This is a genomic window from Sphingomonas sp. 1F27F7B (genome assembly GCF_005503355.1).
Taxonomy (GTDB): Bacteria; Pseudomonadota; Alphaproteobacteria; order Sphingomonadales; family Sphingomonadaceae; genus Sphingomonas.
In genome coordinates this window covers 110991-158854 of record NZ_SCMK01000012.1, presented here as the reverse complement: position 1 = coordinate 158854, position 47864 = coordinate 110991, and the positions used below count along the sequence as shown (strand labels likewise).

General features: G+C 68.1%; 37 protein-coding genes and 1 tRNA gene (1 of these 38 only partly in view). 20 read left to right on the top strand and 18 right to left on the bottom strand.

Annotated elements, in window-relative coordinates; translation table 11 throughout:
- Both FFS08_RS13085 and FFS08_RS13080 read right to left on the bottom strand, forming a co-directional pair.
- Window positions 1-867: DUF885 family protein (locus FFS08_RS13085; protein ID WP_137871834.1), on the bottom strand; the 867-nt coding region annotated here is incomplete at its 3' end.
- A gap of 20 nt (window positions 868-887) precedes the next feature.
- Entirely contained in the window at window positions 888-4676 is a 3789-nt protein-coding gene (locus tag FFS08_RS13080) for a LamG-like jellyroll fold domain-containing protein (protein WP_137871833.1), read from the bottom strand.
- A gap of 403 nt (window positions 4677-5079) precedes the next feature.
- Between FFS08_RS13080 and FFS08_RS13075 the strand changes: the two genes are divergently transcribed.
- The 9 genes from FFS08_RS13075 (at window position 5080) to FFS08_RS13035 (ending at window position 17992) form a co-directional block, all read left to right on the top strand.
- The gene (locus FFS08_RS13075) at window positions 5080-5883 is read left to right on the top strand and encodes a 2-keto-4-pentenoate hydratase (RefSeq protein ID WP_331484457.1); all 804 of its coding nucleotides are present in this window, start codon (window positions 5080-5082) and stop codon (window positions 5881-5883) included.
- A 49-nt stretch (window positions 5884-5932) separates the two neighbouring features.
- Window positions 5933-7243, top strand: a complete 1311-nt coding sequence (locus FFS08_RS13070; protein WP_137862332.1) for an MFS transporter — start codon at window positions 5933-5935, stop codon at window positions 7241-7243.
- A 12-nt stretch (window positions 7244-7255) separates the two neighbouring features.
- A complete protein-coding gene (uxaC, locus tag FFS08_RS13065) occupies window positions 7256-8704 on the top strand; it encodes a glucuronate isomerase (protein WP_137862331.1) in 1449 nt (482 codons plus the stop codon).
- 21 nt (window positions 8705-8725) lie between these two features.
- Complete coding sequence (kduI, locus tag FFS08_RS13060) at window positions 8726-9568, top strand: 5-dehydro-4-deoxy-D-glucuronate isomerase (RefSeq protein WP_137862330.1); 843 nt, start codon at window positions 8726-8728, stop codon at window positions 9566-9568.
- A 149-nt stretch (window positions 9569-9717) separates the two neighbouring features.
- Window positions 9718-10473, top strand: coding sequence for a 2-dehydro-3-deoxy-D-gluconate 5-dehydrogenase KduD (gene kduD, locus FFS08_RS13055; RefSeq protein WP_137862329.1), 756 nt, complete (start codon window positions 9718-9720; stop codon window positions 10471-10473).
- Window positions 10470-11477 (top strand): sugar kinase, encoded by a 1008-nt coding sequence (locus FFS08_RS13050; RefSeq protein ID WP_137862328.1) that lies wholly within the window; start codon window positions 10470-10472, stop codon window positions 11475-11477. The genes kduD and FFS08_RS13050 overlap by 4 nt, the downstream gene beginning before the upstream one ends.
- A 42-nt stretch (window positions 11478-11519) precedes the next feature.
- Entirely contained in the window at window positions 11520-13082 is a 1563-nt protein-coding gene (locus FFS08_RS13045; protein WP_137862327.1) for a carboxylesterase/lipase family protein, read from the top strand.
- Between the two features lie 82 nt (window positions 13083-13164).
- Entirely contained in the window at window positions 13165-14199 is a 1035-nt protein-coding gene (locus FFS08_RS13040; protein ID WP_137862326.1) for a LacI family DNA-binding transcriptional regulator, read from the top strand.
- Between the two features lie 436 nt (window positions 14200-14635).
- Complete coding sequence (locus FFS08_RS13035; protein WP_137862325.1) at window positions 14636-17992, top strand: TonB-dependent receptor domain-containing protein; 3357 nt, start codon at window positions 14636-14638, stop codon at window positions 17990-17992.
- A 335-nt stretch (window positions 17993-18327) separates the two neighbouring features.
- Here FFS08_RS13035 and FFS08_RS13030 read toward each other — a convergent pair whose 3' ends face one another.
- The gene (locus tag FFS08_RS13030; RefSeq protein ID WP_137862324.1) at window positions 18328-20226 is read right to left on the bottom strand and encodes a potassium transporter Kup; all 1899 of its coding nucleotides are present in this window, start codon (window positions 20224-20226) and stop codon (window positions 18328-18330) included.
- Window positions 20227-20406: 180 nt separating this feature from the next.
- On the opposite strand from FFS08_RS13030, the gene FFS08_RS13025 reads away from it, so the two are divergent.
- The 8 genes from FFS08_RS13025 to FFS08_RS12990 all read left to right on the top strand — a co-directional run bounded on the left by FFS08_RS13025 (window position 20407) and on the right by FFS08_RS12990 (window position 29395).
- On the top strand, window positions 20407-20712 hold the full coding sequence (locus tag FFS08_RS13025; RefSeq protein WP_137862323.1) for a hypothetical protein: 306 nt from the start codon (window positions 20407-20409) through the stop codon (window positions 20710-20712).
- 106 nt (window positions 20713-20818) lie between these two features.
- The gene (gene kdpF, locus FFS08_RS13020; RefSeq protein ID WP_137862322.1) at window positions 20819-20908 is read left to right on the top strand and encodes a K(+)-transporting ATPase subunit F; all 90 of its coding nucleotides are present in this window, start codon (window positions 20819-20821) and stop codon (window positions 20906-20908) included.
- Window positions 20909-20920: 12 nt separating this feature from the next.
- Entirely contained in the window at window positions 20921-22621 is a 1701-nt protein-coding gene (gene kdpA, locus FFS08_RS13015) for a potassium-transporting ATPase subunit KdpA (protein ID WP_137862321.1), read from the top strand.
- Between the two features lie 12 nt (window positions 22622-22633).
- Complete coding sequence (gene kdpB, locus FFS08_RS13010) at window positions 22634-24646, top strand: potassium-transporting ATPase subunit KdpB (protein ID WP_171012597.1); 2013 nt, start codon at window positions 22634-22636, stop codon at window positions 24644-24646.
- A 113-nt stretch (window positions 24647-24759) separates the two neighbouring features.
- Window positions 24760-25359, top strand: a complete 600-nt coding sequence (kdpC, locus tag FFS08_RS13005) for a potassium-transporting ATPase subunit KdpC (RefSeq protein ID WP_137862320.1) — start codon at window positions 24760-24762, stop codon at window positions 25357-25359.
- Entirely contained in the window at window positions 25356-28016 is a 2661-nt protein-coding gene (locus tag FFS08_RS13000; RefSeq protein ID WP_137862319.1) for a DUF4118 domain-containing protein, read from the top strand. Before kdpC ends, FFS08_RS13000 begins: the two co-directional genes overlap by 4 nt.
- Complete coding sequence (locus FFS08_RS12995) at window positions 28013-28696, top strand: response regulator (RefSeq protein ID WP_137862318.1); 684 nt, start codon at window positions 28013-28015, stop codon at window positions 28694-28696. Before FFS08_RS13000 ends, FFS08_RS12995 begins: the two co-directional genes overlap by 4 nt.
- 51 nt (window positions 28697-28747) lie before the next feature.
- On the top strand, window positions 28748-29395 hold the full coding sequence (locus FFS08_RS12990) for a Crp/Fnr family transcriptional regulator (protein WP_137862317.1): 648 nt from the start codon (window positions 28748-28750) through the stop codon (window positions 29393-29395).
- Window positions 29396-29678: 283 nt separating this feature from the next.
- On the opposite strand, the gene FFS08_RS12985 is transcribed toward FFS08_RS12990, so the two are convergent.
- The 6 genes from FFS08_RS12985 to FFS08_RS12960 all read right to left on the bottom strand — a co-directional run bounded on the left by FFS08_RS12985 (window position 29679) and on the right by FFS08_RS12960 (window position 34974).
- A complete protein-coding gene (locus FFS08_RS12985) occupies window positions 29679-31250 on the bottom strand; it encodes a tetratricopeptide repeat-containing protein (protein ID WP_137862316.1) in 1572 nt (523 codons plus the stop codon).
- A gap of 21 nt (window positions 31251-31271) precedes the next feature.
- Window positions 31272-31874 carry a nucleotide synthetase gene (locus FFS08_RS12980; protein WP_137862315.1) on the bottom strand — a complete coding sequence of 201 codons (603 nt, stop codon included), beginning with the start codon at window positions 31872-31874 and terminating at the stop codon, window positions 31272-31274.
- A complete protein-coding gene (locus FFS08_RS12975; RefSeq protein WP_137862314.1) occupies window positions 31871-33439 on the bottom strand; it encodes a toll/interleukin-1 receptor domain-containing protein in 1569 nt (522 codons plus the stop codon). Before FFS08_RS12975 ends, FFS08_RS12980 begins: the two co-directional genes overlap by 4 nt.
- A gap of 72 nt (window positions 33440-33511) precedes the next feature.
- A tRNA-Thr gene (locus FFS08_RS12970) sits at window positions 33512-33587 on the bottom strand.
- 74 nt (window positions 33588-33661) lie between these two features.
- On the bottom strand, window positions 33662-34015 hold the full coding sequence (locus tag FFS08_RS12965; RefSeq protein ID WP_137862313.1) for a YbaN family protein: 354 nt from the start codon (window positions 34013-34015) through the stop codon (window positions 33662-33664).
- A 146-nt stretch (window positions 34016-34161) separates the two neighbouring features.
- The gene (locus FFS08_RS12960) at window positions 34162-34974 is read right to left on the bottom strand and encodes an AraC family transcriptional regulator (protein WP_137862312.1); all 813 of its coding nucleotides are present in this window, start codon (window positions 34972-34974) and stop codon (window positions 34162-34164) included.
- A 232-nt stretch (window positions 34975-35206) separates the two neighbouring features.
- Between FFS08_RS12960 and FFS08_RS12955 the strand changes: the two genes are divergently transcribed.
- Window positions 35207-35953 (top strand): siderophore-interacting protein, encoded by a 747-nt coding sequence (locus FFS08_RS12955; protein WP_212742010.1) that lies wholly within the window; start codon window positions 35207-35209, stop codon window positions 35951-35953.
- A 76-nt stretch (window positions 35954-36029) separates the two neighbouring features.
- On the opposite strand, the gene FFS08_RS12950 is transcribed toward FFS08_RS12955, so the two are convergent.
- The 5 genes from FFS08_RS12950 to FFS08_RS12930 all read right to left on the bottom strand — a co-directional run bounded on the left by FFS08_RS12950 (window position 36030) and on the right by FFS08_RS12930 (window position 42844).
- The gene (locus FFS08_RS12950) at window positions 36030-37622 is read right to left on the bottom strand and encodes a serine hydrolase (RefSeq protein ID WP_137862311.1); all 1593 of its coding nucleotides are present in this window, start codon (window positions 37620-37622) and stop codon (window positions 36030-36032) included.
- Window positions 37622-39670: a TonB-dependent receptor gene (locus FFS08_RS12945; protein ID WP_137862310.1), complete on the bottom strand. Its 2049-nt coding sequence runs from the start codon at window positions 39668-39670 to the stop codon at window positions 37622-37624. Before FFS08_RS12945 ends, FFS08_RS12950 begins: the two co-directional genes overlap by 1 nt.
- A gap of 25 nt (window positions 39671-39695) precedes the next feature.
- The gene (locus FFS08_RS12940) at window positions 39696-40640 is read right to left on the bottom strand and encodes a hypothetical protein (RefSeq protein ID WP_137862309.1); all 945 of its coding nucleotides are present in this window, start codon (window positions 40638-40640) and stop codon (window positions 39696-39698) included.
- Between the two features lie 90 nt (window positions 40641-40730).
- A complete protein-coding gene (locus FFS08_RS12935; protein WP_137862308.1) occupies window positions 40731-42464 on the bottom strand; it encodes a M56 family metallopeptidase in 1734 nt (577 codons plus the stop codon).
- 2 nt (window positions 42465-42466) lie between these two features.
- Window positions 42467-42844 (bottom strand): BlaI/MecI/CopY family transcriptional regulator, encoded by a 378-nt coding sequence (locus FFS08_RS12930; RefSeq protein ID WP_137862307.1) that lies wholly within the window; start codon window positions 42842-42844, stop codon window positions 42467-42469.
- Window positions 42845-43053: 209 nt separating this feature from the next.
- Here FFS08_RS12930 and FFS08_RS12925 point away from each other — a divergent pair, with 209 nt between their 5' ends.
- Both FFS08_RS12925 and FFS08_RS12920 read left to right on the top strand, forming a co-directional pair.
- On the top strand, window positions 43054-43383 hold the full coding sequence (locus FFS08_RS12925) for a hypothetical protein (protein ID WP_137862306.1): 330 nt from the start codon (window positions 43054-43056) through the stop codon (window positions 43381-43383).
- 60 nt (window positions 43384-43443) lie between these two features.
- On the top strand, window positions 43444-44094 hold the full coding sequence (locus FFS08_RS12920) for a DsbA family oxidoreductase (protein WP_137862305.1): 651 nt from the start codon (window positions 43444-43446) through the stop codon (window positions 44092-44094).
- Window positions 44095-44450: 356 nt separating this feature from the next.
- Here FFS08_RS12920 and FFS08_RS12915 read toward each other — a convergent pair whose 3' ends face one another.
- From FFS08_RS12915 to FFS08_RS12900, 4 genes are all read right to left on the bottom strand, one after another.
- Complete coding sequence (locus FFS08_RS12915) at window positions 44451-44801, bottom strand: hypothetical protein (protein WP_137862304.1); 351 nt, start codon at window positions 44799-44801, stop codon at window positions 44451-44453.
- A 98-nt stretch (window positions 44802-44899) separates the two neighbouring features.
- Window positions 44900-45763, bottom strand: coding sequence for a hypothetical protein (locus tag FFS08_RS12910; RefSeq protein ID WP_137862340.1), 864 nt, complete (start codon window positions 45761-45763; stop codon window positions 44900-44902).
- Between the two features lie 310 nt (window positions 45764-46073).
- A complete protein-coding gene (locus tag FFS08_RS12905) occupies window positions 46074-46421 on the bottom strand; it encodes a hypothetical protein (protein ID WP_137862303.1) in 348 nt (115 codons plus the stop codon).
- A 141-nt stretch (window positions 46422-46562) separates the two neighbouring features.
- A protein-coding gene (locus tag FFS08_RS12900) for a replication-associated recombination protein A (protein WP_137862302.1) crosses the window boundary here: on the bottom strand, window positions 46563-47864 show its 3' portion. Its footprint extends 18 nt past the window's final position; the window shows 1302 of its 1320 coding nt (coding positions 19-1320); its start codon lies off the right edge, out of view; its stop codon occupies window positions 46563-46565.

The following is a 47864-nucleotide window of genomic DNA, read 5'->3' as shown; positions in this document are numbered from 1 at the left end:
GCCGCATTCGGGCGGCAGCGGACCGAACAGCCCGGGCAGGGTCGGGCGGGCCCTGTCGAGCCATGCATTCATGTCCGCGACGGCGTGGTCCCGGCCGGCATCGTCATCGGCGTAGAGGAAACGAGGATCGCTGAACGCGGCGCTCATCCGCGCGCCGACGCTGCCGCGCGTATAGCCGAGCCGTCGGAGCAGCAGGTCGGCGCGGGCCGTGATCGCGCGGGCGCTTGCGAGCATCTGGCGATGCGCGGCGACGGGATCGATCGCGGCGCCGTAATGGCGTTCGAGCAGCAGCGCGAAATAGTCCGCGCCACCCCGGAAGCGGCCGACGCCGGGTTCGGCCGGTGCCTTGCCCGCCAGCCCGGCCAGCAGCCGGGCCTGGCCGCGCAGCGCTTCGGCCGCGATCGGCGGGGACGTGGCGGCGGCATTCGCAATGGCGGTGCGGGTCTTGTCGAGCAGCGGCGCGGGCAAGATCACGCCGTGCCGAGCCTCCAGCAGGGCCTGCGCATTCTCCGCCTCGATCCGCCGGGCCAGGGCCGCGCCGTCCTTCTCGCGGGCGGCGTCGCGCCAGGCGCCGGCGAGCGGCGACAGAGTATAGGGCGAGCGCCCGAGCCGGCCGAACGGATGGTCGCGCACCAGCGCGACGTCGACCGTGAGGCCGGCGCGCACCGTCTCCAGGTCGATCCGCGCCGAAGGCGAGAGCGACGCCGAGTCGAAGGGCTTCAGCTGCGCCAGTTTCGCGCTCGGCGTATCCAGCCGGGCGAGCCCGTCCAGCGCGGCACGCAGATCGGCGTCGCGATCCGGCATGGCCAGCGCCGCACGGGGAACCGCGGCAATGCTTGCGGCGGCAAGGAACTCACGGCGCTTCATCGCGCGATCCTCCCAGGGTCTCAGCGAGCGGTGGGGAACTGCACCACATTGTTCAGCTGGGTCACTTCAGGTGCGCCGCCGGGCAGCGCGATGCGGACGCGTACACCGCCCCTGGGGAGCGCGAGCCGTACCGTCGCCGTCCTGGGGACGAGGTCGAGCGGGGCGGCGAGGGCGGGGATCGGCGCGCTCGCCAGCGCCTTGCCCGACGCATCCTCGACGGTGAGCGTGCCGCCGGGGGCATCCTTCCCGCCGAGGCTGTGGACGGTGACCGCGAGCCTGCCGCCCTTCACCACGATGTCGTCGCTGCCGATGCCGAGATCGGGACGCATGGCGACGTCTTCGCCGGGCGTCTTGAGCGTGAATGCGATCTCGGTGGTGGCGTGCGGCGCAAAGGTGAGGCGAGTCGCGGCGCTGCGTTCGAGATGGAGCGGGGTGGTCGTTCCGTTCGAAACCATCTCCCATTCGCCGGCCCGGACGTTCCACGTCGTCATCTCGGCGGTCTGGGGCGTGTCGCCGCTGTTGTAGGCGATCACCTTGAAGCGGTCGGGCGTGGCGCCGGGGACGAGGATCGCCGTTTTGAGCGCGCCTTCGGGATCGTCGAAGCGCCAGCTCACCGCATTGCCCGGCCAGGTCTGGTTCCGGCGCAGCGCGATGCCGCCCAGCCGCTCGCGCTGGAGGATCTCGTTGGGCTGGTCGACGCGGTCGGACCACCAATGGCCCTCGGTATACATGTACTGGCGCTGCGATTTGTCTGCGATCGCCGCGGCGTGGAGCGATTCCAGATATCCGGTGTCGCCGGTCGCGTCCCAGGCGGCCCATTGCTCGAAGGCGCCACCCTTCTTCGCCTTGTCGGCGAGCGTCTTCGACCAGTCGCGGTCGGCGCCGAGCAGCTTGACTGCATTCTCGTTGATGTCCTGCACCGAGGCGGGGCCGCTCTTGTCCACCCGGGCGAGGATCGGGGCCAGGTACTTCGCCTCGCCGGTGAAGCGATATGCCGCCCATGCCGCCTGGAGCGGCGTGGAGGCGCCGCCGCCATCGCCGGCGCGCTCGGCATCGGTGCGCCAGTTGATCTCGTTGGGCCAGCTCCAATTGCCCTTGGCGTCCTGCTTGCCATGGGCGAGCAGGCCGTCGCTGACGCCGGTGATCAGGCCGCGCGCGTCGGGATTGCCATTGTAGAGGCCGAGCAGCGTCGGCGCGTGAAGGACGACGAAGCTATAGGGCTTCTGCCATTCGAACGGCCCCTCGCGGTACATCTTGCGCGCACCGTACCAGTTGCTGGCGAAGTGCATGTGCCCGGCGGGGTTGGGGAGGACGACGCCCTTCAAGGCCTTCACCGTCGCCATCAGCCGCTCCACCGCGCGCGGCTCGCCCCAGTTGAGGTAGAGTCGCTGGGCATCCGAATTCATGCCCTCCTCATAGGCGTGCAACTCGTCGGTGGTGATATAGCCGAGACCGTTCACCATCATGCCGTTCTTGTACACGGCCTCGGAGAGCGCACGGAGGGACGCGTTGATCTTGTCCGGGTCGACCCCCATCAGCGCGAGGCCCGGCCATTGCTGGGTCAGGTCGGTATCGTCGGAGATGCCGCCGCCGAAATCGCCGTACGGCACCTGGCGATTGTCGATCCACCAGTTCACGAACCGGCGCGTGATCTTCAGGTCCTCGAGCTGGCGGAAGGCCCAGAGCGGCACGCCGGCGGGCGCTTCGGGCTGCTTGAATTCGGGCAGGTTCTGCGCGCCATAGCTGATGTCCGCCCAATAGCGGCGGCCCTCGGCATGATCGGGATCGACGCGGAGCAGGTCGCCGACATCGGCGAAGACGCGGGCATACATGGCGGCGCGCTTGGAGGCGGTGTGCTCCTCGACCAGAAAGCCCCAATTGTCCTTCACCTGGTTGAACCGGTCGGCGATGTGCTCCGGAAGCGCGGCGGCGCGGTCCTTGAAGACCAGGCGAACGTTCATGCCGTCGAGCGAGGCCGGGCCGAAATCGGCGGCGGCGGAGGCGATGGTCAGATAGAGGCTGTCATTGGTGAGGATGCGGTCGCGCAGGTCGAGCCAGAGCGTGCGCGCCTCGCCCGGGCGGACCGAGACCGACAGGTCGATCATGTCGCGGCCTGGCCAGATCGGGTCCTTCACGCGGATGTTGAGCGGAATCAGCCCGTCCTTGGCGGGCGTCGCCTTCAGCGCGGGAATGTCGAGAGCGATGCCGTCCAGCCCGTCGCGGACATTTTCCCAGCCATAGTTCCAGGCGCGGGCGAGCGCGCGGGCCGGAAAGGCGTCGCCGAAGCCCGAGGGGATCAGGACATGGACGATCGGCATCGCCCCAGCGACATGCGCGGCAGCTCCGGTCGAAGCGGCGCTGCCCGCGCCGGCGGCGGCGGAACCGGCGCCGGGAGGCAAAGCGAGCACGGTGTTGCGCTCGTCGGCGGGATAGCGGCCGCGGATGAAGCGGTTGAGCCCTTCGAGCGCGGCAAGATCGGCGGAGACCTGCGCGTTCACCGTGTAGCTGAGTTTGAAGCTGCCCGCGGGCTCCTTGCCGGCGCCGACGTCATAGGCCCAGATTTCCTGGATCGGCTGCTCCTGCATCACGTTGGTGAAGCGCAGCGTGCCGCCTTGAGCCTCGCCGAGCGCAGTGACGCTGCGGACGATGCCCTGGGGACGCCGGGCCAGGGTGCGGAAGCTGGCGCCGTCGGCCGCATAGTCGAGCGCGCCATAGGCGGCGCCGCGGATCTCGACGCGGTTGAACTTCTCGGCGGCGGGAACGGTCAGCGTATAGGTCTTGCCGCCTTCGACATAGACGTTCCAGTCGGGCAGCTCGAAATAATCGTCGCGGCCGGGGAGTTTCGAGCGATTATAGACGCCGGGCCAGGTCGTCTCGGCGATGCCGTCCACGCCCTTCCACATCCATTCCTTCAGGTCCTTCGCATCGGCGAACTCGACCTTGCGGACGGCGGTGACCTTGTCCTCCAGCACCGGCGGCGAAGCGGCGTCCCAGCCGAAGCGGTGGAGCCAGGCGGCGCGCCTGCCCGCCGGATCGGCGGGCGGGCCGGGGGCGGGCTCGGCCTTGGCGGCGAGCGCGGCCACGCCGGCGGCGTCGAGCATGCGGTCATAGACGCGGATCTCGTCCAGATCGCTGCCGCGCATGAAATTATAGCGGCTCTGCACCTGATGCGGCGCCATCACGCGGCCGGCCATGCCGAACTGGTCGAGCCCGGTATCGAGATCGGCCTTCTGGTCCTTGCGCGCGACTTCCCTGCCGTCGACGAAGAGACGGACGCCCACCGCCTCGTCCCAGGCGAAGGCGATGTGCTGCCAGGCCTCGGGTGCGGGATTCTGCGGCAGCTTGAACGAGACGCGGACGCGCGAGAGGTTGGCATCGGTGACGAAGGCGTCGAAACCGTGGCCGTTCCAGTCGATGCGCAGGAACGCCATGTCCCAGCTCGAATGATCGGCATAGCCGACGCGGAAGATCACGAAGGGCGCCTCGCCCACCGGCTCGCGCGATCGCCAGAAGAAGGAGAGGGTGCCGCGCTGCGCCTGGATGTTGCCGGCTGCGTTCCAGGCGATGTAGCCGTCGTCCGCCCAGCGAAAGGCGCCGCCGATCGCACCGTCGGCCACGTTGGTGACCTTGGTCTGGAAATTGGGCACCGCATCGCCGCCGGCCTTCTCGGCCCTGCCGCTCTGGTCTCCCGACGCGCGGAAGAGCAGGCCATCGTCTCCGGCCGTGGCCGTGGACTGGGCGGCGACCGGGGTCGCGCCAAGCGCGAGCGCCCATGCCAGAGCGATGCTGGTGGCCGAAGTGCGGATCATGACGTGCCTCTCTGAACAAGCGGGACGGTCTTCGCCATCCTCATCGGTAAGCATGCCGATGGGTGACACCGGTGACAACAGCTTTCTCGTTTCTGCGCGATGTCGATGATTGCGTTCGAGGTGCGTTGACGCGCGGACCTGACACCGGTAGCATCGGCGAGACACCTGCGGACCCGCGCAAAGCCGGACGCAGGACTTCGGAGAGGAGATCGCGCGCAAGTTACTCGACATGGCCCGGCACCGGTTCCGGCCTGTCTTCTCCATCGCCCTTGGACCGTAGGAGGCGAGCGGTTTCCGGGCAGGTGAAGCGGGAAGGGGCGGCGATGTCGGGCGACGGCTTGCGCGTGCGCGGGCCGAACATGGCGGGCGGCCCTCACGCGACGGGAACATGGGGAATTTCAAGTTGATCGAAGGACGGGAACCGGCCGAGGCCATCGCCCAAGCATTTGTCGCGGCCCGGCAGGCAGGAAATACGCTGGCCGATTATCCCGGCGAGCTGCCGGGCACGCTGGAGGAAGCCTATGGTATCCAGGAGCGCGCGATCGCGCTGTTCGGCGACCGGATCGCCGGTTGGAAAGTGGGCAAGATCCCCGCGCCGCTCGATGCGACCTATGGCACCAACCGGCTGACCGGCCCGATCTTCGCCGATTCGGTGGTGACCGCGGCCGAGGGCGAAGTGCCCGAGATGCCTGTGTTCGAGCGGGGCTTCGCCGCGGGGGAGGCCGAGTATCTGCTCCGCCTGGGCGCGCTTCCCGATAATTTCGACCGTCCATGGACCAATGCGGAAGTCGCCGCATATGTCGATGCGATCCATGTCGGCATCGAAGTGGCGAGCTCGCCCTTCCCGGGGATCAACGCGCACGGCCCGGCCGTGACCGTCTCCGATTTCGGCAACAACAACGGCCTGGTCGTCGGCGCGGAAATTCCGCGCGACACGGATTTCCTTGCGTGGCCGGTAGCGCTAACAATCGATGGCGAAGTGGCCGGTGAGGCGACGGCGAGCACGATGCTCGACGGGCCGTTCGGCGCCGTCCGCTTCCTGTTCGAGCTTGCCGCCAGCCGGCAGCTGCCGCTCGCGCCGGGCCAGTGGATCTCCACCGGCGCGGTCACGGGCGTCCATCCCGTTCGCGTCGGCGAGCTGGTGGAGGCGCGGTTCGCGAAGGACTACAGCGTCCGGTGCCGTATCGTCGGCATCCACGGCGCCTGAGAGCGAATCGGGAAGCGCGGCAACGATAAGAGAGACGAGGGAGAGGATGATGGCGAGTAAGGGAGAGGCGGCGGTCTCCGGCGCGGTTTCGCGCGTCGGGCGCTATCGCTGGGTGATCGTGGGGCTGCTCTTCGCGGCTACGGCGATCAACTATGTCGACCGGCAGATGATCGCGGTGCTGAAGCCCGACCTGTCGAAGGAACTCGGCTGGACCGAGACCAACTATGCCGACATCGTCTTCTACTTCCAGCTCGCCTATGCGATCGGCTATCTCGGCTTCGGCAAGATCGTCGACGCGATCGGCGCGCGCTTCGGCTATGCCATCGCGGTCGTGATCTGGACGATCGCGCACGTGGCGCATGGCGGCGTGCATACGGTGATGCAGTTCACCATGGCCCGCTTCGGCCTGGGCATCGGCGAATCGGGCAATTTCCCCGCGGGCGTGAAGACGGTGGCCGACTGGTTCCCGGCCAAGGAACGCGCCTTCGCAGTGGGCATCTTCAACGCCGGCTCGAACGTGGGGGCGATCCTCACCCCGCTGCTGATCTGGGCGATGGTGCCCGCGATCGGCTGGCGCATGACCTTCGTCGTCACCGGCGTGTTCGGCGTGGTCTGGCTGATCGCCTGGCTCGCCATCTTCCGCGACAAGCCCGCCGACCACCCCAAGGTGGGCCCGGAAGAGCTTGCCTATATCACCCAGGATCCGGCCGATCCGGTGGTGAAGGTGAAGAATCTGTGGGGCAAGCTGCTGCTCACCAGGGAGACCTGGGCCTTCGCGCTGGGCAAGTTCTTCATCGATCCGATCTGGTGGTTCTACCTGTTCTGGCTGCCGAGCTGGCTGGGCAAGGAATATGGCCTGAACCTGACGAGCTGGGATTCGCCGACGGCGGCGATCGCGCTGGGCGCGATCTACCTGATCTCCGACGTGGGCTCGGTCGCGGGCGGCTGGCTCTCGGGCAAGCTGATGGCGACGGGCATGAGCGTCAACAAGGCGCGCAAGCTCACCATGCTGATCTCGGCCTGCTTCGTGCTGCCGGTGGTGTTCACCACCTTCTACGGCAACCTCTGGCTCAGCGTGTTCGTGGTCGGCGTGGCCGCGGCGGCGCATCAGAGCTTCTCGGCGACGCTCTATACCATCCCCTCGGACACGGTGCCGCGCTTCGCGGTCGGTTCGGTCATCGGCATCGGCGGCACGGTCGGCGCGGTGGGCGGCATGGTCTTCTCGAAATATGCCGGCTATGTGCTCGACAAGATCGGTAGCTATGCGCCGCTCTTCGTCGTCGCGGGTGCGGCGTATTTCCTGGCGCTGCTGTCCATCCACCTGCTTTCGCCGCGCCTCGCGCGCGCCGACGTCGCGTAACGGAGTATCGAGATGGCCCGGCCCCTGAAGCTAGACCCCGACCGGCTCTTCCCGGCGGAGGACCGCACGCGCGGCATTGCACGGGCGCTCTATGCCGAAGTGGCCGGGCTGCCGATCATCAGCCCGCACGGGCACACCGATCCGACCTGGTTCTCGACCGATGCCAACTGGTCGAACGCCACCGAGCTGCTGCTGTCGCCGGATCACTATATCTACCGCATGCTCTATTCGCAGGGCGTGTCGCTCGACGCGCTGTGCGTGCCGAGCCTGGGCGGCATGCCGACGACCGATCCGCGCGAGGCATGGCGGACCTTCGCCGAACACACTTATCTCTTCCGGGGCACCCCGTCGGCGATGTGGCTGGGGCATGTGTTCGGCGAGGTGTTCGGTTTCGACGTCGCGCTCGATACCTCCACCGCCGATCATTATTACGACACGATCAATGCGAAGCTGGCGACCGACGCGTTCAAGCCGCGTGCGCTGTTCGACCGGTTCAACATCGGCTTCCTCGCCACCACCGAGGGGCCGCAAGACGATCTTTCGCCGCATCACGCGATCCACGGCAGCGGATGGAACGGCCGGGTGGTCACCACCTACCGTCCCGATGCGGTGATCGATGTCGAGCATGAGCAGTTCGCCGGGGCGATGCGGATCTTTGCCGAGAAGACCGGCGAGGACGTCTATAGCTGGGAGGGCTATCTCGCCGCGCACCGCAAGCGCCGCGCCGATTTCCGCGCTGCCGGCGCCACGGCGACCGACCATGGCCACCCGACTGCCGCGACCGCCAATCTGGGCAAGGACGAGGCCGAGCGGCTGTTCCGCACGATCCTGTCGGACAGCTGGACCCCGCAGGACGCCGAGCTGTTCCGCGCCCAGATGCTGACCGAGATGGCGGCGATGAGCGTCGAGGACGGGATGGTGATGCAGATCCATCCGGGATCCTTCCGCAATCACAATGGCGGGCTGTTCGAGAGCCATGGCCGCGACAAGGGCGCGGACATCCCGATGCGCACCGATTATGTGCACGCGCTCAAGCCGCTGCTCGACCGGTTCGGCACTTCGACCGATCTCTCGATCATCCTCTTCACGCTCGACGAGACCGTCTATGCGCGCGAGCTGGCGCCGCTGGCCGGCCATTATCCGTGCCTGAAGCTGGGTCCGAGCTGGTGGTTCCACGACAGCCCGGAGGGCATGCGCCGCTTCCGCGAGCAGGTGACGGAGACCGCCGGCTTCTACAACACGGTCGGCTTCAACGACGATACGCGCGCCTTCCTCTCGATCCCGGCGCGTCATGACGTGGCGCGCCGCGTCGATTGCGCCTTCCTCGCCCGACTGGTCGCCGAGGGGCGGCTGCTCGACTGGGAAGCCGCCGAGCTGGCCTATGAACTGACCAACGGGCTGGTGCGCAGGGCGTACAAGCTCGACCGACACGCGCCGGCGCCCGTCGCCGCCGCTGCCTGAATCAAACCAACGGAGTATCCGATGTTCGACCGGACCTATTACGCCACGCACCCCGACATGATGGAGTGCGTCTCGAACGACGAACTGCGCGACCGCTACCTGATCCAGGACCTGTTCCGCGACGGCGAGTGCGTGCTGAACTATACCCATGCCGATCGCATGGTGATCGGCGGCGTCGCCGTGGTTTCGTCCCCGGTGACACTGCCGGCGCAGACCGAGCCGGCATCGGCGGCGGGCCATCCGTTCCTTGAGCGCCGCGAGCTGGCGGTGGTCAACATCAGCGGCGTCGAAGGCACCGTGACGGTGGACGGCGAGGCCTTCACGCTGGGCAACAAGGACTGCCTGTACGTGACGATGGGCGCCAAGGACGTGACCTTCTCGGGCGCGGGCGCGCGCTTCTACCTGGTGTCGTGCCCGGCGCATAAGGGCTTCCAGACCCGCAAGCTCGGCATCGCCGACGCCAATCGCCTGGATCGCGGCACGCTGGAGGAATCGAACGAGCGCTCGATCTATCAGCTGGTCATCCCGGGCGTGTGCGACAGCGCGCAGCTGGTCATGGGCCTGACCGTGCTCAAGCCCGGCAGCGTGTGGAACACGATGCCGCCGCACATCCATGAGCGCCGCAGCGAGATCTATCTCTATTTCGAGCTGGACGACCTGGCCAAGGACCGGGTGTTCCACTTCATGGGTGAAGGGGAGGCGACCCGGCACATCGTGATGCAGAACGAGGAGGCAGTGATCAGCCCGCCCTGGTCGATCCACATGGGCGCCGGTACGAAGGCGTACGCGTTCATCTGGGCGATGGCGGGCGAGAACCAGGACTATACCGACATGAACGTGCTGGACATTTGCCAGCTGGCGTAAGGCCACCTCTCCCCCTCCCTTGACGGGAGGGGGCCGGGGGTGGGTGGCGTGCTCGCGCCATGGAAGGCGTGAGTGCCCTGGCCACCGTACCGCCCGGATGCGACACACCCCCAGCTCCTCCCTTGCCAGGGAGGGGAGCGAGAGAAGATATGACCAGTCCCTTCGATCTTTCCGGCAAGATTGCCATAGTCACCGGCGCCAATACCGGCATCGGCCAGGGCATCGCGCTGGCGCTTGCCGCCGCCGGTGCGGACATCGCCGCAGTGGGCCGCACGCCGGCGCAGGAGACGGTGGAGAAGGTCCGCGCGCTCGGCCGCCGCGGCGAGATCGTCTCGGCCGATCTCTCGACCATCGAGCCTGTGGGCAGGGTTGTGGACGAAGCTGTGGACAAGCTGGGCGGGCTCGACATTCTGGTCAACAATGCCGGCATCATCCGCCGGGCCGACAGTCTCGACTTCACCGAGGCGGATTGGGACGCGGTGGTCGACACCAACCTGAAGTCGGTGTTCTTCCTCTGCCAGGCGGCGGCGAAGCACATGGTGGCGAACGGCGGCGGCAAGATCATCAACATCGCGTCGATGCTGACCTTTCAGGGCGGCATCCGCGTGCCGAGCTACACCGCTTCCAAATCCGGCATCGGCGGGCTCACCAAGCTGCTCGCCAATGAATGGGCGGCGAAGGGCATCAACGTGAACGCGATCGCCCCCGGCTATATCGCCACCAACAACACCGCGGCGCTGCAGGCGGACGAGAACCGCAACCGCTCGATCATGGAGCGCATCCCGGCGGGCCGCTGGGGCGATCCGGCGGACATGGGCGGCGCGGCGGTGTTCCTCGCCTCGGCGGCCTCGGACTATGTGCAAGGCCATATCCTCGCGGTCGATGGCGGGTGGCTGGCGCGATGAGCATTGCGTTTTTCGGCGAGCTGATGCTGCGGCTCTCGCCTCCGGGGCGCGAGCTGCTGCTCCAGACGCCGAAGCTCGAGGTGAATGTCGGCGGGGCCGAGGCGAACGTCGCGACGGGGCTGGCCTGTCTTGGCCACAAGGTGCGGATGATCTCGGCCGTCTCGGACAATCCGCTGGGTGGCGCGGTGATCGGCGAGTTGCGCCGGCGCGGAGTCGACACTTCGACGATCGTCTCCGAGCCCGGCCGGCTCGGCCTGTATTTCCTGACGCCCGGCGCGGGGCTGCGCGCGTCCGAAGTGGTCTATGACCGGGCGTATTCCGTGTTCGCCCGGCGCCCGGCCGATGCCTGGGACTGGGGCGCGCTGCTCGACGGTGCCACGCGGCTGCACCTGTCGGGCATCACGCCGGCGCTCGGCCACAACACCGCGAGCGCGGCGATCGCCGCGGCGGAAGCGGCGGTCGCCAAGGGCATCCCGGTCTCGTTCGACGGCAATTACCGCGCGAAGCTGTGGGAGAGCTGGGACAGCGACCCCAAGGCAGTGCTGACCCGGCTGATCGGCCATGCCGACCTGCTGTTCGGCAATCACCGCGACATCTCGCTGCTGCTCGGCCGGCAATTCTCGGGCGACGGCGCCGATCGGCGGCGCGAGGCGGCGGAGGCGGCCTTCGCGGCCTTTCCCAGGCTCCAGACGATCGCGAACACCGCACGGCATGTCGACGATGCCGACAGCCACCGCGTCTCGGCGCGGGTGGACATGCGCGCCGGCGGCTACCAGACCGACGAGGTGCTGATCGCCGGGATCGTCGATCGGATCGGCGCCGGCGATGCCTTTGCCGCGGGCGTGCTCCACGGCCTGATCGAGAGTGGCGGCGATGCGGCGGCGGCGGCACGGGCCGGCCTGGCGCTGACGGCGCTCAAGCACTCGCTGCCTGGCGACGCGAGCCTGTTCACGCGTGCCGATCTGGCGGCGTTCGAGGAAGGCGGGCTCGACGTCCGCCGTTGAAACCTTGCCCGATCCGAGGCGAGGAAATTGGGTCGGGAGAGGATGATGCAGGTTTCGAGGCGAAGCGTGCTGGCGGGGGGCGCGGCATTGGCGGCGGTGCCGCTGGCGGCGCGGGCGACATCCGGCGAAGCGGTGGTGGAGACGCGGGCAGGACGCTTCCAGGGCGACCGGCTGGAGGGCGGCATGCTGCGCTTCCGCGGCATCCGCTATGGCAACGCCCCGCGCTTCCGCGCGCCGACGGCAGTCGCGGCGCCCGGCGCTGTCGTGCCCGCCCATGAATATGGCCCGATCTGCCCGCAGGGCAGGGGGGATCAGCGCGCCTCCGAGGATTGCCTGTTCCTCAACATCTGGACGCCCGGCGCCGATTCCGCGGCCAGGCGCCCGGTGATGCTCTACATCCATGGCGGCGCCTATTCGAACGGCACCGTCACCCTGCCGCTGAACGACGGCGAGAAGCTCGCCGCGGCCGAGGACGTGGTGGTGGTGACGGTGAACCATCGGCTGAACGCGCTCGGCTATCTCTATCTCGCCCGCTTCGATCCGCGTTTCGCGGACAGCGGCAATCTGGGCCAGCTCGACCTGATCCTCGCGCTGCAATGGGTGCGGGACAATATCGCGGCGTTCGGCGGCGATCCGCGGCGTGTCTTCGTGTTCGGCCAGTCGGGCGGCGGAGCCAAGATCGCGACGCTGATGGGCATGCCGGCGGCCAGGGGGCTGTTCCATTCGGCGGCGACGATGAGCGGGCAGCAGGTGACTGCGTCCGGGCCGCTCAACGCGACGAAGCGGGCTCAGGCCTATCTCGCCAGGCTGGGCATGCGCGAGGGCGACCTGCAGCCCCTGCTCGACATGCCGGTGGAGAAGCTGGTCGAGGCGCTGGACACGGCCGACCCGATCCTGGGCGGCGGCGTGTATTTCGGGCCGGTGCTCGACATGAAATGGCTCGTCCGCCACCCCTTCTGGCCCGATGCCCATCCGCAGAGCCTGGCCATCCCGATGATCCTGGGCAATACGCATGACGAGACAAGAGCCTTCATCGATCCCGGTTCGGAGAAGGTGCGGGGGCTGACCTGGGACAATGTGGCCGCGCGCATGGCGCCCGAGCTGCGCATGGACCTGCTGCCCGAATGGGTGGTCGCCCAATATCGCGCGCACTTCCCGGCCGACACGCCCGAGCAGCTCTTCTACCGCGCCACCACCGCCGGCCGGAGCTGGCCGGGCCAATGGCTGGAGGCAGATGCGCGGGCGGCGACGGGCGCCCGCGCCACCTGGGTCTATCAGGTCGACTTCCAGTCGCCGACCAGGCCCGAGCGCGGCGCACCGCACACGATGGACATCGCGCTCGCCTTCGGCACGCTCGATGCTCCGGGGTCCTATACCGGCGTCGGGCCGGCCGCGCGCAAGCTGAGCGGGCAGATGATGGGCGCCTTCGCTTCGCTGGCACGCAGCGGCCGACCGGCGGCGGCGGGCCTGCCCGCCTGGGCGCCCTATAGCTTGCCCGGCCGCGCGACGATGCTGTTCGACGCGCCGAGCCGCCTGGCCAGTGATCCGCGCAAATGGGAGCGCGAACTGTGGGGCCGGGTGCCGTATATTCAGCCCGGAAGTTGAGCCCGCAAGCTGACACCGATGGCCAATCCGGCACGCGGATAATATCGTATCGCTTTGTCCTGCAAGCCATTATGTTCGCGGGATGGAGAGAACCGGAAAGCCCACGATCAACGACGTCGCCCGTATCGCCGGCGTCTCGAAGAAAACCGTCAGCCGAGTGATCAACCGTTCGCCGTTGCTCAATGGAGACACGCGCGCGAAGGTCGAGCAGGTGATCAGCGAGTTGGGCTATGTCCCCAATGTCCAGGCGCGCGCGCTGGCCCTGCGCCGCAACTTCCTGATCGGCCTGATCCACGACAATCCCAACGCGCAGATGGTGATGAACGTGCAGGCCGGCATGCTCGAGGCGATGCGCGACACCGAGTTCGAGCTGATCGTCCGCCCGATCGACCGGGGCAGCTCGACCATGCTCGAGGATGTGCGCAACTTCCTCGAGCGCCAGCGTCTCTACGGCGTGATGTTCCTGCCGCCCGTCTCCGAGAATGAAATGGTGGCGGAGCTCTGCCGCGAGCTCGGCATCCGCTATGTCCGCATGGGGTCGGCGACGCTGGATTCGCCCGAACACATGGTCGCCTCGAACGATTGCGACGTGGTGCACGAGGCAGTGAACCATCTGATCTCGCTGGGCCATCGCCGCATCGGCCTGATCGCCGGCCCGCACGGCTTCCGCTCCGCGCGCGAGCGCCGCAAGGGCTTCGAGAATGCGCTGGAGGGAGCGGGGATCAAGCTGCCGCGCAGCCTGATCGCCGATGGCAACTACACGTTCGAGACCGGGCTGGCCGCCGCCGACCGGCTGCTCGACCTGTCGCCGCGACCTACTGCGATCTTCGCCTCGAACGACGAGATGGCGGCCGCCACGCTCCACGCCGCGCGCCGCCGGGGCATGAGCGTGCCCGAGGACCTGTCGATCGTCGGCTTCGACGACACCGCCATCGCCTCGCACATCTGGCCGCCGCTCACCACGGTGCACTGGCCGATCATCTCGATGGCGCGCTCCGCGGCGCTGAAGCTGCTGGCGGAGTTCTTCGGGGATGACGGCAATGCCGTGGAGGAGCCGTCGCTGTTCCCCTCGACGCTGATTCACCGCGCCTCGGTCGCGCCGCCGCGCGAGGGATAGTTTCAAGACCCAATCGGCAAATGCCGTCCTCCCCGCAAAGGCGGGGATGATGGTGGAGCATGTGAAGAGGGACGCCATCGCCCGCCGGCAACCGGCTCGCAAGGCCGCCTGAAACCCGCGCTGCACAGCGGCATTTCCTCGATGTTGCTGAAATGCCGCAATCCCCCGTTTGTGAATTTTTGTTCAATGACACCGGTTGACACAACTGAGTGGTAGCGCGATCAATAGCGTGAACAAGCGTGACTGAATGCGCTTGCGCCCAAGTGGACGAGAAGATCCGCACGAGGGGCGTGGGAGGGGGCAAGTCGCGACATGGCCGGATCTTGCGGGACGACGGGCGTCGTTTTCCGCGATGCTGTGTCGTACCCTGATTCCAGGCTCCGCCGGGCGCATCGACCAGTGCTTGTCGATGAGAAGAGCTTTGGGGGAGGAAATCATGTTTTCAATCGCTGACACTCATGTCGCGCGCCGATCGGCGCTGCGCGGCACGACGGCACTGGGCGCGCTCGGCATGGCGCTGCTGACGGCCGCGCCGGCCTGGGCGCAGACCGCCGGGACCGCCCCCGCGGTCACCGCCGTTGCGCAGGACGATCCCCAGGCCGCGCCGCAGGACCAGACGGAAAGCGGCGACTTGATCGTTGTTACCGGTTTCCGCGCTTCGCTGGCCAGCTCGGTCAACATCAAGCGCAATTCGAACCAGATCGTCGATGCGATCACCGCCGAGGACATCGCCGACTTTCCGGACGCGAACCTGGCGGAATCGATCCAGCGCCTGCCCGGCGTCTCGATCGATCGCGACAATGGCGAGGGTCGCACGATCACCGTGCGCGGCCTGGGCGGCGATTTCCAGATGGTCCGCCTGAACGGTGCCGACGCGCAGAACATCTCGGGCGGCAACCAGTCCGATGCGGGCGCGAACCGCTCGCGCGGGTTCGACTTCAACACCTTCGCCTCGGAACTGTTCGGCGGCATCAAGGTAACCAAATCGACTGCGGCGGAGAATGACGAAGGCTCGCTCGGCGCGATCATCGACCTCACCACCGGCCGCCCGCTCTCGTACAAGAAGAACCGCTTCGCCCTGGGCGCCGAAGCCGAATATCGCGAGAACGGGAAGAAGTGGAATCCGCGCTTCACCGGCCTGGCCTCGCTGCGGGTGACCGACAATTTCGGGATCCTCGTCTCGGGCGCGTACCAGAAGCAGCAACAGCAGATCGACGCCTATCGTCGCAATATCGGCGTGTTCGAATATACCTATCGCAACTCGGCGATCGCGGGGGTGACGCCGGCCGTCTATGGTTTCGCCCGCCCGAGCAGCCAGGGCACCGGCGCCACCTATGGTTCGGACCCTGCCGCCTATGCGCTGGTCACCCCGACCACGATCATTCCGGTCCTGCCTTCGATCGGCCGCCAATATCTCGATTATGAGCGGATCGGCGCAACCGCGACGCTGCAGTGGAAGCCGGGCGCGGGCACCGAGATCACGCTCGACGGCGTCTTTTCGCGCTATGACCAGAACAGCAACAACACCGGCATCACCACGATCGGCCTGAACCGCAACGGCACCAACGCCCGCGTCCTCGGCACGGGCAGCGCCGGCCTGCGCCCCGTCGGCAACGCCAATTATTATCCGGACCGCGTCGCGCTCTATGCCAATTGCGTGCCGAGCGCGATCATCGACTGCAATGGCGATCAGCCGGGCAACGGCGTTGGCCAGGCGGCGCTGCCGGGCTATTACAACAGCCTCAACCCGAACAACCTAAACCCGTTCGATTACTACAATAATCCCGCCTCGCCCGGTTATGTCGCGACTTCGAACCAGACCGGCTATTACAACGAGCTGCTCGGGCGCACGAACACCAAGATCCGCGCCGCGCACGTCAACGGAGCCAACCAGGCCGATTATCTGCTGCTCGACGATGTCGACTGGCGCAGCTTCGCCGACACCCAATATGGCCGCACCGACTTCAAGCAGGTGACACTGAACGTCCACCAGGAGTTCGCGCCCGGCTTCTATGCCGATGCGACGGGTGGCTGGTCCAAGTCGGAATTCCGCGCCTATGGCCTGCTCGCGGAATTCAACGCGATCGACAAGGCCGGCTATACCTTCGACGAGCGTGCCGGCGGCAAGATGCCGGTGTTCAACCCCGGCTTCAACGTTGCCGACCCGAACAGCTGGACGCTGGTCAAGGGGCTGTCGACGATCCGCTACTTCACCAACGCCGTGGACAATGAATTCAAGGTGGCGCGGGCCAATTTCACCTATGAAGCGCTGCCCGAGATGTCGATCCGCTTCGGCGGCACGGTGAAGGAATTCTCCTACCAGGGCGACCAGGGCCGCCGGAACCAGTCGATCGAGGCAATCAACCCGACGCTGGCCGAAGCCCGGCTCAACATCACCGATCTCGGCCAGACCATCGGCTTCGGCCAGGGGCTGAACGTGACGCAGGGCACGCCGACCAGCTATTATGCGCCGGACATCCAGAAGTTCATCAATCAGTTCGGCATCAACTGCAATTGCGTGAACAAGTGGGGCGACTATCGCGCCGTGGTCGACGGGCGCCAGCGCTCCGGCGTCACCGAACGGGATATCTCGGGCTATTTCCAGGTTGACTACAACGTCAACCTGCTCGGCCGGCCGCTGCGCGGCAATATCGGCATGCGCGTGGCCAACACCCGGGTGTCGGGCACCGGCAATGTCGGTGGTGCCGATGGCGTCCCCGGCATCGCGGTCACCGGCAAGAACGAATATTGGGACTGGCTGCCTTCGATGAACGCGAACTGGGAAGTCGCCGACAATTTCCTGATCCGCTTCGCCGCGGCGAAGGTGATGTCGCGTCCGCAGCTCGCCAGCCTGACGCCGGGCACCACTGCCTATACCACCGCGCTGAACGCGAACGGCACGGCGCCGTCGCTGACGGTGGGCAATCCCTATCTGAACCCGTTCCGGGCGACCAATCTCGACCTGAGCTTCGAAAAATACTTCACCCATAACGGCCTGATCGCGGTGAACTTCTTCAAGAAGGATATCGCGACCTTCCCGCAACAGGTCGCGCTCGAGGCACCGCTGTCGGCGGTGTTCGAGCCAGCCATCTACAACCAGCTGCTGAGCAACATGCCGACCACCGCGGCCTGCTCGCCGAGCCTGGCGACGACCAGCCTCTACCAATATACCTGCAACGGCGGCACCTGGGCGGTGCGCCAGTTCCAGGATTCGCCGGGCGGCGACATCAAGGGCGTCGAAGTCAATCTGCAGACCGACTTCTTCTTCCTGCCGGGCTTCCTGAAGCGTTTCGGCGTGATCGCAAACTACACGCACATTGAATCGAGCCTGAGCTATCTGACCGGCACGGCGCTCAACACCAGCCAGACGGTGTCGGGCACGGCGGCGAACAGCTATGCCGAAGGGCCATTCCTCAACACCTCGCCGGACGCGTTCAACGCGACGCTCTATTATGAGGACAGCAAATTCTCGGCGCGCGTCTCGGGCGCGTGGCGGGCGCGCTATGTGAACCGCTTCCCGCTGGCGACGGGCACCTGCTCGGTGGGCACTACCACCGTTGGCGGCGGCCCGTGCAACTCGCCGGTGTTCGCCGACTTCGGCTATAACGAGAACCAGCTGAACATCGATTTCGCGATGTCCTATGCGGTGACCGATTTCGCCAAGCTTTCGCTCGAGGGGCGCAACATGACCAACGCGCCGCAATATCGCACCATGTATGCGGCGAACCCGGTCAGCCAGACCTATGCCAGCACCGGGCGGATCATCACCGCCGGCCTGCGCATGAGCTTCTGATCGCGCGAGGAAGGGGCGGTGCCGCAGGGTGCCGCTCCCTCCTTGCCGTTTTGTCTGAAAGGCTCCGTGCGCCGGCCGTCTGCTTCGAAGGCGGATCTGTTCCGTCGCTCCAATTCCGTCCGTCACCCTGAACTTGTTTGGCGCTTATCTCCTTGAGACAAGTATCCCCGTTTCGTCATCCCCGCGCAGGCGGGAATCCAGGGTCGCGGGCGATACGGCAGAGAAACCCTGGATCCCCGCCTGCGCGGGGATGACGGTTCTTAGGACTATCCTTGTCGCAAGGGGATAAGCGCCAACAAGTTCAGCATGACGGCATAAGGCACCGGGACTACAGGCTAGATCTCCACCTGGCTGCCGAGCTCGACCACGCGGTTGGTGGGGAGCTTGAAGAACTCCATCGCGCTTTCGGCGTTGCGGACCATCCAGGCGAACAGTTTCTCGCGCCAGATCGCCATGCCGGGCCGCGACGAGGCGATCAGCGTCTGCCGGGCGAGGAAATAGCTCGTCTCCATCGACTTGAACGGTTTGCCCGCCGTTTCGCCGATGGCGTGCAGGGCCACCGGGATGTCGATCCCGTCCATGAAGCCGTAATGGAGGACGATCCGGTAGAAGCCCTCGCCGAGCGGCCTCACTTCGGCCCGGGCGTCGGGGGCGACGTGCGGCACCTGCTCGATCGCGACGGTGAGGATCACCACGCGATCGTGCAGCACCTTGTTGTGCTTGAGGTTGTGGAGCAGCGCGGGCGGAATGTCGTCGGTGCTGGCGAGGAACACGGCGGTACCCGGCACGCGCTGCACCGAATGGCCGGCGGACTGGATGAAGATCTGGATCGGCATCGCCCCCTCGTGCAGCCGCGCCCGGACCAGCCGGCGCCCGGTCGCCCAGGTGGTGAGCAGCGTGAAGACGATCGCGGCCACGAGCAGGGGGAACCAGCCGCCATCGGGGATCTTGGTGACGTTCGAGGCGAAATAGAGCCCGTCGATCAGCAGGAAGCCGCCGGTGACCAGCCCCGCCACCGCCGGCGGCCATTTCCACACCGCGAAAGTGAGCACGCCCAGCATGCAGGCAGTGATGAACATCGTGCCGGTCACCGCGATGCCATAGGCGGCGGCGAGGTTGCTCGAGCTGCGGAAGCCGAGGACGAGCAGGATCACCATGACGAGCAGTAGCCAGTTGGTGAGCGGGACATAGATCTGCCCCGCCGCCTTGGCGCTGGTGTGCAGGATGCGCAGGCGCGGAAGGAAGCCGAGCTGCACGGCCTGCTGCGTCACCGAGAAGGCACCCGAGATCACTGCCTGGCTGGCGATCACCGTCGCCATGGTGGCGAGAATGACGAGGGGAAGGCGAGCCCATTCCGGCGCCAGCAGGAAGAACGGATTCTCCACCGCGGCGGGATTGGCGAGCAGCAGCGCCGATTGGCCGAGATAGTTGAGCATCAGGCAGGGGAAGGCGATGTAGAGCCAGGAGACCATGATCGCCTTGCGGCCGAAATGGCCCATATCGGCATAGAGCGCCTCGGCCCCGGTCACCGCCAGCACCACCGATCCCAGCGCCAGGAAGGCGAGCAGGGGATCGAGCAGGAAGAAGTTGAGTGCGTACCACGGGTTGAGCGCCCACAGGATATCCGGGCTCCGCGCGATGCCGATGACGCCGAGCACGGCGATGACCGCGAAATAGAAGACCATCACCGGGCCGAACAGCCTGCCCACCCGCGCGGTGCCGTGCGACTGGATCATGAACAGGCCGATCAGGATGACGATGCTGATCGGCAGCACCAGCTGCGACAGCGAATCCTCGACCGTGGCGAGCCCTTCGACCGCCGACAGCACCGACACCGCCGGCGTGATGATTGCGTCGCCATAGAATAGCGCAGTGGCGATCACGCCCAATATCGTCACCCAGGGCGTCCAGCGCGTCTCGCCCAGCTTGCGCGCGATCAATGCGAGCAGCGCCAGGCTGCCGCCTTCGCCCTTGTTGTCGGCGCGCAGGATGATGACGACATATTTGATCGTCACCACCAACATCATCGTCCAGAAGATCAGCGAGAGCACGCCGAAGATGTGTTCGGGGTCCACCGCCAGCGGATGATGGCCGATGAAGCTCTCCTTGAGCGAATAGAGCGGCGAGGTGCCGATGTCGCCGAACACCACGCCGATCGCGCCGACGGCGAGCGTGCCGAGCCGATCCTGATGGCCGTGCGATGGGCTGGTTTCGGCGGTCTGCGTCGCGTTCAAGGCGTGCCTTTCACAGCCGGCTCCCCCTTCGGCGCCGTCGAGCCCGCCTAGTATTCAGAGGTTTCGGCGGCTGCCAACGATTTTATGGAATCTTTATGCGGCGCCCGAACTTCCCCGTGGAACCTTAACTGGCCTCCGCCCCACATCGCCGCTGCGACAATCCTGTTCGGGAGATCCATCGTGGGTGCGTTTCTGCGCCGTCTGGAAAGCGGAGCCGGGGGCTGGCCGGCACAGGCCGGGCTGCGTCTCGGCGGCGCGCTGCTGCTCGGTGGCTGCGCGCTGGCGGTGTGGGCACTCATCGTCTCGATCCATCGCCCGCCGTTGCACGATGCCGACCCCGCCGAATTCGGCGAGGCCGTGCTTTCCGTCATCGCCTGGGCGCTGGGCTGGGCGCTGCTCGTCGAGGGGCCGGGCCTGTTCCGGCTGATCCCCGTGCCGCCCGGTCATGTCCGGTTCGACAATGGGCGTCGCCATCGCCGCCAATAGGGGAAGAAGACCATGAACGACCTGATCTGGCTGGGAGCGCTCGCGGGGCTCTTCCTGCTCACGCTGGCCTGTGTCCGCCTCTGCGACCAGGCCTGAGGAGAACGCCATGCCGCTGTCTTTCGCGCTCGCCGGGCTCACTGCCCTGGGCCTGCTCATCTACCTCGTGGCCGTGCTCGTCCGGCCCGAGCGCTTCTGATCGGACTACACCATGACCGTCCAAGGCTGGATGCTGATCCTCGTCTTCCTGATCCTCCTCGTCGCGCTCGCCAAGCCGATGGGGAGCTGGCTTTTCGCCGTCTATGAAGGGCGGCGCACGCCGCTGCACGTCGTGCTCGGCCCCGTCGAGCGCGGCTTCTACAAGCTCGCCGGCGTGGATCCGAACGCCGAGCAGGGCTGGCGCCGCTATGCGCTGCACATGCTGGCGTTCCAGCTGGCGACCTTTGCCTTCACTTACTGCATCCTGCGCTTCCAGGACGTGCTGCCGCTCAATCCGCGCGGGCTGGCCGGCCAGTCGCCCGATCTCGCCTTCAACACGGCGGTGAGCTTCACCACCAACACCAACTGGCAAAGCTATTCGGGCGAGAGCCTGTCGATCCTGAGCCAGATGCTCGGCCTCGCCATCCACAATTTCCTGTCGGCGGCAACCGGCATCGCGATCGCCTTCGCGCTGTTCCGCGGCTTCGCGCGGCGCCAGGCGGCCGGCATCGGCAATTTCTGGGCCGACATGACTCGCGTGACGCTCTACGTCCTGCTGCCGATCTGCATCGTCTATGCGGTCTTCCTGATTGCCAGCGGCGTGCCGCAGACCTTCGCCAGCTCGGTCGACGCGACGACGCTGGAAGGCGCCAGGCAGACGATCCTGCTGGGGCCGGTCGCCTCGCAGGAAGCGATCAAGATGCTCGGCACCAATGGCGGCGGCTTCTTCAACGCCAATTCGGCGCATCCGTTCGAGAATCCGGGCGCGCTCACCAACTTCGTCCAGATGCTGTCGATCCTGCTGATCGGCGTGGGCCTGACGCACACCTTCGGCCGGGCCGTGGGCAATACCCGCCAGGGCTGGGCGATCCTCGCCGCGATGCTGGTGATGTTCGTCGCCGGCACCACCATCAGCTATTGGCAGGAAGCGGCGGGCAACCCGGTGCTCCATCACCTCGGCGTCGCCGGGGGCAGCATGGAGGGCAAGGAAGTCCGCTTCGGCATCGCTGCCAGCGCCTTGTTCAGCGTGGTCACGACGGCTGCGTCCTGCGGCGCGGTCAATGCGATGCACGACAGCCTGACTCCGCTCGGCGGCATGATCCCGCTGTTCAACATGCAACTCGGCGAAGTCGTGATCGGCGGCGTCGGCGCAGGCATCTACGGCTTCCTGCTCTTCGCGATTCTCGCGGTGTTCGTCGCGGGCCTGATGGTGGGCCGGACGCCCGAATATGTCGGCAAGAAGATCGAGAGCCGCGAAGTGAAGCTCGCCGTACTGGCGATCGCGGTGCTGCCGCTGATGATCCTGGGCGGCACCGCGCTCGCCTCGGCGCTGCCGGCCGGCCTTGCGGGGCCGCTCAACAAGGGGCCGCACGGCTTCACCGAGATCCTCTACGCCTTCACCTCGGCCACGGCGAACAACGGATCGGCCTTTGGCGGCCTGAGCGCCAACACGCCCTTCTACAACGGCATGCTCGCCGTCGCGATGTGGATCGGCCGCTTCTTCATCATCGTGCCCGCGCTCGCCATTGCCGGCAGCCTGGCCGCGAAGAAGGTGCATCCGGAGAGCGCGGGCTCGTTCCCGACCACCGGCCTGCTCTGGGTGGGGCTGCTTGTCGGCGTCGTCCTGATCCTGGGCGGGCTCACCTTCCTTCCCAGCCTCGCGCTCGGTCCCATCGCCGATCATCTCGCGATGATCCACGGCCAGCTCTTCTGAGGTCCTTGCTCCATGACGACCGCAACCATGTTCACGCCCGCCCTGATCGGTCCTGCGATCGGCGATGCGTTCACCAAGCTCGATCCGCGCCAACTGGTGAAGAACCCCGTGCTCTTCACCACCGCGGTGGTCGCGCTGTTGCTCACCGTGCTGCTGTTCCTCGGCGGCACCAACCTGACCCTGGGCTTCCAGGTCCAGCTGATCGTCTGGCTGTGGCTCACGGTCCTCTTCGGCACCTTTGCCGAGGCGCTGGCGGAGGGGCGGGGCCGTGCCCAGGCCGCGTCGCTGCGCGCCACCAAGTCGGAGCTCACCGCGCGGCTGCCGAACGGCAAGATCGTCCCGGCTTCGCAGCTCAAGAAGGGCGATATCGTCCTGGTCGAGACCGGCGACCTGATCCCGGCTGATGGCGAAGTGATCGAGGGCGTCGCCTCGGTCAACGAAAGCGCGATCACCGGCGAGAGCGCGCCGGTGATCCGCGAGGCGGGCGGCGACCGTTCGGCGGTGACCGCCGGGACGCGGGTGATCTCGGACCAGATCAAGGTCCGCGTCACCCAGGAGCCGGGCCAGGGCTTTCTCGATCGCATGATCGCGCTGGTCGAGGGCGCCGAGCGCCAGAAGACTCCGAACGAGATCGCGCTGACCATCCTGCTCGTCGGCTTGACGATCATCTTCCTGATCGCCGTCTCGACCATTCCGAGCTTCGCCGCCTATGCTGGCGGCCAGGTGCCGGTGGCAATCCTGGCGGCGCTGCTGATCACCCTGATCCCGACGACGATCGCGGCACTGCTCTCGGCAATCGGCATCGCAGGCATGGACCGGCTGGTGCGTTTCAACGTGCTCGCCAAGTCGGGCCGCGCGGTGGAAGCGGCGGGCGACATCGACGTGCTGCTGCTCGACAAGACCGGCACGATCACGATCGGCGACCGTGCCGCGAGCGAGTTCCGCCCGCTGGGCGGCGTCACCACCGATGAGCTGGCGCGGGCCGCGCTGCTCGCCAGCCTGGCCGACGAGACGCCCGAGGGCCGCTCGATCGTGACGCTTGCCCAGGGCAGATACGCCGTCGAGATCCGCAGCCTGCCCAAGACCGCCGAAGTCATTCCCTTCACTGCCCAGACTCGCATCTCGGGCGTTCGGATCGGCACCACGCTGATCCAGAAGGGCGCGGTCGACGCGGTGCTGCGCGCCAATCCGGGCCTGGGCGAGACAGCAATGGGCGGCGACCTGCGCCGCATCGCCGAGGAGATCGCCCGCCAGGGGCAGACGCCGCTAGCGGTGGCCGAGGACGGCAGGCTGTTCGGCGTGATCGCGCTCAAGGACGTGGTCAAGGCCGGGGTGCGCGAGCGGTTCGGCGAGTTGCGCCGCATGGGCATCCGCACCGTGATGATCACCGGCGACAACCCGCTCACCGCCGCGGCGATCGCGGCCGAAGCCGGCGTGGACGATTTCCTTGCCGAAGCCACGCCCGAGGACAAGCTCGCGCTGATTCGCAAGGAGCAGCAGGGCGGCCGCCTGGTGGCGATGTGCGGCGACGGCACCAACGACGCGCCGGCGCTCGCCCAGTCCGACGTGGGCGTGGCGATGAACACCGGCACCCAGGCCGCGCGCGAGGCGGGCAACATGGTCGATCTCGACAGCGATCCGACCAAGCTCATCGAGATCGTCGGCCTGGGCAAGCAGCTGCTGATGACGCGCGGGGCGCTGACCACCTTCTCGGTCGCCAACGACATCGCGAAATATTTCGCGATCATCCCGGCGATGTTCGTCGCGCTCTATCCGTCGCTCGGCGTGCTCAATGTGATGGAACTGTCGAGTCCGCAGAGCGCGATCCTCTCGGCGATCATCTTCAACGCGCTGATCATCCCTGCGCTGGTGCCGCTTGCGCTCAAGGGCGTGAAGTACCGCCCGATCGGGGCCGGGCCGCTGCTCGCGCGCAACCTGGCGATCTACGGCCTGGGCGGCGTGCTCGCGCCGTTCGCGGGGATCAAGCTGATCGACCTGGTCGTGGCGGGGCTGGGGCTGGCGTGATGCATTTGCCCGCCTTCCTGATTGGTCATCCCCGCCTGGGCGGGGATGACGGAAATTCCTTTGGCACTCCGACGCATTCTCCCTCCCGGCATGAGGGAAGCAAGGAACTAGAAATGTTGAACGATCTCACCACCGCTCTCCGTCCGGCCATCATCCTGACGGTCCTGTTCGCCGTCCTGCTCGGGCTTGCCTATCCGGCGGCGCTCACCGGCATCGGCCAGCTCGCCTTTCCCCACCAGGCCAATGGCAGCCTGATCGTCGAGAACGGCCGGGTGCGCGGCTCCGAACTGCTTGGCCAGGGCTTTGCCGGCCCGGGCTATTTCCACGGCCGTCCCTCGGCCGCCGGCACCAATGGCTATGACCCCACCGCTTCTTCCGGCTCCAATCTCGGCCCTACCTCGCAGGCGCTCGCCGATCGCGTCGCCAAGGACGTGGCCGCCAACCGTTCCGCACCAGGAAACTCGGTTCCCGCCGATCTGGTGACCACCTCCGCCTCGGGGCTCGATCCTGACATCAGCCCCGAGGCGGCTCTTTTCCAGGTGGGCCGCGTCGCCAAGGCGCGCGGACTGAGCGTGGAGAAGGTGCGGGCCATCGTGAACGCGCATGTCGAGCAGCCGCTGCTCGGCTTCGTGGGCGAGCCGCACGTCAACGTGCTCGCGCTCAATCGCGATCTCGACAAGCAGGTGGCGCAAGGCGCAAAAGCCGCCGGGTGAGCGACGACGATCAGCGACCCGATCCCGATGCCCTTCTGCGTGCGGTTGCGCAGGAGGGCATCGGCCGTCTGAAGGTATTTCTCGGCGCCGCGCCGGGGGTGGGCAAGACCTATGAGATGCTCACCGAGGCGGCGGCGCGGCGCAAGGCGGGCGTCGACGTCGTCATCGGCGTGGTCGAGACGCATGGCCGCATCGAGACCGAAGCGCTCGTCCAGGGGCTGGAGATCGTGCCGCGCCGCCCGGTCGAATATCATGGCCGGACCATCGCCGAGATGGACATCGACGCAATCCTGGTCCGCGCGCCGCAGCTGGTGCTGGTCGACGAACTCGCCCACACCAACGCGCCGGGCAGCCGGCACGACAAGCGCTACCAGGACATCGAGGAACTGCTCGCGGCGGGAATCGACGTCTATTCCACCGTCAACATCCAGCATATCGAGAGCCTGAACGACGTCGTCGCTTCCTTCACCAAGGTGCGCGTGCGCGAAACCGTTCCCGATCGGGTGCTCGAGGCCGCGGACATCGAGGTCGTCGACCTGCCGCCCGACGAGCTGATCGAGCGGCTGCGCGAAGGCAAGGTCTATGTCCCCGAGGAAGCGACGCGGGCGCTGGGGCATTTCTTCTCCAAGTCGAACCTGACTGCGCTGCGCGAGCTGGCGCTGCGCCGCGCCGCGCAGGCGGTCGATGCGCAGATGCTCGACTATCTGCGCACCCATGCGCTGGCCGGCACCTGGGCGGCGAGCGAGCGGCTGGTGGTGGCGGTGAGCGAGCTGCCCGGCTCGGCCGAGCTGGTCCGCGCCGCCAAGCGCGTCGCCGACGGCCTGCGCGCGCCCTGGACCGCAGTGCACATCGAGACGCCGCGCACCGCCCGGCTGAGCGATGCGGAGAATGCCCAGGTCGCCGCGACGCTGCACCTCGCCAGCCAGCTCGGCGGGCAAGTGGCGACGGTGCCCGCAGAATCGGTGCTGGACGGGCTGAAGCGCTTCACCGCTGAGGCGCGCGCCACCCAGCTCATCGTCGGCAAGTCGGCGCGTTCGCGCTGGTTCGAGCTGCGGCACGGCTCGGTGGTCGACCGGCTGGTGCGCGAGACTCCCGGCATCGCGGTGCACGTGCTGCCGATGCACGAGGCGCCCGCGGCCGGGCGGCACCACCCCCCGCGCGGCCGATGGGGATCCCCTACCGATTATGTCGTCTCGCTCGGCCTGGTCGTGGCGGTCACCGTGCTGGGGGCGACGATCTTCTCGCTCGGCAACATCACCAATATCGGGCTGCTCTACCTGTTGCCGGTGATGGTCGCGGCGACGCGCTACGGCGTGCGCGCGGGCGTGGTGACCGGGCTGGTCTCGTCGCTCGCCTATAATTTCTTCTTCATCCCGCCGACCCGGACCTTCACCATCCAGGATCCGCAGAACATCATCACCGTGCTGGTGTTGATGGGCGTGGCGGTGGTCTCGAGCCAGCTCGCCGCGCGGGTGCGGGCCCAGGCGGAGCTGGCCCAGCGCAGCGCCGCGCAGAACAGCACGCTGGCAGGCTTCGCGCGGCTGCTGACGGGCGTGAGCACGCAGGAGGATCTCGGCCAGACGCTCTGCGCCGAAGTCGCGCGGCTGCTCGACGTGAGCGCAGTGCTGCTGCTCCCCGAGCACGGCCAGCTCGGGCTGCGCGCGGCCTATCCGCCCGAGGACCGGCTCGAGATGATCGAGCAGGCGGCGGCGCAATGGTCGTTCGATCACAACAGCCCGGCCGGGCGCGGATCGGACACGCTCACTGCCTCGGAATGGCTGTTTCACCCGCTGGCGGCCGGCGGGCGGGCGCTCGGCGTGTTGGGCGTGGCGCGGATCGATGCGGGCAATCCGCTGCGTTCGGACCAGCTGCCGCTGCTGCTCAGCCTGCTCGACCAGGCCGCGCTCGCCTTCGAGCGGATCGCGCTGGAGAGCGAGATGGCGATGGTGACTCAGCTCAAGGAGCGCGACCGGCTGCGCGCGGCCCTGCTTTCGTCGGTGAGTCATGACCTGCGCACGCCGCTAACCACCATCCTGGGCATGCTCGGCGAGATGCGGCCCGAAGACGAAGGGCAGGCCGACCAGCTGTCCGCCGCCCGCGCCGAGGCGGAACGGCTGAACCGCTTCGTCGCCAACCTGCTCGACATGGTGCGCATCGAGGCGGGGGCGCTTCACCAGTCGATCGAGCCGGTCGACCTTGCCGAGGCGGTCGCCGCGGCCGTGCATGATCTGCGGCGGGTGCTGGAGGATCATCCGGTGCGGCTCGACGTGCCGCCCGAGCTCCCCTTCGCCTCGGTCGATCCGCAGCTCTTCCACCATTGCCTGATCAACTTGATCGAGAATGCCGGCAAGTACGGGGATCCGGGCTCGTCGATCACCATTGCCGCGCGCCGCCAGCCGGGGAGCATGACGCTGAGCGTGATGGACGAAGGGCCCGGCCTGCCGCCGGGCGACGAGGCGCGGATCTTCGAGACCTTCACGCGGATCGAGGGATCCGATCGCAAGGGAGGAACCGGGCTCGGCCTTGCCATCGTGAAGGGTTTCGCCGAGGCGATGGGGCTGAGCGTTTCGGCGGCGAACCGCGCCGATCGGGCCGGGGCGATCTTCACGATCCGCTTCCCGGAAGCGCTGCTTCGGAAAGGAAATGCAGGCGAATGAGCCAGCAGGCGAAAATTCTGGTGGTGGACGACGAGCCGGCGATCCGCCGCCTGCTTGCCGCGGGGCTGGGGCGCGCGGGCTACCGCGTGGTCGAGGCGGCGAGCGCGCGCGATGCGCTGAGCGCCATGCAGATCGACAAGCCCGAGGCGGTGCTGCTTGATCTGGGCCTGCCCGATCGCGACGGGCTGGAGCTGGTGCCGCTGCTCAAGGCGGCGGGCACATCCGTGCTCGTCGTCTCCGCGCGCGACGCGACCGAGCAGAAAGTCACTGCGCTCGATCTTGGCGCGGACGACTATGTGACCAAGCCGTTCGATACCGAGGAAGTGCTCGCCCGCGTCCGCACGGCGCTGCGCCACCGGCTTTCGGTCGAGGCCGAGATGCCGGTGGTGCGGATCGGCGCGATCGAGATCGACCTGGGCGCGCGGCTGGTGCGCAAGGCCGGCGAGGAAGTGCACCTGACGCCGAAGGAATTCGGCTTTCTCGCCGAGCTCGCCAAGCATCCCGGGCGAGTGGTGACTCATGCCCAGCTGCTGCGCACCGTCTGGGGGCCGGGGCACGAACATGACGTCGAATATCTTCGCGTCGCCGCGCGCGGCGTCCGTCGCAAGCTGGAGGACGATGCCGCCGCTCCGTCGGTCATCCGCAACGAGCCGGGGGTGGGCTATCGCCTGATGGCTTGAACCTGGAGCCGCTCCCGCTCAAGGTGGCGGGAACGGGAACCGGGGGGTGCCTTGGCGCTGAACGACTTCATCGAGCGGGTATTCGCCTGTTCCGCCGAGACCGCGCGGCAGATCGAGGCGCGCGCGCGGCCGCGCGCCTATCCGGCCGGGAGCGCGATCGTCCGGCAGGGCGAGCCGTGTCACGACGTCTATCTGCTGGTCATGGGCCGGGCTCGTTCCTTCGTCATCTCGCCCGACGGCCTGCTGATCCGCTTCTACGATTTCGCGCCTGGCGACCTGTTCGGCGCGCTTTCCGACGGGCGGGATCATTTCAGCGAGATCTCGGCGCTGGAGGATCTCGATTCCGCCATCTTCGGCGGCGCGGATTTTCTGGCCCTGCTGGAGGCGCACAGCTGCGTGGGGCTGACGCTGTCACGGGCGCTGCTGCGCCAGCTCGCACGGATTTCGGAACAGATGCTGTCGCGCGCGACGCTTTCCGCCGCCGGGCGGGTGCACGAGGAGTTGCTCCGTCTGGTGGGCGCGGACGGTGTGACGATCGCGCCGGCGCCGGTGCTCTCCGAGCTGGCCGCACGCGTCTATACCACGCGCGAGACGGTATCGCGCACCGTCAGCGCGCTGGAACGGCGCGGTATCGTGCGCCGCGATGCGGATGCGCTGGTGATCGTCGCTCCGGCACGGCTGGCCGACATGGTGGTCTAGGGTCGAGGACTCAAACAAGTATCTGATTTTCCGTCGTCATCCCCGCGCAGGCGGGGATCCAGGGTAATGCGGGATATCGGCACCACCGCGCGAACGCTGTCCGGAGCGGGCCGGACCCCGCCACCCCGGCTCCGCGCCTGGCCCTGGATCCCCGCCTGCGCGGGGATGACGATTGAAGGAATATGAGTCCCCAACCTAGGCCGAGGACTCATGTTCTTCCCTCATCACCCCGGCGTTGAGCCGGGATGACGAAGGAAAATCAGATACTTGTTGAGTTCTCAACCTAGCGCTCGCGCAGGGCGTAGAGGGGGAGCAGCGTGCCGGGCAGTTCGCCGATCGGCTCGAGGCGGGCGCTCTCGTCTGTCCGCATGCTCGCCGCATAGGCTGCGCCCAGCGTCTCGGAAAAGTAAATTGCCGTCGAAGGCGTGACCTCGAGCAGCCGGTCGACGCGGCGGAGCGTCGCCCCCAATGCCAGCGTGCCTCCGCCGAACGGCGCGGGAGCGAACCGCAGGATGCCGAGGTCCCCGGCGATGCGCACCGGGCCGCTAGCCGCCAGCGCCGCGCGAAGCCGGACGGCATCGGCAGCGGCTTCCCGTGCCGATCCATAATGCAGTACGGCGCCTTCGGCACGCCAGGCCGGCGGCGCGATCAGGCCGATGGGCCCGGGCAATGCCGCCAGCCGTTCCGCGATCCGATCGGCCGCGATCTCTTCCTCGGCTTCACACAGGCTGATGGCGATCGTTGCCGCGAGCCGCCGGCCGCCTGCCTCGCGCGCCGGCACTGCGGTTCCGGCGGGATCCCGGCCGGCATCCAGCAGGTGCTGCCGCCGGCCCGTCGCGGCCCAGATCCGCGCCAGGCGGGCGCTGTTGGGGGCGACCGGCGCGCCTTGCGATGCTTCGCTGACGATCAGCTGCACGGCGTTGGTCTGCAACTGGCGGGCGCGCATCACCGCGCAGCCCATTGCGAGCTGGTCGGCGAGTGCGCCCGTCAGCGCCGCATCCGCTTCGTCCTCCTCGCCGATCTCGCGCACGGTTGCCGCCCGGGCCAGGATCGCCTCGAAGCGCGCCGCATCGCCTTCAAAGGCTTCGACCGACCGATCGAGAAATGCGGTTCGAGGCGAGGGCAGGGTGACGTGCAGCTCCGCGTCGCGGGCGAGCAGCCGCTCGGCGATCAGCATGTCCGCCCCGGCGGCCAGCGCGCCATAGCCAAAGCCGATATTCTCGGCCGCCAGCACGGCGTCGATCCCGGCCGACTGGGTCGCGTCGTTCCGGATCCGCATCTGCCCGGCATAATGGAGCGTGCGCGGCGGGCGATAGGCGTCGAGCCAATCGGCGTCGAGCCCCAGTTCGGCAAGGATCGTCGCGAACTGGCGCAGCGTGGAGGCATGATCTTCCCAGGCTCGGGGCGCCAGCGTCACGGCGCGCCGGAGCGCGGCCTCAGCCGCATCGCGCCTACCGCCGAGCAGCAGGGCCTCGGCACGGGTCGCTTCCAGATAATAGGGCGTGTCGGGCTCGCCGGTGCCGGCATCGAGCAGCGCGAGCGCTTCGTCCGCCAGCCGCTGTACCGCACCATGCGCGCCGGCGATCAGGGACAGCGTGGCCGCGTTGATCAGCGGGTAGGTTGCCGGGCGAAGCCGGGCCGCGGCGGCATAGGCATCGGCGGCCTGGGCCGCGGTCGCCTGCCGCGCCGGGCCCGACAGGCCCAGCGCGCGATCCTTGAGCAGCCGGCCATGCAGTGCGAGCACGGCCGGATCGTCTCCGATCCGATCGAGTCCGGCGGAACGGAAGAGCCGCCATGCCAGCTCCTCGGCTCCGGATCGCGCCAGCGCCGTGATCGATATCAGCGTCGGCGTCATCGGATGGGTGCGCGCATCGGTCTAGCGGCCTCCGTTTCCGCGATTTTCCACATCGGGATCGATGATCACCGGCAGGCGGCGGATGACGGTGCCGTCCCGCGCCCGCTCGACAAAGTCGACATGCAGGTTGAGGCCATGCTTCACGCCGGTCCCGTTCGCGTCCCAGAGCCGCAGCGGCGTTCGGGCGCAGAAGGAGATTGCCGAGATGCGGTCATCGCCCTTCCGGATATGCGTCCGCAGATTATAGTAGCGCGCATTCGCGTGCGCCTGCTTGGTGGTGACGGCATTCCGGCGCGCGAACTCCCAGAACTGCCCTTCGAGCCGGATCACCACATAGCATTTGTGGACGAGCCCGAAATCCAGCGGGCCGCTCACGGGCTCCGTCGCCGGCGGGTCTAGCTCGACGAAGCCGCTGATCGCCGCTTCGATGCCTTCCGGGTTCGCGCCGACATAGGCGCCGGCGCCATCCTCCCCATCGTCATGATATTGCGGAACGAATTGCAGCGCCTGGACGAGCGGCCTTCCCGCGTTGTCCCTGGTGGCCGCTTCGAGCTGAATCGATATCTTCTTGATGTGCGCGATGTCCGGCTCGGGGTCGCCTTCCGGCAATTCGAAGAAATTCATCGTCCATCTCCGTCTCTGGTACGCGCTTCACGCAATTCCTGCTTCATCTCGCCCAGCGTCTGCGCGAGGCTGTGATTGGCGGGATCCTCGGCGACGATCGCCGCCAGGTCGCGGATCGCCGCCGCCAGTCGTGTCTCGCCGCGTGCGACGGCGTTCGTCTCCAGCTCGATCAGCGCGAGCGCGCGCTGCGACCAGATGCGTTTGCGGCGCAGCTGCGCATTGGCGGGATCGGCGCGCAGCAGATCCTCGATGATTGCCGCCTCGCGGTCACGGTGCCGCCGGGCGGCGGCGGGATCGCGGAGCCGGTGGAAATAGACGTCGGCAATCCAGGCGTGGCGATTTGCCAGGCCGCGCAGCGTCTCCGCGTCGCCGGGCCGCATCGCCGCGACGCGCTCCATCGCCCGCAATGCGCGCAGGCACAGGTCGAGCAGGCCGTCGGTACGGCGCATGTCGTAGCGCGCGCTGCACAGGCTGCCATTGGCGAAGGCCACTTCCTGCAGGCTGCGGGCGTCGCGTGGCGCGACTGCCACGAGCCGATCGGCGAGGGCGATATAGGCCTGGAAGGCCGCTTCGGCGCCGGGCAGGTCGCGGCGCTTGATCGCCAGGTCGCCGATCCAGAATTCGCTCTGCGCGTGCGTGAAGATCATCTCGGGATCGCTCGGCATCCGTGCGAGCAGCGCGCCGGTGGTGCGCCGTGCCTCGGTGAATGCCGCGGCCGCGGCCATGTCGTCCTTGCGGTCGAGATCGTCCTCGCCGATCGCGTGCAGGATGCGCGCGCGCTGCGCCAGCGCCGCGGGGGGGAGGTCGGCAAGGTCCTGCGCGGCATAATAGGCCAGCGCGCGCCGATTGGCGGCGGTGAGCACGTCGAGGCGGTTCACCGCTTTCAATCGCTCGCGGAGATCGGTTTGCATGAACTCGACCAGCCCTTCCGCGGCCTGTCGCCGCTGTTCCGCCTCGTGCCGCGCGCGAATCGCAACGACGCTCAACGCCGTGAGGGCTAGCAGGGCGACCAGCGCGGCGACCGTGACGGCCGTCACGCGCCGCAGCCGGCGCTGCGCGTCGCGCTGGACGAGCTCGCCGAGCGGCATGCCGGTAAGGCCGGCGAGCAGCTTAAGCAGGCCCAGGCGGCGACCGTCGCCCTGGGCGCGCAGATCGGCCGCTAGCGGTTCGTTGTCGCCGGTCCGGGCGAGCGGAGGGAACGCAGCGTCGGGCTCGCCGTCGACGAGTGCGAGCAAGAGCGGCGCCTGGGGGTGCGCGGCACGGAACGCCGCAATCTCGCGCGCGACCCAGGGCGAGCCGGCGGCGGCCGGCGAGCACAGCACGATCAGCGCTTCGGACGCGGCGATCGCGCGAGTCACGGCATCGCTCAAGCTGGTCGCCGCAGGGAATTCCTCGCGATCGCGGAAGATCGGGCCGAGCCGGGCCGGAATGGGACCAAAGGGGCCCGGCCTGCCGATCAAGCGGCGTGGAAAGCGATAGGCTTCGAGCCTCCGGTGCAGCCAGCGCGCGACCTTCGCGTCCCGATGGCTGTAGCTGACGAACGCGCGATAGCGTTCCCCGGTCATGCCGTGTCCCCCCTGGCCCCGCGCGCAAGCTGCCAGAGCGGGACGGCGTGTCAACGGGGGACTTGCTGGCGCTGGTGCCGAGTGCAGGGATCGAACCCGCGACCTTCGGTTTACAAAACCGCTGCTCTACCAGCTGAGCTAACCCGGCACCTGCCTGAAACCCGCGACGATCCGCGGGACGCTCGCCCCTTGGTCGGCTTCGTCCGGGCGGTCAAGGCCGAACTATGCCGGGCCGATGGGCGCGGGGCGGGTGACGATCCACAAGGCGCAGGCCGCCATCGCCGCCCCGACGCCCAGCGCGAGCCCGAGATGAGGGCGCACCGAGAGCCAGAACAGCGCATAGCCCAGCGCGATGCCGGCGCAGGCCGCGATCTTGCCGCGGCGCGGGATCGCACCCTGCTCGCGCCATTGCCGGATCGGCGGGCCGACTCTGGGGTGATCGAGCAGCCAGGCCTCGAGCCGCGCCGAGCCGCGGGCGAAACAGCCCGCCGCCAGGATCAGGAAGATCGTGGTGGGCATGACGGGCAGCAGCGCCCCGATCACGCCCAGCGCGACGAAGAAGAAGCCCAGCGCCACCCAGAGCAGGCGCGCCGCACGGGCGCCGAGGCGAGGCTCACGCGGGATGGCGGGCGACCCGGAAGGGGGCGGGGATCATGCGGTTCTCCTTGGCGCGAGGCGGCAGGGTGGCGCGCCCGGGAGCCGGCGTCCAGCCCCGGCGCGCCTCAATGCCGGCTGGCATGGCGTTCGGCCATGTAGCGGCCGGGCGAAGTGCCCAGTGCCTTGCGGAACATGGTCACGAAGCTCGGCACGCTTTCATAGCCGAGGTCGGCCGCCACCTGCTGGATCGAGGCGCCGCCCGCCAGCCACTTGACCGCGAGCATCACCCCCAGCTGCTGGCGCCACCGGCCGAAGCTCATGCCGGTCTCGCGGTGGATCAGCCGGGCGAGGGTGCGCTCGCCCAGGCCGGCGCGGCGGGCCCAGGCGTCGAGCGTGCCGCGCTCGGCCGGGGCGGCCATCATCAGATCGACCACCCGCCGCAGGCGAGCATCGGCGGGCATGGGGAGGTGGAGATCCTCGATCCCGGCCGAGGCGATCTCGTCGAGCAGGACCGCGACCAGCCGGGCATTGGCGCCGGTCTCCTCGTAGAGGACCGGCAGGGTCGCGGCGCGGGCGATCAGCTCGCGCAGCAGCGGGCTGACCGAGAGGGCGCAGCAGCCTTGGGGAAGGCCCGCCGCGGCGTCCGGGGCGATGAAGGCGTTATAGCCCTCCAGCGCGCCCGTCGCCTTGACCGAATGGAGGGCGTTGCCGGGGATCCAGATGGCGCTGCGGGGCGGGACGATCCACAGGCCGCCGTCCACCTCGCAGCTCAGCGCCCCCCGCTGCGCCAGGATGATCTGGCCCTTGGCATGGCGATGCGGCGCCAGCTCGATGCTGCCGAACGCATCGGTGATGAAGCCATAGGTGACGACCGGACGCGGCACGTCGTCCGGATCGATCCAATCATTATCTTTGCCAAGTTCACTCAATATGGGCATGGCCGCTTCCGCTTTGATTGGCAGAATCAAATAATATTCTGTCCATACTTCGCAATGACGACAATTCTGCGAGCCATTATCAGTTGCTTGCGGACCCGTCGAGCCCGGAAGGGTGGAGCAAGCCGATCCATTGAACCTCGAAATTGGCACGCCGCCGCCGGCGCGGGCCGAGCGCGGGGCGAGGCGGCGGCCGGCGGGGCCGAGACGAGGAATTCAGCGTGAGGACCGTGTGATGCTGCCGATGGAATCGCCCGAACGCCCCGCCGTCAAGGCCCCCGGCCGGATCGGCCAGGCGCTTATCCGGCTGCTGATGAAGCGCGCGACCGTGACTGCGAGCGAGCGGCTCGCCGACGGCTTCCGGCTGATCACCGTGGAGGGGCCGGCGCTGGAGGGTGTCGCCTGGACGCCGGGGCAGAAGATCCAGATCGCGATGGGATCGGCGTTCACCGCGCGGACCTATACGCCGATCGAATGGAACCCCGGAACCGGGCGGGCCTGCATCCTGGGCCATGTGCATGGCGACGGGCCGGGCAGCGCCTGGGTGCGCGACGCGGCGCCGGGCGACATGTGCGACATCTTCGGCCCGCGCGGCTCGCTCGACACCAGCCGGCTGCGCGGGCCCCTGGCGGTATTCGGCGACGAGACCTCGATCGGGCTTGCCCATGCGCTGGCCTATCAGGACCGGGGACGGGTGGTTGCCGGCTATTTCGAAGTCGGCGACGTGGAGGGCAGTTGCCGGGTCGCCGAGCAGCTGGGGCTCGACCGAGTCGCGCTGTTCGCGAGAGCGGCCGGAGATGCGCATGTCGGCGAGATGGAGATGCGGCTCGCCACGCTCGCGGCGGGCGGCACCGGCTTCGTGCTCACCGGCAAGGCGGGCACGATCCAGCGCCTGCGCCAGTCGCTGAAGCGGCTGGCGGTGCCGGCGAACCGGATCGCGACCAAGGCCTATTGGGCGCCGGGCAAGACCGGGCTGGACTAGAGTTCAGTCTCATTCGACCAAGCCCGTCATCCCCGCCTGCGCGGGGATGACGATTGAAGGAATATGAGTCCCCAACCTACCGCTCGAGCGCTTCCAGCTGGCGTTTGGCATTGGCGTTGGCCGGATCCAGCGCCAGCGAACGCCGATAGTAGCGGATCGCGGCTTCCCTGCTGCCGGCGCGCGCATGGGCCTCGCCCAGGCTGTCCCAGGCATTGGCGTCCTTGGGATAGAGCAGCGTGTTCCGTTCGAAGACGCGGACCGCGTCGGCGACCTGGTTCTGGCGGAGCAGGCGGTAGCCGAGCAGGTTGAGGATCGAGGGATCGTCCTTCCCACCCCGGGTGCGATCATATTGCGCCAGCGCCGCGTCCACGCCGCGCCGGGCGGCGACCAGAAGAAGCAGGTCCCCGTCGCGCAGCGGGCGGGCCGGATATTGCCAGCCCTGCGCATCGCCGACGACTTGCACGATGCGGTCGTAGATCGAGCTGAAGCTGTCGGAATTGCCGAGCAGGGCAATGCCCCAGCCCTTGTCGGCATCCATGAACATCAGCCCCTGAAAGCCTTCGTTCGCGCCGCTATGGCGGAACTGGCCGGGATGGCCGCCATAGCCGACGCCGAAGCCCAGGCCGATGCCGCCGGGCTTGCCCGGATCGTCGGGACAATGCGGGGTTAGCATCTTACGCGTCATCGCCTGTGAAAGGATATGGTTGGCCTTGCCTTCGCGCGAGAGCGACACTTCGATGCCCAGCCGGGCCAGGTCCTCCGCGGTGGTCCACAGGCCATCGGGGGCGAGCTCGGGATAGACGTGCGATTTGCCCGGCGTGACGGTGCCGTCGGGGCCGGTGCCGCTGGCGGCGCGCGCCGCCAGTTCGGGGGGCAGGGTCTGGGCGAAGCTGCTGCTCGTCATCCCGGCGGGGCGCAGGACCCGCTCGGCCATGAAATCCTCGAACGGCCGGCCCGCGGCGTCGCGGATCATCAAGCCTTCGATCGTCACGCCGCCGCCCGAATAGAGGCACTTGCTGCCGGGCTCCGCGATCACGCGGACCGCCGGGCTGTTCGAAGGCGGACTGCCGTCGAGGATCTGCTCGATGCTCGGCACCGGCGTGCCCCGGGCATAGCCGGCAAAGCCGTGCACGTTCAGCCCGGCATTGTGGCTCATCAGCCGGCGCAAGCTGACCTTCTTGCTCGCGGCGAGCGGGCTCTCGGGCAGCTTCCAGCGCTTGAGCTGGGTGTTGATATCGGCGTCGAGGGAAAGCTTGCCGCGCTCGACCAGCCACAGCGCGCCCATCGCGGTGACCGGCTTGCTGATCGAGGCAGCCTGGAACAGCGTGGCCGGCGCGACGGGCGCGGTGCCGCCGGCCTCGGTCACGCCGAAGCCGGCCGAGAAGGCGATGCGATTGTCCTTCACCACCGCGATGCTGAACCCCGGCACGCGAAAGGCCTGCATCAGTTCGGCCAGCGTCACGGCGAGCGGCGGCTCGCCAGGCGCCATGTCGATGGTCAGCATCACCGTTTCGGGCGTGAGCAGCGGAGCCTGCCGGGCCTGGGCCTGAGCCTGGGCCTGGGCGGGGGTGGCTGTCGCGAGAAGGGCCAGGGCAGCGCCGGGGATTGTGACGGATAGGGGGAGGGCCGATGCAGCGAGGGAGCGCAGAGCTCGGTCTATCGATTGCATCAGAAGCTCCCGCGTATGGTGAAGGTGAAGATCGGCCCGATCAGCTGGTCGTTATGTTGCCGGAACACCAGTGGAGTCGCATTGCGCCGCCCGGCATAGACCTGGCGATCATAATAGTGCCTGCCGTTGAGGACATTGCCCACCTGCGCGCGCACGGTGAGGCCGAACACGTCCTTGTGCTCGACAAAGACGTTGGCGAACCAGGGGCCTTCGTTCTCGCGGTTCACTTCGGTGAGATAATAATAGGCTGTATTGTGATTGAGGCCGGCCGTGGCGCCCCAGGCGAAATCGCTGTTCGGCAGGTCGTGGCGGAAATCGAGCTCGGCCCAGCGATCCTGCGTCCCGCTGATCGGGCGCATCTCGCCGGTGAGCGGATCGCGGACCCGCGCGATCTCGAAGCCCAGCGTGGCGTCGAGCCGCGCGCCGGGCAGGCCCAGCGGCGCGAACTGGATCGTGCTGGTGCTCTCCATTCCAAAGCGCGTCGCCCGCGGCAGATTGCCGACGCCCTCGCCATCCGCGCCGATCGGCACGATGTCGACGATGTCCTCGACTGCGTAATAATAGGCGCGCAGCCGGGTCTTGCCCGCTGCACCCAGTGTGCGGCCGACCTCCATCTCCGCTTCCCAGCTCTGCGGGGGGACGAGCTGGGGGTTGCCGGCATTCTCCCGCTCCGACTTGAGGTTGGGCTGGGCCAGGAAGTCGTAGAAGCTGATCTGGCCGACCCGGCGGCGCAGCTTGAGGCTGAGATCCCACTGCTTGTCCGGCCGCCAGCCGAGCGTGATGCTGCCCTTGGGCCGGAAGAAGTGCCGTGCGGGCAAGTCGCCATCGACTCGTTCGAGCGTGCTGAACTCGCCGCCGCCGGCGACCTGGAGGCTGATCCCGGCGCCGAGCGGGCGGCTGAACGTCACCATGCCCTCGTGGCGGACTTCGCGCACGATCCCGCTGCCGCCGGGGAAGGGAACCGGCACGAAGCTCCCCTGCGGATCGAGCCTCGCGAGCGAGCCGCGCTGATCGAGGCCGTTGACCGCGCGCTCGAGCGATATCTGCCAGTCGCTCCCTCCCATCTTCCAGCCATATTCGGCACGGGCGATGGTTTCGGTGATGTACGAGTTGCGCCCGAAACGGGTACCCTGATCGGGTGCGCCGCTCGCGAAGCTGTCCACCTGGGTGGAAATGAGCGGCTCATGGTCGAAATGGCGCAGGCCGATGATCTTGAACCGGCCGGGCCCGAGCGGGAATTCATAATCCGCGTTGACGTCGTACATCCAGCCGTCGAGCCGGTTCCGGCGTAGGCGGGTGCCGTCATTGCCGTCGGCACGATAGCGCCGCTCGAAATCATAGACCGGGCCCCAATAGGGCGAATAGTTTAGGATGAGATGGCCCTTGGAACCGCCCGGCCCGTCGAAGCCGAGCCTGAGCTTGGCGACGAGCGTGTCCGATTCCGAATGATATACTTCCTCGCGGCGCTCGATCAGCGATCCGTCGGCGGCATGGAACAGCTCCGGCCCGCCGAGCCCGCCGCGCCCGGTCTGGTCCTCGAGCGAGAGCGTATAGTCGATCCCGCGCGTCCTGCCGGTATAGCTGGCATTGCCGCGGAACAGGTTGGGCCGCGAATAATGGGCGCGGAAGTCGGGCCGCCATTCGAACTGGCCGCCGGCCTTGCGGGCCTGTTTGAGGATGATGTTGGCGACCTGGCCGGCAAGCCCGGCGATGCCCAGGGTGGAGGCGTCGACGATCTCGATCCGCTCGACATTGGCGGCGACGATGCGCTGGAGCTCGGCGATCGCGCCGCCGGTCTTGTTGGCGATGCGCTCGCCATTGATCAGCACATTCTCCGATGCCTGGCCGAGGCCGCGCTCCTGGTCCGCGCTGCGGATGGTGAAGCCGGGGACCCGCAGGAGCATGTCATAGGCGGTCCGGGGCGCGAAGCTGGTGAAGTCCCCGGGCACGAAGACCTGTTTGGCGGTGGCCGGGGGAGTGGTGGTCTGGGCGGCCGCGCTCACGGGGAGGAGCGCGGCGCCGGCGAAAAGCAGCGCAGCTGGACGCATTTCGGGAAGTCTTGCCTGCCGGCGATCAGTTGCGCAGCGCGCGCAGCTGGACGAGCTGATCGGGGCTGGGCTTGTCGATCCCGATCTTGTGGGCGCGGCGCACGTCCTCGGCCGTGACGCCCACCGCCTTCATCTCGACCAGCCGGTTCGCCGGCAGATCGGCATAGCCGATCGCGGCCATCTCGCGGACATAGGCGGGAGTGACGCCGATCGCCTTGAGCTGCACGGCCTGGTCGGCGGTGAGGTTGCGCAGCCCCGCGCCGGCCATGTCCGACAGGAATTCGGGCGAGACGCCGAGCGCCTTGAGCTCGATCAGGTTCTTGCCGCTGAGCTTGCCCAGTCCGGCGCGCAGCATCCGGCCGGCATAGTCGGCATCGATGCCGAGCGCGGCGAAGGCCGTGAGGTCTTCGAGATTGTCGGGGCGGAAGCCCTGGCGCGCCAGATCGGCGACATAGGCCGGAGTCACGCGGAGCGCGGAAAGGGCGACGAGCTGGTTGATCGTCGGCTTGGGATAATCGGCCTGGGCCAGCGCTTCGACCAGTGCCTTGTTGGCGCCGACGATCATCAGGTCGAGCGATTGCTTGAAGCTCGGCTCGCCGATGCCGCGGCCGGCGAGATAGCGCGCGAAGTCGGTGGCGGGCGTGAAGGTGCAGTTGCCGGTGGCGATCCGCTTGTCGGCGTCGCCGGCGCAGTCGAGCCGGCCGGGCTCGCGGGCCATGGCGAAGCGGACCGGGCCATCGGCTTCGAGCGCGCGGCTGTCGAGCCCGAGCTGCTCGTGGCTGATCTGCGTGTTCATGTTGCTGCGCGGGCCCATGGTCAGGCGCAGCTCGAACCGGGAGCCGCTGGCTTCGAGCTGGAGCTTGAAGCTGATCGGCGTGGAGGCGGTGACCGGATCGCGGGCACGATCGCCGGCGATGGCGGTGGTGGCGAGCAGGGTAACGGAGGCGATGACGGCAAGGACGCGGTTCATGGCATTTCTCCTGGTGCAATGGGCAAGCCGGGGGCGTCCGCCCCGGATGGGGCGCTGACGGTTCGGCAGTGCGTGAGTGGCTGAGCGGGCTTAGTTGTCCGGATTGGGGTCCGGATCGGGATGCGGGTTCGGGTTGGGACGCGGATTGGGATTGGGATTGGGGCCGCGCTTGCGGCCGTTTCGGGTGAGGGCGAGCGTGTCGACCTCCACCGGCATGCCGGCGCTGCGCAGGCGGCGGACGTCGTCGGGAGTCACGCCCATGCCGGCGAGCGCGACATAGTCGTCGAGATCGCCGCGGAAGCCCGAGGCGACGAGGCTGCGGATATAGGCGGGGTTCACGCCGGTCGCCCTGGCCGAGATGAGGTCTTCGAACGACCGGATGCGCAGGCCGGTGGCCATCATCGCCGCGGCGAATTCCGGCGTGACGCCGACGGCGCGCATCGACGTCGCGTCGCTGAGGCTGATCGGGCCGAGCTGCGGTGCGGCCCGGCGCATCGCCTCGATATATTCGGGCGTCACGCCGACGGCGCGGGCGCCGATGATCGCGTCGAGGTCATTGTCGCGGTCGCCGCGCCGGGCCTCGCGATCCTGGTGCGGATCGGCGGGGGCGGCGGCGGCCGGCGGCGTTGCCGCTGCTGCTGCTGCCGCCGCCGCTGCTGCGGTGGCGATGGCTGCCGGGACATGCGCCGCGGGGGCGGGAGCAGCAACCGCGGCAACGGGCACGGCGGGGGGGCCGGCGGTGCGTGCGCCCAGGCCGGCATTGCCTTCCGGCGCGGGCTTGGCGACGTCGTGGCTCTCGGCGGCGCCGACGGTCAGCGCGGCGAGCGGGGCGGCCATCACCAGCATGCCCGCGCCGAAGCCGGCGATCCACGAGCCCTGGGCGCGGCCGCGCGGCAGCGTCGCGTCGAGCACGCGGCCGACACGGCGCTTGAGGCTGCCCTTGCCCGGTGCGACGCCGTGAGCGCCGATCAGCAGGCCCTTGCTCTCGTGCCGGGCGACGCGGACGAGCAGCTGGGCATAATCGGGGGCATCGATGTTCGCGGCGAGCACGGCATCGTCGGCGGCTTCCTCGCGCAGCTGGTGCGCCTCGCGCGCCAGCCGCCAGGCGAGCGGGTTGAACCAATGGATCGCGGTGGCGACGCGGGCAAGCATGAGCTTGGCCCAGTCGAGCGCGGAGACGTGCGCCAGCTCGTGCGCGATGATCGCCTCGGCCTCGTCGGTGGCGGCGAGCGCGTCGGCGCTGAGCAGAATGGTCGGGCGGGCAAGGCCCCAGGAGATGGGCGAGGGCAATGCGTCGCTCACCAGCAGCGCGGTGCCGCTCTTCATTCCCATGCGCCGCTGCGCATGGGCGAGCGCGCTCAGCCAGACCGGATCGACGAGCACTTCGGCATCGGCGCGCAGGCGGACGAGGCGCAGCAGCGCCAGCGCCGTGAGCAGCAGCAGCGCCACCACCGGCAGCGCATAGGCATAGCGCTCCCAGCCCTGCGGGAGCGTGAAGGCGGGCCGGCCGGCCGGGGCCGTGGCGGCGGGCGTCGCCGTGACGGGCGCGTCGGCCGCGATGGGCGCGGTCGCGAGGTTGGTGGCGGATTGGGGCACGATCGGAGCGGCGGGCGCATCGAACTGGCTCTGCATGGCCTGGGGCAGGGGCAGGCTGAGCGACGGCAGCACCAGCGTGGCGAGCGGCAGGATCACCAGCCCGGCCAGGCCGAGATGCGCGATCAGCGAACGCTCCGCCGCCGAGCGGCCGCGGGTGAGGCGGAGCAGGATCAGGGTGATGCCGGCGATCACCAGCGACTTGAGCACGAGGCCGAGCAACGCGGTCATGATCAGGCTCCCTTCTTGGCGCGCGCCGCGGCGATCATCGCCTCCAGCTCGTCGAGATCGTTTTCGTCCAGCTTCCCGCTCATGCCGAGCAGCGCGCTGGCGGCATGGGTGGTCGAGCCGTTGAAGAAAGTGCGCACGACATGGCCGAGCGCGGTGACGCTCGCCTTGCTCTCCGCCTCGACCGGCGAGAACAGATAGCCGCGCTCGCTCTGTTCGCGCTGCACCGCGCCCTTCTGCTCGAGCCGGGTCAGCATCGCGCGGACCGCCGAGGCGGAGAGCTTGTCGGGCAGGGCGTCGCAGACGTCGGACACCGCCATCGCCCCCCGCTCGTAGAGCAGGTCGACGATCTGGCGTTCGCGGGGCGGCAGGTTGTTCAGCATGGGAATCCCTTTACGCTACATTTGTAGCCTACGCTACATTTGTAGTGCGTGCAAGCCCCTTCGGCGATGCGCGCGTCGTGCCGGGATATGCGATGGGCGCGCTGGGATATGCGGTGGAACGGCGCCGCAGAGCGACCATTGTTGCCACGAAATCTTCGCTTTTACGCAACATTTCGTAGAATTGCCCCGCGCAGCGCGAATCGGGGCCGATGAACAAGCAGCACGACTATTATCAGGCCCGCGCGGCGCACCAGCGCGAAATGGCGGCGGAACTCAGCGGCTCCGCGCGCGAACAGCATCTGACGCTCGCTGCGATGTACGAGGCGCTGGCCACCGAGCCGAAGCGCCGCTCCGCGGCCGAACCGCCCGCGAAGGCGCCGGGGCCGGAAGCGGAGGAGGACGAACGCGCCTATCTGCAACGCCGCGCCCGGGAGGAGCGGGCGCGCGCCGCCGACAGCGACGATCCGGGCGTGCGGCGCATCCGCTTCGAGATGGCGGACGAATATCTGCGGCGCGCGGACGCGCTGCGGCTCGGCTGACATTGGCATCGGGGCGTCCGGCTCCCATCTTGGCGGAGACACGCCGACAAGGGATTGCCGATGGCCCGCTCGCTCAAGATCGATTTCGTCTCCGACGTCTCCTGTCCCTGGTGCATCATCGGGCTGAAGGGCCTCGAGGAAGCGCTGGCCCGGACCGGCGACCTGGTCGATGCGAAGATCCATTTCCAGCCCTTCGAGCTGAACCCCGACATGCCGCCCGAAGGCGAGAATGTCGGCGAGCACATCGCGCGGAAATATGGCTCGACGCCGGAGCAATCGGCGGCGAACCGCCAGATGATCCGCGAGCGCGCCGGGGCGCTCGGCTTCGCGATGAACAGCTCGGCCGACAGCCGCATCTACAACACGTTCGATGCGCATCGGCTGCTCCACTGGGCGGAGATCGAAGGGCGCCAGGCGGCGCTGAAGCACGCGCTGTTCGAAACCTATTTCACCGATCAGCGCGATCCGTCGAACCATGACGTGCTGGTCGCCGCGGCGGAGAAGGCCGGACTGGACGGCGCAGTGGCGCGCGAAGTGCTGGCTTCGGGCCGCTATGCCGAGGAGGTGCGGCAGGCCGAGCAGCTGTGGCGGAGCCGCGGGATCAACGCGGTCCCGGCGATCGTGATCGAGGACAAGTGGCTGATCTCCGGCGGCCAGCCGCCCGAGGCCTTCGAACAGGCGCTGCGCCAGATCGCGGCGGAGGCGAACTAGGCTGGGGACTCATATTCCTTCCATCGTCATCCCCGCGCAGGCGGGGATCCAGGGTAATGCGGGATATCGGCACTGCCGCGCGAACGCTGTCCGGAGAGGACAGGCCCCCGCCACCCCGGCTCCGCGCCTGGCCCTGGAATCCCCGCCTGCGCGGGGATGACGTAGGAAAATCAGATACTTGTTTGAGTTCTCACCCTAGCGTTAGAACCCGATCAAGGCCTTGATTTCGTTCGTCACCCCCGCGGAGGCGGGGATGACAGGTTTGCTGAACGAGTCTTGACCCCAGGCCATGTGCGCGTTTGAGCCTCCCCTTGACGGGCGGGGCTGGGCCTGCCGGCATTCGAGTTTGGCGGGAGTTATTCCGGCGGGTTCTGCGAGCGCGCGAAGAACTGCTTCGCCGTTATCCGCAACCGCACGACATCGCCGTCCACCCATGCCTCGCGCGCATAGATGCGGCGCTCCATGAACAGCTTCAGCTCATCGGTGAAGAAGGACGCGTCGGGCGCGTACTGTTCCGTGGCGCGGATGTGCACTGTCTTGGCCACGGCGATGCCATCCGAGGAATAGACGATCATGCCGTTGCGCAGCGTGAGCGCCGCCGGTGGCGGCGGCGTCCTGCGCGGCTGGGGTGCGGCCTTGGGCGCCTGTTGCTGGGTACCGTGCGGCGCGAGGGTGAGGCACGAGAGAAGGAGAAGAAGAGGCTGCACCTGGTTGCTCCCTGCGTTTCCTCCATCTTCTGGACATCCGGCTCTCGCTGACCATCCCGGTGCGATGAAGGCGGATGCATGCGCGACCAGCCAATGGCCTAGCCAACCCCGAAGGTCCAGCCTTCGGTGCGGGAGAGCTCGGGCGTCAGGCCTGTCGGCGCCCAGAGGCCGGCATCGTCCGCGACCGAACGCAGCCAGGCGGCGCTGAGCATCGCGTCGGTGGCGTGATCGTCGTAGCGGGCGAGGGGAGCGTGCGGCGGCGAGCCCAGCGCGGCCAGCATCTCGTCCAGCGTCGCCGCGTCGCGGATCTTGGAGATGCCCTTGCGCATGCCCGCGGCTCGCGCGGCGAGCGCGGTGTAGATTTCGACCAGCACCGGGCCGGCTTCGGGCAGCGGATCGAAGGGCCATAGCGGCACCTTGCCCCGCAGCCGGTGCAGGACGCGCATGCCGGTGAGGCTCGACTTGCCGACCTGGGAGGCGCCGACCAGGTTGAAGCAGCTATAGGGCGACAGCCGCATCGCCGCCTGGCCATGCTCGCACACGCGGAAGCGGCCGCGGCCGGGCGGGAACAGGTCGCCGCAATCGCCCATCCGGCGGAAATGGCGGCGCGCCTCCGGGTGGCTCACGAAACTGGTGGCAGCGAGATGCGGATCGTTCGCCGAGAGTTCGTCCACCAGCTTCCACAATGCGGGCCCGTCGGGCGGGGAGAGTTCCCAGCCCGGGAAATAGGCGCCTTCATCGGCCAGCGGGAAGGCGGGCGACAGGTCGAGCCCGATCAGCGCCCGCGTGCCGCTGTCCGCCAGCTTGGCGAGCCAGTCGGCGATATCCTGGCGCGCCCAGTCGCGATCGATCAGTTCAGGTGCGCCCCCGGCGGCCGTGGCGCGGGCGACCGCCAGCCCCCTGGGCCGCTCGACCGCCTGGCCGGACCAGTCGATCGCAATGAAATCGGTGAAGCGGGGCATCATCTGTGAAGAAGCTCGCGTACTTGCAGCACCCCATCAAGCTGAACTTGCTTCAGTATCCGACGCTCCCCGGACGATATCCCTCGCGGTACCTTGGATGCTGAAGCAAGTTGGCGATTATCCCCTTCAGACAAGTACCCCTGTTTGGTCATCCCCGCGGAGGCGGGGAGCCAGGGTTGCTCTGCCGTGTCGCTCGTGACTCTGGGTCCCCGCCTTCGCGGGGATGACGGCTATTGGACCAATCCTTGTCCGAAGGGGATAGTCGCCAAACAAGTTCAGCATGACGAAGAGGGGATTGGCCCGGCGCGGCTCACGGCCGCTCCGCCATCCCCGCCGCGATGCGCTGGGGTTTCTTGGCGCGGTCCCACCAGGCGCGCTGGATGTAGAGCTCGATCCGCTCGCGGCTGTCGGTTCCGTAGCGGACGAGCAGCATCGGATAATTGGCGTAGTGATCGGTCTGCCAGAAGGTCTCCGGATCGGTTTCGAACAATATCTCCTTCTCCGGGCGAGTGACCATCAGCCCGAAGCTGCCCTGCTCGCGCCCGGGCGACATGAAACCCTTGCCGTTGATCTTGGGGCAGGGCGTGCCCCACCATTTCTCCATCACCACATCGGGCAGCGTGCGGGCATAGGCAGTGGCGTCTTCCCAGTCCTTCATCCGCCTGATTTCCTTCCATTCCGCTCCCATTCGTCATCCCCGCGAAGGCGGGGATATAGAGCGACGGAGCGATGTCTTTCACGACCGTGGATCCCCGCCTTCGCGGGGATGACGAGGAAAGTCGTCGGGGCGGCGGTTTTCTCAAGCACCCCGCCGCTTCTCCCGCATCTCGTTCCACCAGGCGAGCCGCTCGGCGATGCGCTTCTCATGGCCGCGATCGGTGGGAGTATAGAAGGTCTGCGGCGCCATCTCCTCGGGCCAATAGTCGTCGCCCGAGAAGCCGCCCTCGGCATCGTGATCATAGGTATAGCCCTTGCCATAGCCGATGTCCTTCATCAGCCGGGTGGGGGCGTTGAGGATGTTCTGCGGCGGCATCAGCGAGCCGGTCTCCTTCGCCGCGCGCCATGCCGCCTTCTGCGCCATATAGGCGGCATTCGATTTGGGCGCGGTCGCGACGTAGAGACAGGCCTGGGCGATCGCCAGCTCGCCCTCGGGAGAGCCGAGGAATTCATAGGTGTCCTTGGCCGCGAGGCACTGGACCAGCGCGTTGGGATCGGCGAGCCCGATATCCTCCACCGCCATGCGCACCAGCCGGCGCAGCACGTAGAGCGGCTCCTCGCCGGCAGTGAGCATGCGCGCGAGATAATAGAGCGCCGCCTGGGGGTCGCTGCCGCGAACCGATTTGTGGAGCGCGGAGATCAGGTTGTAATGCCCCTCACGGTCCTTGTCGTAGACGGCGACGCGGCGCTGGAGGAAGCCGCCGAGCGCCGCAGGATCGAGCGGCGCGTCGAAATGCACGGAGAAGAGCGTCTCGGCCTGGTTGAGCAGGAAGCGGCCATCGCCGTCGGCCGAGGCGACCAGCGCCGCGCGCGCATCGGGAGTGAGGGGCAGGGGGCGCTCCTCCGCGGCTTCGGCCCGGTCGAGCAGGCGAGTCAGCGCGGCGGCGTCGAGCCGGTGCAGGATCAGCACCTGCGCGCGGCTGAGCACCGCGGCGTTGAGCTCGAACGAGGGGTTCTCGGTAGTCGCACCGACCAGGGTGACGGTGCCGTCCTCGACATAAGGCAGGAAGCCGTCCTGCTGCGAGCGGTTGAACCGGTGGATCTCGTCCACGAAGAGCAGGGTCTTGCGCCCGAGCCGCGCATATTCCCTGGCCTCGGCGAACACCTTCTTGAGGTCGGCGACTCCCGAGAACACTGCGCTGATCGCGACGAAGCGCAGGCCCACCGCATCGGCGAGCAGCCGGGCGATCGTGGTCTTGCCGGTGCCGGGCGGGCCCCAGAGGATGATCGACGAGAGCTTGCCCGCCGCGACCATCCGCCCGATCGCCCCTTCGGGACCGGTCAGATGCTCCTGGCCGACCACATCCTCGAGCCGTTGCGGGCGCAGGCGATCGGCGAGCGGGCCGGCAAGGTCTTCGGCGGCGCGCGGCGCCTGTTCTTCGGT

What these genes read in the sequence shown, in the direction of transcription:
- FFS08_RS12955 (WP_212742010.1), top strand. Translation starts at nt 35,207, where the DNA reads ATGCTGCCGATGGAATCGCCCGAACGCCCCGCCGTCAAGGCCCCCGGC.
- kdpA (WP_137862321.1), top strand. Translation starts at nt 20,921, where the DNA reads ATGACCGTCCAAGGCTGGATGCTGATCCTCGTCTTCCTGATCCTCCTC.
- FFS08_RS13070 (WP_137862332.1), top strand. Translation starts at nt 5,933, where the DNA reads ATGGCGAGTAAGGGAGAGGCGGCGGTCTCCGGCGCGGTTTCGCGCGTC.
- uxaC (WP_137862331.1), top strand. Translation starts at nt 7,256, where the DNA reads ATGGCCCGGCCCCTGAAGCTAGACCCCGACCGGCTCTTCCCGGCGGAG.
- FFS08_RS12975 (WP_137862314.1), bottom strand. Translation starts at nt 33,439, where the DNA reads ATGACCGGGGAACGCTATCGCGCGTTCGTCAGCTACAGCCATCGGGAC.
- FFS08_RS12930 (WP_137862307.1), bottom strand. Translation starts at nt 42,844, where the DNA reads ATGCTGAACAACCTGCCGCCCCGCGAACGCCAGATCGTCGACCTGCTC.
- FFS08_RS12950 (WP_137862311.1), bottom strand. Translation starts at nt 37,622, where the DNA reads ATGCAATCGATAGACCGAGCTCTGCGCTCCCTCGCTGCATCGGCCCTC.
- FFS08_RS12985 (WP_137862316.1), bottom strand. Translation starts at nt 31,250, where the DNA reads ATGACGCCGACGCTGATATCGATCACGGCGCTGGCGCGATCCGGAGCC.
- FFS08_RS12980 (WP_137862315.1), bottom strand. Translation starts at nt 31,874, where the DNA reads ATGAATTTCTTCGAATTGCCGGAAGGCGACCCCGAGCCGGACATCGCG.
- kdpF (WP_137862322.1), top strand. Translation starts at nt 20,819, where the DNA reads ATGCCGCTGTCTTTCGCGCTCGCCGGGCTCACTGCCCTGGGCCTGCTC.
- FFS08_RS13040 (WP_137862326.1), top strand. Translation starts at nt 13,165, where the DNA reads ATGGAGAGAACCGGAAAGCCCACGATCAACGACGTCGCCCGTATCGCC.
- FFS08_RS13080 (WP_137871833.1), bottom strand. Translation starts at nt 4,676, where the DNA reads ATGATCCGCACTTCGGCCACCAGCATCGCTCTGGCATGGGCGCTCGCG.
- kduD (WP_137862329.1), top strand. Translation starts at nt 9,718, where the DNA reads ATGACCAGTCCCTTCGATCTTTCCGGCAAGATTGCCATAGTCACCGGC.
- FFS08_RS12940 (WP_137862309.1), bottom strand. Translation starts at nt 40,640, where the DNA reads ATGAACCGCGTCCTTGCCGTCATCGCCTCCGTTACCCTGCTCGCCACC.
- FFS08_RS12945 (WP_137862310.1), bottom strand. Translation starts at nt 39,670, where the DNA reads ATGCGTCCAGCTGCGCTGCTTTTCGCCGGCGCCGCGCTCCTCCCCGTG.
- kdpC (WP_137862320.1), top strand. Translation starts at nt 24,760, where the DNA reads ATGTTGAACGATCTCACCACCGCTCTCCGTCCGGCCATCATCCTGACG.
- FFS08_RS12935 (WP_137862308.1), bottom strand. Translation starts at nt 42,464, where the DNA reads ATGACCGCGTTGCTCGGCCTCGTGCTCAAGTCGCTGGTGATCGCCGGC.
- FFS08_RS12920 (WP_137862305.1), top strand. Translation starts at nt 43,444, where the DNA reads ATGGCCCGCTCGCTCAAGATCGATTTCGTCTCCGACGTCTCCTGTCCC.
- FFS08_RS13050 (WP_137862328.1), top strand. Translation starts at nt 10,470, where the DNA reads ATGAGCATTGCGTTTTTCGGCGAGCTGATGCTGCGGCTCTCGCCTCCG.
- FFS08_RS12995 (WP_137862318.1), top strand. Translation starts at nt 28,013, where the DNA reads ATGAGCCAGCAGGCGAAAATTCTGGTGGTGGACGACGAGCCGGCGATC.
- FFS08_RS12960 (WP_137862312.1), bottom strand. Translation starts at nt 34,974, where the DNA reads ATGCCCATATTGAGTGAACTTGGCAAAGATAATGATTGGATCGATCCG.
- kdpB (WP_171012597.1), top strand. Translation starts at nt 22,634, where the DNA reads ATGACGACCGCAACCATGTTCACGCCCGCCCTGATCGGTCCTGCGATC.
- FFS08_RS12905 (WP_137862303.1), bottom strand. Translation starts at nt 46,421, where the DNA reads ATGAAGGACTGGGAAGACGCCACTGCCTATGCCCGCACGCTGCCCGAT.
- FFS08_RS12925 (WP_137862306.1), top strand. Translation starts at nt 43,054, where the DNA reads ATGAACAAGCAGCACGACTATTATCAGGCCCGCGCGGCGCACCAGCGC.
- FFS08_RS13045 (WP_137862327.1), top strand. Translation starts at nt 11,520, where the DNA reads ATGATGCAGGTTTCGAGGCGAAGCGTGCTGGCGGGGGGCGCGGCATTG.
- FFS08_RS12910 (WP_137862340.1), bottom strand. Translation starts at nt 45,763, where the DNA reads ATGCCCCGCTTCACCGATTTCATTGCGATCGACTGGTCCGGCCAGGCG.
- kduI (WP_137862330.1), top strand. Translation starts at nt 8,726, where the DNA reads ATGTTCGACCGGACCTATTACGCCACGCACCCCGACATGATGGAGTGC.
- FFS08_RS13035 (WP_137862325.1), top strand. Translation starts at nt 14,636, where the DNA reads ATGTTTTCAATCGCTGACACTCATGTCGCGCGCCGATCGGCGCTGCGC.